At 35.6% G+C, this 57671-nt stretch carries 63 protein-coding genes and 2 pseudogenes (1 of these 65 running past the window's edge); 20 read left to right on the top strand and 45 right to left on the bottom strand.

Annotated features, from left to right (window positions below; genetic code table 11):
* Positions 1-513: 513 nt before the first annotated feature.
* The 7 genes from GHD00_RS11890 to GHD00_RS11920 all read right to left on the bottom strand — a co-directional run bounded on the left by GHD00_RS11890 (position 514) and on the right by GHD00_RS11920 (position 9362).
* Complete coding sequence (locus tag GHD00_RS11890; protein WP_163538393.1) at positions 514-1677, bottom strand: response regulator transcription factor; 1164 nt, start codon at positions 1675-1677, stop codon at positions 514-516.
* A 1-nt stretch (position 1678) separates the two neighbouring features.
* Positions 1679-3421: a cache domain-containing sensor histidine kinase gene (locus tag GHD00_RS11895; RefSeq protein WP_163538394.1), complete on the bottom strand. Its 1743-nt coding sequence runs from the start codon at positions 3419-3421 to the stop codon at positions 1679-1681.
* Positions 3422-3441: 20 nt separating this feature from the next.
* On the bottom strand, positions 3442-4671 hold the full coding sequence (locus tag GHD00_RS11900; RefSeq protein WP_163538395.1) for an ABC transporter substrate-binding protein: 1230 nt from the start codon (positions 4669-4671) through the stop codon (positions 3442-3444).
* Positions 4672-5098: 427 nt separating this feature from the next.
* Positions 5099-5926: a carbohydrate ABC transporter permease gene (locus tag GHD00_RS11905; RefSeq protein ID WP_163538396.1), complete on the bottom strand. Its 828-nt coding sequence runs from the start codon at positions 5924-5926 to the stop codon at positions 5099-5101.
* A 9-nt stretch (positions 5927-5935) separates the two neighbouring features.
* Positions 5936-6874: a carbohydrate ABC transporter permease gene (locus GHD00_RS11910; protein WP_163538397.1), complete on the bottom strand. Its 939-nt coding sequence runs from the start codon at positions 6872-6874 to the stop codon at positions 5936-5938.
* Positions 6875-6960: 86 nt separating this feature from the next.
* Entirely contained in the window at positions 6961-8313 is a 1353-nt protein-coding gene (locus tag GHD00_RS11915; RefSeq protein ID WP_163538398.1) for an ABC transporter substrate-binding protein, read from the bottom strand.
* Between the two features lie 50 nt (positions 8314-8363).
* Positions 8364-9362, bottom strand: coding sequence for a sugar phosphate isomerase/epimerase family protein (locus tag GHD00_RS11920; protein WP_163538399.1), 999 nt, complete (start codon positions 9360-9362; stop codon positions 8364-8366).
* A gap of 239 nt (positions 9363-9601) precedes the next feature.
* On the opposite strand from GHD00_RS11920, the gene GHD00_RS11925 reads away from it, so the two are divergent.
* The 3 genes from GHD00_RS11925 (at position 9602) to GHD00_RS11935 (ending at position 12025) form a co-directional block, all read left to right on the top strand.
* Positions 9602-10489 (top strand): SIS domain-containing protein, encoded by an 888-nt coding sequence (locus tag GHD00_RS11925; RefSeq protein WP_163538400.1) that lies wholly within the window; start codon positions 9602-9604, stop codon positions 10487-10489.
* Between the two features lie 13 nt (positions 10490-10502).
* Positions 10503-11411: a ribokinase gene (locus GHD00_RS11930; protein WP_163538401.1), complete on the top strand. Its 909-nt coding sequence runs from the start codon at positions 10503-10505 to the stop codon at positions 11409-11411.
* A 374-nt stretch (positions 11412-11785) separates the two neighbouring features.
* A complete protein-coding gene (locus GHD00_RS11935; protein WP_163538402.1) occupies positions 11786-12025 on the top strand; it encodes a hypothetical protein in 240 nt (79 codons plus the stop codon).
* A gap of 53 nt (positions 12026-12078) precedes the next feature.
* Here GHD00_RS11935 and GHD00_RS11940 read toward each other — a convergent pair whose 3' ends face one another.
* The 5 genes from GHD00_RS11940 to GHD00_RS11960 all read right to left on the bottom strand — a co-directional run bounded on the left by GHD00_RS11940 (position 12079) and on the right by GHD00_RS11960 (position 17710).
* Positions 12079-13332 (bottom strand): D-arabinono-1,4-lactone oxidase, encoded by a 1254-nt coding sequence (locus GHD00_RS11940; protein ID WP_163538403.1) that lies wholly within the window; start codon positions 13330-13332, stop codon positions 12079-12081.
* A 109-nt stretch (positions 13333-13441) separates the two neighbouring features.
* The gene (locus GHD00_RS11945; protein ID WP_163538404.1) at positions 13442-14797 is read right to left on the bottom strand and encodes a multi antimicrobial extrusion protein MatE; all 1356 of its coding nucleotides are present in this window, start codon (positions 14795-14797) and stop codon (positions 13442-13444) included.
* A gap of 201 nt (positions 14798-14998) precedes the next feature.
* On the bottom strand, positions 14999-15469 hold the full coding sequence (locus GHD00_RS11950) for a CBO0543 family protein (RefSeq protein ID WP_163538405.1): 471 nt from the start codon (positions 15467-15469) through the stop codon (positions 14999-15001).
* 156 nt (positions 15470-15625) lie between these two features.
* A complete protein-coding gene (locus GHD00_RS11955; RefSeq protein WP_163538406.1) occupies positions 15626-16066 on the bottom strand; it encodes a hypothetical protein in 441 nt (146 codons plus the stop codon).
* A gap of 315 nt (positions 16067-16381) precedes the next feature.
* Positions 16382-17710 carry a S8 family peptidase gene (locus GHD00_RS11960; protein WP_163538407.1) on the bottom strand — a complete coding sequence of 443 codons (1329 nt, stop codon included), beginning with the start codon at positions 17708-17710 and terminating at the stop codon, positions 16382-16384.
* Positions 17711-18389: 679 nt separating this feature from the next.
* On the opposite strand from GHD00_RS11960, the gene mnmH reads away from it, so the two are divergent.
* A complete protein-coding gene (gene mnmH, locus GHD00_RS11965; protein ID WP_163538408.1) occupies positions 18390-19430 on the top strand; it encodes a tRNA 2-selenouridine(34) synthase MnmH in 1041 nt (346 codons plus the stop codon).
* A 407-nt stretch (positions 19431-19837) separates the two neighbouring features.
* On the opposite strand, the gene GHD00_RS11970 is transcribed toward mnmH, so the two are convergent.
* The 4 genes from GHD00_RS11970 to GHD00_RS11985 form a co-directional block, all read right to left on the bottom strand.
* A complete protein-coding gene (locus tag GHD00_RS11970; protein ID WP_163538409.1) occupies positions 19838-20767 on the bottom strand; it encodes a prenyltransferase in 930 nt (309 codons plus the stop codon).
* Positions 20768-20787: 20 nt separating this feature from the next.
* Complete coding sequence (locus GHD00_RS11975) at positions 20788-20988, bottom strand: hypothetical protein (RefSeq protein ID WP_205600754.1); 201 nt, start codon at positions 20986-20988, stop codon at positions 20788-20790.
* A gap of 570 nt (positions 20989-21558) precedes the next feature.
* Positions 21559-22485 carry a hypothetical protein gene (locus tag GHD00_RS11980; RefSeq protein WP_163538411.1) on the bottom strand — a complete coding sequence of 309 codons (927 nt, stop codon included), beginning with the start codon at positions 22483-22485 and terminating at the stop codon, positions 21559-21561.
* A gap of 78 nt (positions 22486-22563) precedes the next feature.
* The gene (locus GHD00_RS11985) at positions 22564-22899 is read right to left on the bottom strand and encodes a hypothetical protein (protein ID WP_163538412.1); all 336 of its coding nucleotides are present in this window, start codon (positions 22897-22899) and stop codon (positions 22564-22566) included.
* 1034 nt (positions 22900-23933) lie between these two features.
* On the opposite strand from GHD00_RS11985, the gene GHD00_RS11990 reads away from it, so the two are divergent.
* Positions 23934-24410: a CotY/CotZ family spore coat protein gene (locus GHD00_RS11990; RefSeq protein ID WP_163538413.1), complete on the top strand. Its 477-nt coding sequence runs from the start codon at positions 23934-23936 to the stop codon at positions 24408-24410.
* A 61-nt stretch (positions 24411-24471) separates the two neighbouring features.
* On the opposite strand, the gene GHD00_RS11995 is transcribed toward GHD00_RS11990, so the two are convergent.
* The 9 genes and pseudogenes from GHD00_RS11995 to GHD00_RS12035 all read right to left on the bottom strand — a co-directional run bounded on the left by GHD00_RS11995 (position 24472) and on the right by GHD00_RS12035 (position 29514).
* Positions 24472-24657 (bottom strand): hypothetical protein, encoded by a 186-nt coding sequence (locus tag GHD00_RS11995; RefSeq protein ID WP_163538414.1) that lies wholly within the window; start codon positions 24655-24657, stop codon positions 24472-24474.
* 166 nt (positions 24658-24823) lie between these two features.
* A complete protein-coding gene (locus GHD00_RS12000) occupies positions 24824-25651 on the bottom strand; it encodes a hypothetical protein (RefSeq protein ID WP_346427644.1) in 828 nt (275 codons plus the stop codon).
* Between the two features lie 183 nt (positions 25652-25834).
* Positions 25835-26083 (bottom strand): annotated as a pseudogene (locus GHD00_RS12005) (aminoglycoside 6-adenylyltransferase); the annotation flags it as partial.
* A 237-nt stretch (positions 26084-26320) separates the two neighbouring features.
* Entirely contained in the window at positions 26321-26656 is a 336-nt protein-coding gene (locus tag GHD00_RS12010) for a type II toxin-antitoxin system PemK/MazF family toxin (RefSeq protein WP_163538416.1), read from the bottom strand.
* Complete coding sequence (locus GHD00_RS12015; protein WP_163538417.1) at positions 26649-26816, bottom strand: hypothetical protein; 168 nt, start codon at positions 26814-26816, stop codon at positions 26649-26651. Before GHD00_RS12015 ends, GHD00_RS12010 begins: the two co-directional genes overlap by 8 nt.
* A gap of 474 nt (positions 26817-27290) precedes the next feature.
* Complete coding sequence (locus tag GHD00_RS12020; RefSeq protein WP_163538483.1) at positions 27291-28076, bottom strand: cytochrome c oxidase assembly protein; 786 nt, start codon at positions 28074-28076, stop codon at positions 27291-27293.
* Positions 28054-28572, bottom strand: a complete 519-nt coding sequence (locus GHD00_RS12025; RefSeq protein WP_163538418.1) for a DUF2243 domain-containing protein — start codon at positions 28570-28572, stop codon at positions 28054-28056. The genes GHD00_RS12020 and GHD00_RS12025 overlap by 23 nt, the downstream gene beginning before the upstream one ends.
* 233 nt (positions 28573-28805) lie before the next feature.
* A complete protein-coding gene (locus GHD00_RS12030) occupies positions 28806-29027 on the bottom strand; it encodes a helix-turn-helix domain-containing protein (protein WP_163538419.1) in 222 nt (73 codons plus the stop codon).
* Positions 29028-29037: 10 nt separating this feature from the next.
* Positions 29038-29514: a DUF2975 domain-containing protein gene (locus GHD00_RS12035; protein ID WP_163538420.1), complete on the bottom strand. Its 477-nt coding sequence runs from the start codon at positions 29512-29514 to the stop codon at positions 29038-29040.
* A 593-nt stretch (positions 29515-30107) separates the two neighbouring features.
* Between GHD00_RS12035 and GHD00_RS12040 the strand changes: the two genes are divergently transcribed.
* Positions 30108-30602, top strand: a complete 495-nt coding sequence (locus tag GHD00_RS12040; RefSeq protein ID WP_163538421.1) for a L,D-transpeptidase family protein — start codon at positions 30108-30110, stop codon at positions 30600-30602.
* A gap of 53 nt (positions 30603-30655) precedes the next feature.
* On the opposite strand, the gene GHD00_RS12045 is transcribed toward GHD00_RS12040, so the two are convergent.
* The 3 genes from GHD00_RS12045 to GHD00_RS12055 form a co-directional block, all read right to left on the bottom strand.
* A complete protein-coding gene (locus GHD00_RS12045) occupies positions 30656-30838 on the bottom strand; it encodes a hypothetical protein (protein ID WP_163538422.1) in 183 nt (60 codons plus the stop codon).
* A gap of 84 nt (positions 30839-30922) precedes the next feature.
* Positions 30923-31225 carry a hypothetical protein gene (locus tag GHD00_RS12050; protein WP_163538423.1) on the bottom strand — a complete coding sequence of 101 codons (303 nt, stop codon included), beginning with the start codon at positions 31223-31225 and terminating at the stop codon, positions 30923-30925.
* Positions 31226-31386: 161 nt separating this feature from the next.
* Positions 31387-31815 carry a hypothetical protein gene (locus GHD00_RS12055; RefSeq protein ID WP_163538424.1) on the bottom strand — a complete coding sequence of 143 codons (429 nt, stop codon included), beginning with the start codon at positions 31813-31815 and terminating at the stop codon, positions 31387-31389.
* Positions 31816-32091: 276 nt separating this feature from the next.
* On the opposite strand from GHD00_RS12055, the gene GHD00_RS12060 reads away from it, so the two are divergent.
* Together GHD00_RS12060 and GHD00_RS12065 are read left to right on the top strand one after the other, a co-directional pair.
* Positions 32092-32400, top strand: a complete 309-nt coding sequence (locus GHD00_RS12060) for an ArsR/SmtB family transcription factor (protein WP_163538425.1) — start codon at positions 32092-32094, stop codon at positions 32398-32400.
* 66 nt (positions 32401-32466) lie between these two features.
* Positions 32467-32865, top strand: a complete 399-nt coding sequence (locus GHD00_RS12065) for an ArsI/CadI family heavy metal resistance metalloenzyme (protein ID WP_163538484.1) — start codon at positions 32467-32469, stop codon at positions 32863-32865.
* A 124-nt stretch (positions 32866-32989) separates the two neighbouring features.
* On the opposite strand, the gene GHD00_RS12070 is transcribed toward GHD00_RS12065, so the two are convergent.
* A complete protein-coding gene (locus GHD00_RS12070; protein ID WP_163538426.1) occupies positions 32990-33460 on the bottom strand; it encodes a hypothetical protein in 471 nt (156 codons plus the stop codon).
* A 211-nt stretch (positions 33461-33671) separates the two neighbouring features.
* Here GHD00_RS12070 and GHD00_RS12075 point away from each other — a divergent pair, with 211 nt between their 5' ends.
* The 3 genes from GHD00_RS12075 (at position 33672) to GHD00_RS12085 (ending at position 36625) form a co-directional block, all read left to right on the top strand.
* Positions 33672-33827, top strand: coding sequence for a hypothetical protein (locus GHD00_RS12075; protein WP_163538427.1), 156 nt, complete (start codon positions 33672-33674; stop codon positions 33825-33827).
* Positions 33828-34565: 738 nt separating this feature from the next.
* A complete protein-coding gene (locus tag GHD00_RS12080) occupies positions 34566-35837 on the top strand; it encodes a hypothetical protein (RefSeq protein ID WP_163538428.1) in 1272 nt (423 codons plus the stop codon).
* A gap of 254 nt (positions 35838-36091) precedes the next feature.
* Positions 36092-36625, top strand: coding sequence for a DUF2179 domain-containing protein (locus GHD00_RS12085; RefSeq protein ID WP_163538429.1), 534 nt, complete (start codon positions 36092-36094; stop codon positions 36623-36625).
* 416 nt (positions 36626-37041) lie between these two features.
* Here GHD00_RS12085 and GHD00_RS12090 read toward each other — a convergent pair whose 3' ends face one another.
* The 6 genes from GHD00_RS12090 to GHD00_RS12115 all read right to left on the bottom strand — a co-directional run bounded on the left by GHD00_RS12090 (position 37042) and on the right by GHD00_RS12115 (position 42496).
* The gene (locus tag GHD00_RS12090; RefSeq protein ID WP_163538430.1) at positions 37042-37599 is read right to left on the bottom strand and encodes a hypothetical protein; all 558 of its coding nucleotides are present in this window, start codon (positions 37597-37599) and stop codon (positions 37042-37044) included.
* A gap of 340 nt (positions 37600-37939) precedes the next feature.
* Positions 37940-38533, bottom strand: a complete 594-nt coding sequence (locus GHD00_RS12095) for a DUF421 domain-containing protein (protein WP_163538431.1) — start codon at positions 38531-38533, stop codon at positions 37940-37942.
* 963 nt (positions 38534-39496) lie between these two features.
* On the bottom strand, positions 39497-40006 hold the full coding sequence (locus GHD00_RS12100) for a hypothetical protein (protein WP_205600755.1): 510 nt from the start codon (positions 40004-40006) through the stop codon (positions 39497-39499).
* 128 nt (positions 40007-40134) lie between these two features.
* Complete coding sequence (locus GHD00_RS12105; protein ID WP_163538433.1) at positions 40135-41274, bottom strand: MFS transporter; 1140 nt, start codon at positions 41272-41274, stop codon at positions 40135-40137.
* 195 nt (positions 41275-41469) lie between these two features.
* The gene (locus GHD00_RS12110; RefSeq protein ID WP_163538434.1) at positions 41470-41949 is read right to left on the bottom strand and encodes a hypothetical protein; all 480 of its coding nucleotides are present in this window, start codon (positions 41947-41949) and stop codon (positions 41470-41472) included.
* A 238-nt stretch (positions 41950-42187) separates the two neighbouring features.
* The gene (locus GHD00_RS12115; RefSeq protein ID WP_276208278.1) at positions 42188-42496 is read right to left on the bottom strand and encodes a DUF3888 domain-containing protein; all 309 of its coding nucleotides are present in this window, start codon (positions 42494-42496) and stop codon (positions 42188-42190) included.
* 657 nt (positions 42497-43153) lie between these two features.
* Between GHD00_RS12115 and GHD00_RS12120 the strand changes: the two genes are divergently transcribed.
* Complete coding sequence (locus GHD00_RS12120; protein ID WP_163538436.1) at positions 43154-43522, top strand: VOC family protein; 369 nt, start codon at positions 43154-43156, stop codon at positions 43520-43522.
* A 148-nt stretch (positions 43523-43670) separates the two neighbouring features.
* Here the strand turns inward: GHD00_RS12120 and GHD00_RS12125 are convergent.
* Positions 43671-43832 (bottom strand): annotated as a pseudogene (locus GHD00_RS12125) (DUF3892 domain-containing protein); the annotation flags it as partial.
* 95 nt (positions 43833-43927) lie between these two features.
* Entirely contained in the window at positions 43928-44245 is a 318-nt protein-coding gene (locus tag GHD00_RS12130) for a winged helix-turn-helix transcriptional regulator (protein ID WP_163538438.1), read from the bottom strand.
* Positions 44246-44420: 175 nt separating this feature from the next.
* On the opposite strand from GHD00_RS12130, the gene GHD00_RS12135 reads away from it, so the two are divergent.
* The 3 genes from GHD00_RS12135 (at position 44421) to GHD00_RS12145 (ending at position 47282) form a co-directional block, all read left to right on the top strand.
* Positions 44421-45287 carry an NAD-dependent epimerase/dehydratase family protein gene (locus tag GHD00_RS12135; RefSeq protein WP_163538439.1) on the top strand — a complete coding sequence of 289 codons (867 nt, stop codon included), beginning with the start codon at positions 44421-44423 and terminating at the stop codon, positions 45285-45287.
* A gap of 18 nt (positions 45288-45305) precedes the next feature.
* Positions 45306-46196 (top strand): NAD(P)-dependent oxidoreductase, encoded by an 891-nt coding sequence (locus tag GHD00_RS12140; RefSeq protein ID WP_163538440.1) that lies wholly within the window; start codon positions 45306-45308, stop codon positions 46194-46196.
* A 69-nt stretch (positions 46197-46265) separates the two neighbouring features.
* Positions 46266-47282: an aldo/keto reductase gene (locus GHD00_RS12145; protein WP_163538441.1), complete on the top strand. Its 1017-nt coding sequence runs from the start codon at positions 46266-46268 to the stop codon at positions 47280-47282.
* A gap of 555 nt (positions 47283-47837) precedes the next feature.
* Here the strand turns inward: GHD00_RS12145 and GHD00_RS12150 are convergent.
* The 3 genes from GHD00_RS12150 to GHD00_RS12160 all read right to left on the bottom strand — a co-directional run bounded on the left by GHD00_RS12150 (position 47838) and on the right by GHD00_RS12160 (position 49867).
* A complete protein-coding gene (locus GHD00_RS12150; RefSeq protein ID WP_163538442.1) occupies positions 47838-48218 on the bottom strand; it encodes a hypothetical protein in 381 nt (126 codons plus the stop codon).
* 398 nt (positions 48219-48616) lie between these two features.
* The gene (locus GHD00_RS12155; RefSeq protein ID WP_163538443.1) at positions 48617-49075 is read right to left on the bottom strand and encodes a hypothetical protein; all 459 of its coding nucleotides are present in this window, start codon (positions 49073-49075) and stop codon (positions 48617-48619) included.
* 3 nt (positions 49076-49078) lie between these two features.
* Positions 49079-49867: a hypothetical protein gene (locus GHD00_RS12160; protein ID WP_163538444.1), complete on the bottom strand. Its 789-nt coding sequence runs from the start codon at positions 49865-49867 to the stop codon at positions 49079-49081.
* A gap of 203 nt (positions 49868-50070) precedes the next feature.
* On the opposite strand from GHD00_RS12160, the gene GHD00_RS12165 reads away from it, so the two are divergent.
* Entirely contained in the window at positions 50071-50922 is an 852-nt protein-coding gene (locus GHD00_RS12165; RefSeq protein ID WP_163538445.1) for a DegV family protein, read from the top strand.
* 162 nt (positions 50923-51084) lie between these two features.
* Here GHD00_RS12165 and GHD00_RS12170 read toward each other — a convergent pair whose 3' ends face one another.
* From GHD00_RS12170 to GHD00_RS21290, 4 genes are all read right to left on the bottom strand, one after another.
* The gene (locus GHD00_RS12170; protein WP_163538446.1) at positions 51085-51783 is read right to left on the bottom strand and encodes a YetF domain-containing protein; all 699 of its coding nucleotides are present in this window, start codon (positions 51781-51783) and stop codon (positions 51085-51087) included.
* Positions 51784-52377: 594 nt separating this feature from the next.
* Positions 52378-52614: a hypothetical protein gene (locus tag GHD00_RS12175; RefSeq protein ID WP_163538447.1), complete on the bottom strand. Its 237-nt coding sequence runs from the start codon at positions 52612-52614 to the stop codon at positions 52378-52380.
* Between the two features lie 347 nt (positions 52615-52961).
* On the bottom strand, positions 52962-53075 hold the full coding sequence (locus GHD00_RS21380; RefSeq protein ID WP_346427647.1) for a hypothetical protein: 114 nt from the start codon (positions 53073-53075) through the stop codon (positions 52962-52964).
* A gap of 12 nt (positions 53076-53087) precedes the next feature.
* Positions 53088-53213, bottom strand: coding sequence for a hypothetical protein (locus tag GHD00_RS21290; protein WP_276208279.1), 126 nt, complete (start codon positions 53211-53213; stop codon positions 53088-53090).
* A gap of 273 nt (positions 53214-53486) precedes the next feature.
* Between GHD00_RS21290 and tlp the strand changes: the two genes are divergently transcribed.
* Together tlp and GHD00_RS12195 are read left to right on the top strand one after the other, a co-directional pair.
* Positions 53487-53720, top strand: a complete 234-nt coding sequence (tlp, locus tag GHD00_RS12190) for a small acid-soluble spore protein Tlp (protein ID WP_163538448.1) — start codon at positions 53487-53489, stop codon at positions 53718-53720.
* A 240-nt stretch (positions 53721-53960) separates the two neighbouring features.
* A complete protein-coding gene (locus GHD00_RS12195) occupies positions 53961-54482 on the top strand; it encodes a hypothetical protein (protein ID WP_163538449.1) in 522 nt (173 codons plus the stop codon).
* A 56-nt stretch (positions 54483-54538) separates the two neighbouring features.
* Here GHD00_RS12195 and GHD00_RS12200 read toward each other — a convergent pair whose 3' ends face one another.
* The gene (locus GHD00_RS12200) at positions 54539-55540 is read right to left on the bottom strand and encodes an Rpn family recombination-promoting nuclease/putative transposase (protein WP_240468681.1); all 1002 of its coding nucleotides are present in this window, start codon (positions 55538-55540) and stop codon (positions 54539-54541) included.
* A gap of 673 nt (positions 55541-56213) precedes the next feature.
* On the opposite strand from GHD00_RS12200, the gene GHD00_RS12205 reads away from it, so the two are divergent.
* Positions 56214-57242, top strand: coding sequence for a family 43 glycosylhydrolase (locus GHD00_RS12205; RefSeq protein WP_163538451.1), 1029 nt, complete (start codon positions 56214-56216; stop codon positions 57240-57242).
* A 78-nt stretch (positions 57243-57320) separates the two neighbouring features.
* On the top strand, positions 57321-57671 hold the 5' portion of the coding sequence (locus tag GHD00_RS12210) for an ArsR/SmtB family transcription factor (RefSeq protein ID WP_163538452.1). 576 nt of this gene lie beyond the right edge of the window; 351 of the gene's 927 nt are visible here — the first part of the coding sequence; its start codon is at positions 57321-57323; its stop codon lies beyond the right edge, outside the window.

Here is a 57671-nt window from a genome sequence, read left to right on the forward strand (position 1 = left end):
ACTTTCACCAATTAGCAATGAACGGCTTGCTAGGCACGCGGCACGGCTTCAGCTTCCTCGGCAGAAAACCACTGCCTGCGGGATCTTCAGCTCGCGCTATTCCCCCAGGAGTGTCGCATTTTTCCGCAGCTTATTGTGGTATTTCTGTTCAAGCGAGAGAAACTCCATGGAACACTGATATTACAACCTTTCTTCTTTCAAAAATCAGATCATCACTACTAGCGGAGACAACATACGTAGACTCCTGCGGGAACAGCACGTGTCCGAAGACCCCGGAAGAAGCGTTCTTTGCTTCTGAGGAGGCTGAGGCCGTGCCCGCGGAAAGCGTAGTATGTTGTCGGAGCGTATTCCAACACTAATTTTCAAAAAGAATGGTAGGAAACCTAAATCGCATTTTTTGGATATTACGAACGAATTTGATGGTTGATACTTTCTTCTCTTACATGGCATTGGCTTTTCTATTATTATTTTTTCTTAACATGAAAAAAAATAGTTACCGCCAATTAGCGATAACTATTTTTGATGCTTCTTACGGTATTCGGTTGGGGTCATCCCTACTTTTTTCTTAAATACTTGACTGAAATAACGTTGATCTACATAGCCTACTTTGTTTGCAATCTGATATGTCTTCCAATCCGACTCGATTAAAAACTGACAAGCATATTGGATACGTATATCGGTTAAATACTCTAAAAAAGTCATGTTCATCGCTTTTTTAAAAATACAGCTGAAATAACTAACACTTAATCCTATTTTTGCCGCCACTTCTTCATTTCCAATATCTTGATCAAAATGGTTTTCCATAAACTCAAGTGCTTGATCTATTAAATAAGCAATAGACTGTTTATTTTTATAAAACTCTTCCATATAACTCTTGGTAATAAGCTTTTCATCAGTGAATTTTTCCATTTCCATTAACTTGGCATTTTGCTTCACCGCATCTTTTAGTTCCTCTAATCGAACAAATTCATCATATAAAACAATCGTTTGATAATCATCCGTCATTTCTTTCAACCCATTCATGACCTGTTCTTTTAGTTTAGTTAACCTCTCCGTATCAAAAGAATCACACTCAATCATGACGATATAATAGTTATTTTTTTGGCTAAAAAGATAGGTATTGGCTGAAAAATCACCAATTCTATCATTCAATGTTTCTAGCATTTTCATTTCATCATCTGCATGCATTTCCATTGGCAAATAAACGGAAGATGACGTGTTATAGGGATGATGGATATGTCCATTCGTAAAAGCTTCATAAATCATATTCTTTTTCACATCATACAATTCCTGCCTTTTAACTCTTAACTGTTGGACAGCTTTTTCCACACATTGCTCCAATTCATCATAATCAATTGGTTTTAGAATATAATCAAACGCATTATATTTCAACCCTTCACGAGCATACTCAAAATCATCATACCCGCTAATTAAGATGGATAGCGGTTTTTCTTCCATCCTTTGTGTTTCTTTAATTAAATCAATTCCAGAAGATTTAGGCATTGAAATATCTGTAATTAAAATATCAATCTCATAATCAGACATACACTCCATTGCTTGCCTGCCATTACTAGCTTTTGCCGCTACCTTACACCCCAGTTTCTCCCAATCGACACTATGCTCAACACTTTTTAAAATCAGTGGTTCATCGTCTACAAGCAATACATGTAATAACATATTAATCCCCTTTAATCGGAAATGTTAGTTTTATCAACGTCCCTTTATGTTGCTCTGAGCAAATAATTAACCCATAATGATCACCGTACAACATACGTAATCGATGATGGACATTCTGGATACCGTGCCCTCCATTTTTCGGGGAAAGCCGCTCTTCCATGTTCTTATTTAACCGATGTAACTTGGAAGGTTCTATACCTGTTCCATTATCCTCAATCCAAAGAATACCCATTCCATTCTTTTGCTCCCCTTGAATAGTAATCATCGTTTTCTGTTCGTCATGTAACCCATGAAGCAATATATTCTCCACTAAAGGCTGTAGAACAAGTTTCAGTATAAACGCATTTTTTAAAGAATCATCCAGCTTCACCTGATAAGAGAAGCGATTATCGTAGCGAACTTTTTGAATTTCTAAATAACTTTTCATATGACGTATTTCTTCTTCCACCGTCACTTCAAAACTGCCATTGATGCTTATACGCAATAATTTACCCAAATGGATCGTCATTTTACTTATCTCTCTCTGTCCATTTAAAGAAGCTAAAGCATTAATCGACTCTAACGTATTATAAAGAAAATGCGGGTTCATCTGTTGCTGGAGTACTTGAAATTCTGCTTTTCGTTTATACTCCTGTTCTTCTTTTATATTTTTTAATAACCTTTTAAAAGTATCCAGCATCTTATTAAAACTATGGGTAATCACATCTAATTCTTTAATATGAAAGGTTTTTAATTTATAATCTAACACACCGTGCTCTACTTGTTTCATAGATTGTAAGAGAGATCCCACAAAACGGTATACATGTCTTAAATACAATAGATGAAAAGCTCCCGCAATCGCTACAGCAAATAGAATTAAAAATATGCTCAAATTCCGAATATAATGGATATCTTCCGCTAACACATCCCAATCTTGAACCGAAACTAACATTAATTCATTGGATCTTCCTGTTTGAAAATCGGTCGGCATATAAGTAATTAAACTGTTTTGACCATTCCAATCTGTTACCACATAACCTTGATTACCTGATTGAATATCACTCCTATTTTCAATCTGTAAGGTTTCCCCTATTAAGTCATGATTCAAGGAATATAATATCGTTCCGTTTTCGTTGATGATCATCTCTTGTGAGGATTCCCCTGCTATTTGGGTGAAAATATCATCAAAAAGAGCCATATTGACACTTAATACTAAATAACCGAGATCATTTAAGGTATTCATGTCTTTAATAACTCTAGAATGAATGAGTAATGGTTCATCATGAATAAACCATTGAGATTCCGATGGTGCTAACCATACCGGCTTTCCTTTAGCTTGTACCAGTTTCTCGTAGTAAGTGCTATTTTTAAACTGATCCAACTCAGGAATAGGATTGTTTTTCAGTTGAATGTGATGCCCATACTCACTATAGATGACAAAATCATCTACCTCCGAATTACCTTGCATCATACTGGCGATTGATTGCTGTTGATTATAAAACTGATAGATTGACGAGTAATTGTTCGTCTTTAAAAACGACTGGATATCAGGAGAAGATACAACATAATCCGAAAACATATTTACTTTTTCTACCGATTCTTTTAAATTTAGATTTAATGAGCTTAATGTTTGAATGGTTTGTGCACTAATATTTCTAGACAATGTATCAGAAAAGTATTTATACGATACATAACCTGTTAAAATAACGGGCAATACAATAAATAATAAAAATCCAAGTAACATCTTTTTTTGAAAGGTTATCATCATGAACACCTTATCCTAGATTACTCATAATATTTTTGAAACATGTTATCTAAGTTATTCAAATAATCGTCTATATCTTGTTCATAAAAAAACTCTAAACTATAATTTCGAAAGTCTAATTCCGCCGCCGTACCGCCTGGCCAATAATGATTAGGCCAATTAATACTTTTCCCTTGTTCCATCATTTCCACTAAAAGTTGTATTTCTTCTTTTGTATTTTGTACATTCTTAACTGCACTGATAGACCCTTCATAATGAGATAAACGACGAGCATTTTCCTTCCTGGTTAAAAACTCCAAAAATTTCTTGGCTGCATCTGGATACTTCGTTTCAGCATCTATGGCTAAGCCAATATCGACCCCGCCTAGGACAGGATGTTGCGTTGTCTGATTATTTGCTGGAAACGGGAAAATACCATAATTTAAATTTGGATTATGTTGTTCTATTAAGGGCAAGGCCCATGTTCCCATAATGTAATAGGAGGCTTCCCCGTCTGCAAACTTTTTATTTGCTTCATAATAACCGGTTTCATAGGAAGCTGGATCGACATACTGCAAGACATCTAATATTTTCTGTGATGCCTTTTTCCAATCATTACTATCTTTAATAGATAAACGATCTTGCAGCCAATATTCTTCCCCAAATGTATTCGCAACAATATTTAATGTAAAGATACTCGTTTGCATGGCTTCTTTATTTGGCATGATAAGAGGATTATAACCTGATTCTTCTAACTTGTTCATACTTTGCAAAAATTCATCCCATGTTTGCGGGGCACTCAATCCAAGATCTGAAAGGTGTTCTTTATTATATAACACACCAACCGCATTTTGCGTTAACGCAACACCATAAATATCACCATCTACTGTGTAACGTTTTTGTATGATCGGATTTATATCATGAATAAACTTCTCTTCTGTTAAATCTAAAAGATATCTTTTCTTTGCCCGAATGACATAATCAGCTTCCATCGGATAAGTGATAAAAATATCCGGAACATCGCCTTTTGCAATTCTCGATTTCAGAACAGAAGCACCGTTAGGATCTATTACTTGCTTTATTTTAATATCAGGATGGTCGGATTCAAATTCGTTAATGAGTTCATTAAAAATCGGCTCTGTCTCTGTTTTAAATGAGAAGAATTCAAGCTCCTTAGGTTGTTCTGCCTCTTGGGCTTCCTTTAAATTTCCGGCATCACACCCTATTAATACAAACATCATGTAAACGATGCCATAAATGACATATCTCATCCTACCTCTCCTTATCCGATTAACAATTGTGAAAGAGAAATGATTAAATCTATGATACTATTATATCTGTTTTATCACAACACAGTAATTGTTTCCTCTGTTTAAAAACAACCGCATGCCATGCAACACAATTATAATGGTGATATTTTGGGAATTTCAGTAAAATATACACTAGAGAAATGACGACTGGAATGATGATGGGTAACCTTTTCATAACTGATAAGGAGATGGAAATATGTTGGATTTTATGACAGATTTACTTTCTTTTATACTATTATTTGGAATTGTTCTAGGTGGGATGGTTGGACTAGTGTGGTTTTTTTGGCGCCTGTTTAATAACCTCATAAAACGATAAAATCTGCCACTTCCCCAATCCACCATTCTTAAAAATGTGCAAATATTCGGGAAGTGACAGGCACTGAAAATATCATTTTACCGCTCCGGAAGCAACTCCTTTTGTAATTTGTTTAGAGAAAACAAAATAGATAATCAGCATGGGGATCGTAGCAATGCCTAAAGATGCAAAGAATATACCATGATCAAACCCTGCATTACCAGAACTTACGGCACCTACAGCTACTGGCAAGGTTCTGGATTCAGGTCTAGTTAATAATACAGATGCAAATAAATATTCACTCCATATGGTGATGACATTGATAATAGCAACGGTAGCCATCCCTACTTTCGTCATGGGCAAAGCGATATACCAAAATGTTCTGAATTCACTGCATCCATCTATTCTTGCAGCTTCTTCCACCGCATTTGGAACATTTTCAAAAAATGACCGCATAATAAGAATACTAATAGGCAAATGAAAAGCTGCGTAAATAATCATCACTGCCACTAAATTATTGGATAAACCAAGATTTTCAATAAAATAATAGACTGGTACAACAAGTGCGTGAATCGGGATGGCAATAAAAGCAACCATCGTAATAAAGAATATCTTATTTCCAGGAAAAGCTTTTTTCGCTACGGCATAGCCTGCTAAAGCAGCCACTAAAATCAGAATAATTAATGAACCAGCCGTAACTAGAATACTATTGATTAAAGCTTCCCCCATTTCATATTCCGTTAATGCCGTAAGATAATTTGATATTTTAATATTTTCTGGTAAACCAAATGGATTTTGTAATATTTCACCGTGTGATTTCACGGATGTCAGAAACATATAAATCAATGGATACGTTACAAGAACTGTCCATAGGATTAGTAAAAAATACACAACTGGTTTCGATAAATTTTTAAAGAACACTTATATCACCTACTCATCTATTTTTGCTAATTTAGAAACTTTAATGTAATATGCACAAATGATCATTACCACAACGGTCATAGTAACGGATATAGCTGAAGCATATCCAAAACTTTGCTGAGAGAAAGCTGTACGATATAAAATCGTTCCCAATACATCGGAAGCATAGTTTGGTCCGCCTTGCGTCATTACCCAAATCAAGTCGAACGTTTTTAGAGAATTAATAATTTGAAGCATGATGATGACATAGGCCATTCTTTTGACCATCGGAATCGTAATGTATAAAATTCTTTGCCATTCCGATACCCCATCAAGAGTTGCCGCATCATGAATTTCCGTTGGTATTCCTTCTACAGATGATAAAAACAATAACATTGTCCAACCAGTAATTTGCCATATCGCTACAGCAATAATAGAATATACAGTTAGATTAGGATTTCCTAACCATAATTGTGTATATTCACCTAACCCTACAGTTTTTAGTAAAGTATTTAAAATACCAAAATTCGGTTCAAAAACTTGAGCAAATAAAGCAGATATAACTGCCGTAATTAACATAACCGGAATGAAAAAGACAAACTTATAGATTCTCCAACCTACCATTCTTCGATCAATGGCAACCGCAAATAGAAATCCTAAAACTACCGTAAAAGTTGCAAATAATAGAATATATTTTAAATTGTTCGTTAAAGCATTCCAAAAAAGACTATCTGTAAGTAGTTTTATATAATTCTGTAAACCAACAAATTCAGCTTCACTATAACCATCCCATTTAAAAAAACTAAGACTAAAAGAATGGATTAAAGGTACGACCATCGCAAGTAATATGAGTAAAATAGAAGGTAAAATGAATAAATAGCTCATTTTGTGTTGTTTGAACGTATCAACCAAACTGGATACTTTACTTTTTTTATGAGTATTCACTACTAGTTCACTAGATTTATCCATGAACAATCTCCTTTCCTTATTTCCTTTCTAATCGTGAATGAGGGTGAACTCGCCATAATAGCGAGTTCACTAAACTAATTGGTTATTTATTCATGGACTTCATGTACCATATCGTTAAATTCTTCTGCAAATTCTTCTGGTGTGTATTGACCCATAATCAACCCTTGAATTAACGGAACGGCTGCTGGTCGATAAGCACCAGGCATCACGGTGTTAAAAATAACGTGAGTTCCTTCTTCTTGCATTTCTTGATACATTTCAGCCTCAACCTCTGAATAAACATCCAGGATTTCGTCAGATGTTAAATCTGTTCTGGAAGGGAAGTTAGAAGAATTTTCTCCCATCACTTTTTGACGATCAGCACTTAACACGAAGGAAATAAATTTCTTAGCCCATTCTTCTTTTCCAGTATCTTTAACAGCCATAATCGCTTGCCCATCATAGTATCCAATGGTTCTGCCCGCATCTTCTCTGAATTCAGGATAGAAGAACATGCCTAATTCAAAATCATCAGGTAATTCACTTCCTAACATTCCAGGTCCTGCATTTACTGATGCATCACTATACATGGCCGCTTGTTCTTGTGCAAATATGGCTCTTGCTTCATCCGCTTGCACCCCGGCTACACCTTCAGGCATTAGATTATTGCCCATTTCTTGCATTAAGCGAAATGCATCCACAATATCTGGATGTGTATAATCCATCTCTTCCTTATCTAGTAATCTTTGATAATGATCAGGACTAACCGTTCTTTTGATCGCAATATCTAATAATGCTGTTGCCTGACTTGGATTCGCCATACCGGAAGTCCATGGAATATACCCTGCATTCTTTAGCGGCTCTCCCATTGTTAGAAAATCTTCGAAAGTTTCAGGTTCTTCAATCCCTGCTTCTTCAAAGGCTTTTTTGTTATAAAAGATAATCGGATTTAATACGACAGATTCAGGAGCTGCATATTTATGTCCATCCTCCGAAGTAAACGTTTCTAATGTTTGTTCTGTCAACACGCCGTTCCAGCCTTCGCTTTCGTACATGTCATCTAGGGGTAAAAGTGCACCAGAATCTACGATGTCATGATAAAATCCATTCGCCCAAAACCAAGCAACGTCTGGCTTATCATCGGAATTAAATAGTCTTACAGCATTTTGATTATAGTAATCATCATCATAATCTCTCATTTCCACCGTGACATTAGGATATTCTTCTTCAAAAGCTGCAATTTCTTCTTCCCAACGAACTAAACTCTCCCCACTTACTGTTGCAAATGTTAAGTTTACATTATCTTCCGAATTGTTATCAGTGCCATTGCTTTCCGATTCGTTATTTTCCGCATTTCCAGCATTATTTTCCGTTTCTGAACTACAACCCACAACTAGAACAACCAAAGAGAAAACGATTACAAATATTGCAAAAAAACTTTTCCGAAAAGAGAATAACATTATGATACCTCCTATTATTTTTTATCAATCATAGTCAGTAATTTTAAAAATTACTGACTGATTTGCACTTGATCCGCAGTAAATGTATTTAAGATAGTCAACAACATATTTTGACTTTCGATAGAGTCCTTATTTTGGATCATTTGAGCAATATGTTCTACACCGATCTTATCAATTAATTCACTCATTTGTTTGAAAACCTTTATGTTCGTTTCACATTCTTTGATAGGATCTTCTCGCACTGGGAATGTATCAAAATAAATAAGTCCGTCATAATTATATTTTTTGAGATAATAGATAAATTCTAAAGTCTGCATAAAGTGAACAGAACTTAGCATCATCCCATCATCGTTATCTTGATAACCATCATTTAAATGAACCCCCATTAATTTACCTCGCGACTGAGCTAACGCAAGCGAAAGGGCCGGATTTTCTTTCTTCATTAACATGTGGCATAAATCTAATGTAATCCCTACATTGTCACAATTGATATCCTCTATTCCTAAAAGTGTAGTCCCGATATCACTGAAAAGCGTAAAAGCTCTAGGTTGATATGGTTTGTATTCTATGCTGATTTGAGACGTCGGATTTTTTTGTGCCACTTCTCTAATCGCTTCCACTTGCATGTTCCACGCTTCTTGATAGTTTAATTGGAAAGAATAATCAAATCCATCATTCGCCATCCAAATGGTCGTAACAGATCCCCCTAGTTCATTACATATATCGATTGCTTCTTCAGTTAGTGTAATCGCTTTTTGTCTGATGGAATCATCGCTATTGGTGAATTCTCCCTTATAAAAAGTTTGATCATACCTCAAAGCGATACCGCTTACTTGTAAATCAAGTTCTTGAAGTTTTTCTTTAATCTGATCAATGGTAACGCCTTCAAAATGTTGTGGATAATTGAGCTCCACATGAGTAAGCCCCTCGACCTTCGACATTCTTTCAATTAAATCCAAAGTTGAAATACTCTCTTTTGATTCGTCCCAAAAATAATTAGGCTCTGTAAAAAATGAGTTTAACCGAGATGAAAATTTTAGGTTATGCATAATTTACCTCCTCTTTTTTACAACAAAAACTTTATTTATAAAATTTGTTGTTGGTAAGAATATATAATATTTATTTTTGAATGTCAATAAGTAAAAAATAAATAATTTAAAACCGGTTAATTGTATATTAAATGAATTATTTTTTTACTTTTTAAAATAAAATAATAAAAATATTATGAATTGATGTAAACGTTTTTTTGTTTTATAATGTATTTATATAAAAATAGGAGGTATGTTATATGGGTGATGACGAACATCAATTGAACGGAAGAGATATTATCATTTACACTCGCAGCCTTTATCCGTCTCTTAGTAATAAAGAAAAAAAAATAGCGGAATTTATACTAGAAAACCATGTGGACCTAAGTAAAATGACGATTAATGAAGTTTCCGATAAATTGAAAGTAAGCGAAGCAACCATTGTCAAACTTAGTAAAAAGCTGCATTGTGAAGGTTATCTATCTTTAAAAAAAATCCTTTCTGATTATGTACAAAATAAACAAGATGAGTATTTTCAAGAAGAATATGATGTAAACGATCAACCGGAAGATATTTTCATGAAAGTCTTTCGTAACTCTATCATTGCCCTGCAGGATACCATGGCAGGATTTGATAAAAACGAATTTAAAAAAGCAGTCGATTCGTTAAAAAATGTCAACAAGGTTTTATTACTAGGTTTAGGCGGTTCGGGCAGTATAGCAGATGATATTGCACACAAATTCTTAAAAGTAGGGATTGAAGTGCAATCCTATCGTGATACGCATATGCAATTGATGGCTGCATCCTTATTAAATGAAGGAGATATTGCAATAGGGATCTCTCATTCTGGTGCTACAGTCGCTGTGAACTCTGCCTTACAAACAGCTAGAAGAGCTGGAGCTACCACCATTTGTATAACCAATCACGTCAAGAGTCCTATTACAGAAAATGCAGATATTCAACTGGTTTCTTATGCCAATAACTCCCCCATTACCGGCGAAAATGCGGTAACGAGGATTGTTCATTTAAACATCTTGGATGCCTTATACAATGCCGTCGTGTTAAATAATTACCAACAAACAACGCAAAACTTAGAAAGAACCAACCTTGCTGTGAAACATCAACGAATCCATAAAGATAATAAATAAGGAGGGGAAATATATGAAAGAAAATATAACGGTTTTAGGAAGTCTAAACTATGATTTTTTGGTCAAACAAGAGAGAATGCCTGAAAAAGGGGAAACCTATACTGGAGAAGAATTAATAGAGTTAAGCGGAGGAAAAGGAGCCAATCAGGCAGCCCAATGTGGGAAATTAGGTCTTAACACTTATATGATCGGGAAAGTGGGCCAAGATCAATATGGTACGATCATGATTGATAGTTTAAAAGAAAACCATGTAAACACGTCTTATCTTCAAAAAGCACATACACGATCTGGTATGTCCTTCGTGCATGTCATGCCAGATGGCGAGTATTACAGTACTATATTAAAAGGTGCCAATTTTGAACTTACTACAAAGGATGTAGATGAAGCAGAAGATGTGATCAAACAGAGCAAAATCATGATTTTTCAACTAGAGAATCCCATTCCCATCATCGAATATGCCATGGCCAAGGCAAAAGAAAATGGATGTTACGTCGTATTAAACGCTGCTCCAGCAAAGACAATCACTCAAGAGATGTATGATTATATTGATTGTTTAATCGTCAATGAATCCGAAGCATCCTTTTATTGTTCACAAAAAGTAGATACAATAGAGGAAGCCAAAAAAGCGGGCCGTACATTACACGATTTATTCAATAGTTTAGTCATCGTTACTTTGGGCAAAAATGGTTCGATCGCTTTTGACGGTAACCAAGAATATTTTCAACCTGCCCAAAAGGTAAAAAGCGTTGATACTACTGGCGCAGGTGATGCCTATACGAGTGCGATAGCATATGGCATTTATCATCAATTTGATATACAAAAAAGTATGGCATTTGCAACAGAAGTAAGTGCTATTGCCGTAACCAAGGATGGGGGACATAGTTCTTTCCCAAAAATAGAGGATGTAATGGAAAAGATATGAGATAGACCCACCTTTACAAATCACTATTGATAGAAGTGAGCCACTACGATAAATAGGTAGTGGCTCAGTTTTTGTACTTGATTCCGTGACAAATCTCTAAATATCAGCTGACGGACATATGTTCCGCTATTTCTATTAAAAAAGCGCTTTTGTGTGGTGATGCGGACATACAGTTCCTTATTATCATAAATATTTGAAGAATGAGGGATTCCTTTAGCAAATAAGGGATCTGATGTCCGTTTAGAGATAATATTGTCTGTATTTCCTATAATAACGTACCCGATGTCCGTAAAAAGTAGTCTATTCTAATATAGAATATTTTGACTAGAAAAGTAAACAATAGTCATACTAGTTTGATAAAAGAGGTGAAACGTATGAATCATGATCAAGATTATGATAGAGATCATGATCGTGAAGACCAGCTAACTGACATGAGTTTAAAGGGTATTCTGAAAAATTCTTATGAGATGGAGAATGAACTTATGAGAAGTTATATGATAACTGCTGAACGTATCCACGATAATGATACCTTAAAGGAAAGGCTTCAAAATTTTGCAGAAGGGAATGCCAAAAGAACACGTCAATTACTTGATGAACTGAATACGTTAGAATAGGGGTTAGACATAAAGAGCTGAAGTGTTAACAGCACTTCAGCCCAGTTTATCCACTATCCAAAAATATAATGATTTAAAAATGAATTGCGGAACTTTCCATCTGGATCATATTCTCGCAGCAGTTGTTGGAAATCTGGCAGTTTTTCATAGAGTGACCGAACTTGATCTGGTGCCATCGTAAACAGCTTGCCCCAGTGTGGACGAGCATTAAATGGTGCAAGTTGTTCCTCTATTTTTGGTAAAACTTGCTTGACTGCTTCCCAATCATCTTTCCAGGTAAAATGGATACCTATCGAATCTTGTTTATAATTCATGCTCATCCACAGATTATCTGCAGCAATCGATCGAATCTCACAAATCAACAACAATGGTGCAATTTGTTCGCGTAATTTTCCTATTGCCGTAATGGCGTCCGCAGTATAGGCGCGTGGGATAATATATTCACTTTGCAGTTCTTTCCCACTGCTTGGTGTAAAATTCATGCGAAAATGTGGTATACGATCATGCCACGAACCAGAAACACCTAACTGTTCGGTACAATGCTCAGCTCCATGATCAGATATAGGATGGAGGTTCTTTGTTGAAAGCTTTGCGCCAAAAAATTCCGATTCTGCTTCGATCATGTCTTCATCTGAAACAGTACGCTTCAGCCATACCTGTTTAAAAACCGGTCTGCTCCAATCTGTAAAGACACTAACACTGTAAGCACTGGAGAAAATAGTATGGAAATTTTTCTGAAACTCCTCTAATGATAAGTTTTCATACACGTCTTGTCTTATCTTATATTCTGGCACCAAATCGAGCGTAAGCTTTGTGACGATGCCGAAACCACCAAGTCCAACGACTAGAGCGTTCAGTTTTTCTTCCGATTCCTCATAGATCACTTCTCCAGTAGCATTGACGAACTCCATTGCACTTACAACGGTAGCAAGGTTGCCGTTTTGGTTCCCTGATCCATGTGTTGCCGTAGCACAAGCGCCTGCCACCGAAATGTGTGGAAGTGATGCCAAGTTGTGCAATGCTAAACCAGTTCCTTCGAGATAGTGGCACAAATCACTGTACTTCATCCCTGCTTCTACTGTAATTTTTTGTTCACTGCGTTTAAAAGACACCACTTTGTTCAGTTTTTCAAGCGTCATAATCTGATCTGATGAGTCGGCAATACTATTAAACGAGTGTCGAGTGCCAACTACTTTCACATGATTAAAGCGCTTTACCAGTTGCTGTATTTGTTCCACGCTTTCCGGTGCATGCCAGTTGACCGTACTGTATGTGTAATTCCCTGCCCAGTTTCGTTGCTTTTCCACTATTCTCATACTCCTTTATTTTTAGTTGTTAACATGAACCAATGTCAGTTTTTTTAAAATTCTATTAATACTAGAATAGCATTTTATGCTGATAAAAAACACGTTTATCCTAGTTGGTATATGCCTCCTCACTTTTTAAAACTTTTCTCTGCTTTGACTTTTTAGATGTCGTATTTAAAAATAATAGCAAAATGATCAGTTCTGTTAAAAAGCCAATCGATTGCGCCAGCGCTCCAATCGATCCGCCTCCATTCGGAAAAACAAAAATAAGAATAAATAATGCCGACACTGCCGCCACAACATTTCCGGTTTGTGAATAGGACATGACCTTTGTTTTACTTCTAACCATGAGGATCCCATTGGAAAAATCAATCCATGGAAAGCAGAGAGTAAATAGAACGAAAAAGCGTAATGCAAGAATACTGTGATCAAGCAGCTCTCCAGAAACCCCAATAATATGTTGAAATATCCATACACCAACAGGCGAATAGGCAATAACCGTCAGCATTATGCTAGGAATCAAGCTCATGAGCACCGTAAAACGCACAACAGCTCGTTGGTCTTTTTGATAAAAATTGATTACAATTTGATGAATGTAAGAAGCAATACTATTCAGCAAATGCACAACAGACAAAGCGACAGCATAAGAAGCAATCGCCACTTCTGCTTTCGTACTCCAACCTAAGACAGCATTAATTGTTGGTGTGACACTAACGGCAATTAAAGATGCCACCATTAATGGGCTGTAAAAACGAAAGATCTGTGATTGTTGAACAATGCTATGCCTTTCCTTTTTTTGCGGTAATTCCTTCACGATCAGTCTTCCTTCCAGCACACTGACAAGTGCTTCAATCGCCATACCAGCTAAAAAGATATAAGCCCCTATATAGCCATGATTCACCCAACCATTCTTAAGCAAAAGCCAGGCTAAAAAAGACATAAATAAAAGTCGTACAATCATCCCAATAGTCAGCCATTTGGTTTTCAAATTCGATATAATCACACCTTGGTACAAACAACGAATACCTGAAAAAATCGTCACGAACATCAGCACGCGATAGGCATCGATCGTTGGTTGAAGCATTCGATCACTAACGCCAAGCAATACGGAAAAAAAGGCTTTGCCTAAAGGTGAGTATGCTAGAGTAAGACTTAATAAAAAAATAGCGGACAACACATAAACAGTAGCATTTTTCATTAATTGGTAAGAAGTCTTATCGCGCACTAAGGTGGAACATGTTTGCCGTAATATAACGGCACAACGTTCCAGTAACCCAAAGAGACTCATGGCTACAGAATAACTGGCAATGACAATCGCCGGTTCAGGTGCCCGGGCCAGCGTACTGTTAATAATAACGTGTGAAATGGTCACTAAGCTCGCCGATAAGCCTAGCGGAATAAAAAAATAAAGAAGCGTACGAAACGTTACCTCACTATCATTTGAAATCGCTTTCCTTTTGATCATCAACTAACACTTCCTAAAACATGGTTTATAAAACATCTTAGAATAAATGACAAAATATTGCTAGCTATTAGCACCTTTCATTTTTTATAAGTAGTTTTGATACTATGGATAAAAATAGAAAAAGAAGACACAGTAAAAACACTTGGGTTTAAGTCCAAGCGTTTTTCGTTTTCATCATATTATCTTGTTAAAAAAAAATGGTTACTCCTTATTTGATATTTTACATACTAATTTCATCATTCCCCGGATAAACAACATGAGAAGAAATATACTGCTAAACGTATGAATCCATGTCCAAGCATGATATTCAACTAACTCTGTATATTTTTCAAATACACCAACTTCTAATATGGTTAAACCTGCAGAATAGAATAAAGTTTGAATGATAATACCAAATAATTTGGAATGATATGTTGTCTGATAATAATAAATATTCACAACTGGAAAAAGGAGGTATTCATATAAAATACTTGTTTCAAAAAAATGAGGCAAAAACTTTACTGGATACTCTACCATTTTTTTCTCCACTACGATTACACCAATAAATGTTGAAAAATAAGCTTGCATAAAGAAAATAAGCAACCATTGTGTAATATTTCGTGATTTTTTAAAGCTTAATATGAGTAATACCAGTCCTAATAATAATAGTCCCCAAAGAATATATTTTTCCATAATAACATATTATTTCTAAACATTACTTTTTTATTCAAGGTTACTGCCTGTTTTTGTACTTATGGACACTGAGTACCTTATTTCTAAACAAATGGGATTTTTTAAAAACCCCCTTACAGAAATATTCCATAAGGGGGGCTTCATCATACAGGAAGATTACTGCTCATACATAAGATCATCTTCATCATTTACCGACTGCCAAGCATTCTGTGCAGTGTCTTGAACTCTATCTGCAGTGTTTTGAACTGTATTACCTGCATTTTGCGCTGTGTTTTGTACTGCATTACCTGCATTTTGCATGGTGTCTTGAACCGCATTGCCTGCGTCTTGCGCGGTGTTTTGTAATGCATTACCTGCATTTTGTGCGGTGTTTTGAACCGCATTGGCTGTAGATTGAATGATATTTTGGTCCTGATTTTGATTCATCATATTCCGTATCGGCTGCGTAAACTGTTGCATTTGTCCATTATTATTGTTTAATGCATTATTAATCGTTTCCGGCAATCGCTGAAAAGTCCCGTTTTGCACACCTCTGGTAATCCCATAAACCGCTGCACCAGCCGCTCCAGCCGCTAATAACCTATTCATTACACCCATTTATCAACATTCCTTTCCATAAAATTTAGGAACAGTCATAGCTTTTTATGAAACCCGATTTTCTATACAACCATTCATTTTCCAAATAACCAGTGAGAATAAAGAAATCCAAGTTGCACAAAATAATGTTGAGTTTACTGTATGAAGAAAAAGTCAGAAGATACACCCAAATTCCCTGCTTCTGTAAATTACCGTTAGATATCCTGGCCTAGCCCCTTCGAGACAGAAATGGCATTCTTTGCTTTTCCCATCCAAAACTGCATACACAAAAAAAGATCACTCCCCAGCTAAACCGGGAAGTGACCAAAAACTTTTTTATCGCGGTATTGACTTCTCTGCATTTAAATAACCAGCACCATAAATATTCCCATTTTCGTCTTCCCAAAGATCAGCCCCGCTTTTCAGCAACTCTTTGATTTCATCTGGTGTGAGATCTGGATTGTATTGTTTCATCAAACTGACCACACCTGCACAAATCGGAGTCGCCATGGACGTTCCCGACATCGTAAAATAATGTTCGCCAACACGATTCGATTTTTGCAGTTTATCTATATAAGAATACGGCGAACGTAACGATACAATATCCACACCAGGCGCAAGAATGTCCGGCTTCACTTCACCATAAATGGTTGGCCCTCTGCTGGAGAAGGTTGCCACGTCATCATCAAGCCGATTATTTGCTGTATCACGGTCATCCAATGCACCAATGGTTATCACCCGATCGCTTAGACCTGGGCTAGCAATCGTCTGCCGGTCTGGCCCGCTATTACCTGCTGCTACACAAACGGTTATCCCGCTTCGCCAAGCTTCCTCCACGATTTGCACCAGCGGATCCTGATCTTCTTCTCCATATTCCTGAGGCGGAGTTCCCAGTGACATACTTATAATGTCAATCGGCATATCCGGTTCGTTTTCATTATATCGTATACACCATTCGACCCCTTGCATAATCGTATCTAAGGTCCCTGATCCAGTACTATTTAATACTTTTACGCCTGCTAAATCTGCTTCCGGCGCCGGCCCCATATACTTAGTAGATGACGCGTATCCATCTCCAGCTGCATCCCCAGCACAATGGGTGCCATGACCATTATCATCATAGGCTTCCTCTCGGTTATTAATAAAATCAACAAAATCAGTAATTCTTCCTTCTAAATCCTGATGCGGATAAATTCCTGTATCAATAATCGCTATTTTCGTTCCTTTTCCTGTTAACATCGTATTATTTCGAACCACTTGTTTCGCATTCGCTGATTCCACCCCAACATCTAATAAGGCTTGAACCGTTTTATTCCTATATACCTTTTTAATGTGGTGACAGTTGGTTAACAGCTCCTCCAAGCTGTTCGGGGTAATATCAGCGGAACAACACGAAATGCGAGAAAAATACTGGTTCACTTTATTTTTTCGATGTTTTTTCGTAATCGCTTCTACTATATGGCAACCTGTATCGTAAGCCTCCGGATGAAATTGAATAATCACCGGAAGTTTGGTAGTTCGCTTTAACCGGTTCTCCAATATGCGATGCAAAAAGCATGGCGTATTTTTAAACGGCCGATACAGACTGATTAATTCATCGCGTAACGGTCGCTCTAACTGATTCCAGTAGGTACGCACTATTTGAACCATAGAATAACCAAACACCTTATCCCTTCTTTCTCATTTTTTACTAACATATGAGAATAGAAGGAGCTTGGCCTCCATGATTGTCCAGCCATTGTAAAAAACAGGCACTTCCTTTGATGAAAAGTCATCCTGAATCACCACTAAATGGTTCTTCAAGTGAATCCGTAAATACTGTTTCACCAAGAAAAGCGCAAGCGCCTTGGTCACCCTAGGGTAATAAGTCGAGTCTCTATGTGGTGCTTTTTTGCCACAATGAGGCTCGACTTAAGACCTCGAGGGGGTAGGCGCTGGAGCTAGACAGCGAAACGTAAATTTTTATACTTTCTGATAGTGCAAGAAAAACTTGACACATACCCTCAAGATGGGGAATTTCACTCCGAACGCTTATCATGATATGATAGACATATGCATTTAATGAAGGACTTATGATCAATCACCTATTAAATGATAGCGCTTCCTCTAATAGTGAATTCTTGTCTTTTCAAGGAATGGCTAATTAGCGGATGATCGCCCTTTTTGTGTATGAGTGGTTGCTTTCTATTAAAGTACAAGCCTATGTTATACAACATGCTGGACATGCCCAATGTTCAAATGCATTGCCCAGCAAGATATTGGAGTTTTGCACACAAATTTATATTAAGATAAAAATTTTTTTGTCAATAATGATAATAGTTCTCACAGGCAATGAGGTGAAAATATGTTTCAAGACATTAAACTAGAACAATTACGAGAGCTACAACAAAAACAAAAAATAACATTGATAGACGTACGATCACCATCAGAATATAAACATTCTACAATCCCAGGAAGTATTAATATTCCAGTATTCTCAGATGAAGAACGGTCAGAAGTAGGAACTTTATATAAACAGGATAGTGTGGAGGCTGCCAAAGAACGCGGACTGGAAATTATGTCCACTAAATTACCAGCATTTATCCAATCATTTAAGAACCTTCCCGGAACAAAAGTTGTCTATTGTTGGCGCGGCGGGATGCGTAGTAAAACAGCTGCAACTGTTGTCGACCTTATCGGGATTCCTGTGTATCGATTGGAAGGTGGAATCCGATCCTATCGACAGTGGGTCGTCGATTCGTTAGAAGGATTGAATTTTCAACCAAAAGCTTTTTTGCTTAACGGTTATACCGGAACAGGGAAAACCATTTTATTAAAACAGCTGGAACAAGAAGGATATCCAATTCTCGAATTAGAAGGACTGGCAAATCATCGTGGATCCATTTTCGGTCAAATTGGACTGGAACCTAATAATCAAACAACCTTTGACTCTCTCTTGATGGAAGATATATTGCAAGTAAACCAATCTCCATACGTATTATTCGAAGCCGAAAGCAAGCGAATAGGAAAAGTGATGCTGCCGGAATTTCTATTAAAGAAGAAAGAAGAAGGTGTGCAAATCTTTGTTAATATGCCAGTCGAAGAACGTGTCCTAAATATTTTAGATGAATATCAACCATGGGAATACCATGAAGAATGCATTCGGGCTTTTCGACTTATTAAAAAACGAATTCATACACCGATAGCAAAAAAAATTGAAGAACATTTACTTGCAGAAAACTATTCGAATGCGATTCGTCTATTATTAGAGTATTACTATGACCCGCTTTATGATCATTCACGAAAAGAGTACGCTGAAAATAAAACGATTACGATTGATGCTAAAAATGCAGCAGATGCAGCGAACAAAATAAAAGAAGTGCTTGCTAGTATTTATGTTGGATAAGTAATTTATGAATCCAATAGATGTTACCGTAGACATTTTACGCAAAGGTGTTTTAATCCTAACGTGTTCGGTTGAGAGGGAGAAAATACAATTTCACATGATAAATAACTTATAAATTAACATAGGTTTTAGCGGGCGAATCAACAATACAAATAGTAAAACAAAAGGATCAGATTATAATCTGATCCTTTTTGGATTGGAAACCCAGTCTTCTTCAACGCACGCTGTGAGTATTATGTTAATGGTCCTATGAATAGAGAGATTAGGTCGGATATATATGATGAGAATAATAAACAATCAAAAGAGCAACTGGAATCACTTCTTCCACTGCCTTTGATTCATCTACCTTACTCCTTTAATCACTTACTTAACAGGCCTAAACCCCCACCGATGGAAGTCTCACTTTATTATACAAAAATACCTAACCATATTGCGATAGCAAGAGCGAGGCAAAGCAGCCGCTTCTCAACTGCTGTTAATTCCTCTACATTCTCTCCATTTACTCTTAAGACAATCCAGATTGCATAAACTAAGATTATACCAACACCTATTGCGGCAACCGGACGCGTACAAGCAATCCAGATCAATAGCAATCCTACAATCATGAAGTAAAGTAAAACAGGAAATTTAGCTCCTTTAGTTCCCATACGTTCTACTGCCCATACGACAGACGTTCGTTTCATTGGTTTTGCTTTTTGGTCTGCATGTCTGTCAGGAATATGATGAAACATGACCCATGCCATGCACCAAACGGCATTAACGAGCGCATTTTGCCATGCCCAATCTGGTATAGATTCTAGCATTATCCATGGCAAGGCAATGGCTATCGCTAGCATGGTAGGAAATAAGCTCAACCATTCTCCTATAAAAGGAGTATAAGCAAATTGAAATGGCTTCAAAGAATACGACACTGCACCCCATATACCAACTAAGGTTAAAATGGCGAATTCTAGATAACCGAATACAGTAAAAAGAAATGCCATTAAAATTAAGAAAACACTCATCAATGTGCCAAGCTGCTTTAGCATGGTTACCGTCATTGTATTCGTTTGGATCACTCTACTTCCACCAGAAAGTATGCCTGGACTATATTGATCTGTTCCCGATTGATGGTCCGCTATATCATTTAACACATGCGTTAATACACCATGAATCAAAATAGCACCTACCAAAAGCACAGAAGTGGTTCCCAATAAGGTTAACCACGAAATTTGATAATAGAAAATCAACGGCAGGAGCGTAGATAGAATCGTTGCTACACTGGAGAATACAACGGCAACTAGACGTAATAACATACCAATACCTTTTAGACTAAATGCTGATTGAGCTGGTATCATAGCAAACATCCTTTTTATTTTTAATTATGGGGTACAGACAACATTTTAACGAAAATATACGCTAAGACAATATTTGGAACACATTTTAATATATCAACCAGTACCAGGTCATAAAGAATAAATATCGCAGCACCTGAACCCATTGATGAACCAGCAATAGAACCAGCTGCTCCATATACAGCTTTCCCCATCCTATTCGTCATTTCACCAGGTTTCAGCATACGTTCAGCACGAGTCGTTGTACCAGTATCCGTTCCAGTATTTGCCCCAACCGCTTTCTTTACATCTGGACTATCTTCGTTTCCATCTGCACCGTCACCAGAGCCGTCTTATGTACCCATGACTGATTTACCGGTAAAGGCTCCTTTTGCAGCTCCATACACACCAATTGAACTGCCTGTTGCTTACAAAAAAGGAACTTATCCTTCTTGAAGATAAGCCCCTTTTAGCTCAGTATCATTCCTTACAAAAACAGCTTGTTTAGCTATCCATTATTTTTTGTTGTTACAACAATAATATCTGTTGAACCAACCTTCCATTCGTCATCCCAATCACGAAAATACGAATGACTTAACTCTACTTCTCCACCAGTTCCTATACTATGTTGTTCTTTAACCTTTTGTCAAAACTTGATTATTTTATCTAATTCTTAAATATCAGATTGAAAAGAAACCTCTTGTAATTCCACTAAATTCTCACTATCTTTTTGATAACCAAATACTTTCAAACCATTCTCCTACTTTCCAAACTTTTTTCTAAGGTTCAATTTGTTCTTCAACTCTTGCCACCCGTTAATTCAATAAGTGATTTTGTTTAGTTTCCCAACGGTCATACCATACCATTATAATAAACGGGAAAAACCACCGTAGGGCAGTATAAAAGTGGTTCCAGTTGTGGTAAATAAGCCAGCTTTGCCAATATGAGAAATAAGCAAAAGCTAATACTAAGGTAGCTATCCCCATAAACAAAAGAGGTCTATATTTATGAACGGCTTTTGGAATTATAATTGCGAGAAGTAAGGCTAAAGTCCAAGATAAACCCAAGTCCATAAACCTATCGTCAGCACCAACTTTTTTAAAAATCATAGGTCGCCATTGATATAAGTTAAATAAAGTACCACCTAATAATGCACCTATCCAAGCAGTAATACCATATGAAAAACTCCCAATTCTAATGAAGTAAGGTAGTGGCGGATTATATGTCAGCACCCTTTTAGCATATGGTCCAAATAAGCGAAAACTTGCCAAATAAATCAGCATTGAATACCATATACTCCAGTTTTCATATTTTAAATAACCCAACTTTAGATATACCCATTCCAAAGGGAAGTGCCATAAAAAAGTAAAAATAAATGCCAAACTCCAATAGTATTGTTTTTTTGTAGCGTAATGACAAAAAATTATAGCTGTAAGAGGTAGTATTATACCATCACTAAATATCACCCCTAACTGATTATCTTTAGTGAAATCAGATAAGAGGAAAGTGGGAAATTTGTAAAAAGATAATAATTGATTAAAAATAATTTCTAGAACATCAACTATTAGTAAAGTAAAAAAGTAAGTACATAAAATGCCATGCCAATTATATTTTTCCTTTTTTATTATGTAAATTGCCCAAAAAAGTACAATTATTGAATTTATGATATAAAGCATAGTACATATGCACTTCCTATAAATGTTGTTTTCAATATTATTGTTCCAAACTGCAATATTTCTCATTCTACTCTACTACCTCGATACCTCAATAAGAAAAACGGTGACACATTATCGAAGTATCGCATCCCGTTAGTAAAAATATTATCGTGGATAACTTTCTACCATAGTTGAAGAAGAAAATATAACTTCATAATCTTCTCCAAGTTCTTTCTTCACCTTCTCTGTTAATTCCCTTCCAAGTTGATTGTGTTTTTCTTCAAGTTCAACCCCATGAGGAACAAATTTATCTTTACTCCAGTCAATCCATTCCCCGTACTTCATTATCCATCTCATAAGTTCATCTTTTAATTCATTTGAAACTGGAATTTCTCCAAAGTCTAAATTACAACCGCATTTATTACACCAAATTGGGTCTGCACCAACATCACCTTCAATTTTTAAATTATAAGTTTCCTTTTGTTCACAGAAACATTTCATTTATTTTTAACACTCCTCAAAACTGAAATATTTAACTGTATTTTGTGGAAGTTCTTATTCCACTATTCTGCCCTTTAACGCAATAGGAGCTGCCGCATCGACAACTTCTTGTTACACTCTTGCCACCCTTATCTACAGTATGATTTTTCACCGTATTCAACGTTCGTAAAGATAGTAAAAACACTAGTTTTCTATCTTTGTAGAAGTATTATCTGCAGTAAGTTATTATAGTTTTCAACGTATGTAACGATAGGACTTTACTTGGAGGGGGGGGGATGGCTAGATCCACTTGTTTGTTATTGCTTAATAAAGCCACAGCATAGCTGCTTGCTCTTGACTGACGTGCCACTTCTTAGCTCTCGGTGGTTGGATGCAGGGTCCCGACCACTGAAGGCTTAGAAGTGATCGGTCGTGGTACGCTATCTGTGCGGATGGAGCCAAAAAGGCTGAATTTTTGCCATCCGCCAAAAGGACTCATTACCACGACCGCAAAAAAAGTCAAGGGTGCCGAGTTTTTTTACCTAATATTTTTATGTAGCTCACTTCATGGCACAAGTAGATCAAAAAGATGGCAAGCGTGGTTACTCGTTGTCTTTATTCAGCTTATGTACACAAAGATAAACGGTGCTTCATTTCAATGTTTTATTGCTAATACTATAGATAACGTGCTCGTTAATATAATAAGAAAGGGGTCACAGCAGCAATCCCCTCTTTTAAACTCAAGCATCCCGTTAAAGATGTGGTGGATATATCTATACAATAACCCCCACCAACACCTTTGCAGGGTCTCCATTATGTAGCGTTGGTGAGGACGTATCAGGGACGAGTACTCCCTTAAATTGGATTTTACCACAAAATGTATAACAATGGAAAACAACTTACCATCAAATTTTATTCTATATAGTAGTATGAAATTGTTAAATAATTACCAAGCAAAAAACTCTGCAAAAAAACTACAGCATTCGTCTATACACCATTTTCTGCTTTACATAGATTATTTAATGTAGTTAAAATCTTTTAGGAGTGAAGCGAATATGGGTAGAACCAAAAATAAAGAAGTAAGTCCTGCTCGTGATAATAATTGTGTATGCGATGTGGTTGAAGCAATCGCAGATGCTCAAGATGACGTGTTAGATCAACATTGTGATATTAGCTGTGCTCGATCGATTCAAAACCTAGTTTCACCTGTTGCTGGTAACGGTTTGGATACTGTACCTTTTATTTTATTTGATAAAAAAGGTAAGCCATTTAAGGGTGTAGGTGTTGAAGTACAACAAAATGGCTCACCTACTTTTGAATGTGTAGAAAGCTTTATTTTCCGTGTGAATAAAGTAGATGATTGCTGTGCAGTACTTGAATTGCTTATTTTTGATGACGAAACAGATCCTTGCCATGACCCTTGTCAGCAACTAGGAAAAGTAGAAGACCTTGAACGTACAGGTATCTGTATCACAGTTGATTTAAACTGTTTCTGTGCTATTACTTGCTTACCTGCAGTTTCTGTACTTTAAGTTTCAAAAAACTCTTTTGCTGTAATGGTGAAAGAGTTTTTTGCTAATTGTGGGGAGTATCTTAAAAATAAAAAAGAGCCAGGCTTTCCACACCATGGCTCGCAACCTTTGTCACATATATTTCTTTTATTCGATTCTGCAACATGCGGAAAGTGGCCATTATCTCGTCTTCAGTAAACTCCGTAAAATCACCAAGTTCCACTTCTTTACGACCAGCACGTTTGATAGGTTTCCTTTGTGCATGCACCCTTGCTTCCAAAGGTGGGTTAAATTTTATTGGACGTGTGGAATTCGGAGTAGGACTGGGTTTAAAAGCAATAATAAGCAGTGATAACAAAATACCTGCTAGAATTATTTTTGTGAATTTATCATTCTTTAAAACACTCTCCTTTATGCGCTCAATAGTGTTAAATTCATATCACCATGTTTACAATTTTATTTAACCAATCAGCGTTCTCTTCAATCTCCAATTTATTACAAAGCGATCTATGAACTATTTTAAATTCATGCACAATACTTTTCATAATATTTAAAATTTCTACTGTGCTTCTTCCACATTCCCAACTTTTAAGAAGGGACTGCTGCCAGCTTTCCAACTGACTTCTTTTGCCTTCATATTTAGCCCAATCACCAAATGTATTTGGTTGAATTCCCGCATCCATATACCATGCAGTTGACATTAATAAACGTAAGTTATCTATACAACTTAAAGCATAATAATACTCTTTTCTCATAACTCTTCTATACGCTTCGTGTAAATATGCAAAAAATTTAGATCTCCACAACTCAAATTCTTTCAGTGACGGTTCATAAGTAAGGAGCATTGATGTTTCTAATATTTCTGCCATCTTTCCATCAGTATCTTTTATAACCTTTATATTTTTCAACCAAACAGATGGTCGAATATCGTCTGGCTCATAATAAAAGGTGTCTACTTTAACAAAACAATCATAGTGAGCAACAGTATAAATTGATAAAGGATTTACATCTTCATAATAAAGAACATTTCCCCAATTTCCGGGACGCGTTTTTTTGTTTGAAATATATTCCTTTATTTTTTCAGGCACAACAACTACTCTAAGGTCAATATCAGAATAATCATCTGTATTTTCATTTCCAATGGATCCACCGTAAAAGAATGCTAGAACATTATCATCATATAAAAAATCTTTCTCGATTGAATCTAACAATTTTTTACGGTATTTGGGTAATTCTAGATCTCTTTCTTTGTGCTTACTCACAAATCCCACACATTCAAAACCCACTCTCCCTGTACATTGATATATAGATACTATTCAATAAAAATTTGATTTATCCTTTTTAAAACTATACTGACCATAACAAAATAAGCGACTGCCCTTACTCAGCAATCGCCACCGTTAATTGAACAAGCACCCTACTATTTTTGCAGGGTGCTATATCATTCACTTAATATATCCTCGTTGCATTAGAATAACATCTTTAAGGTATTTAGTCATGTTTTTATCATCATCAATTGGATACGTGAAGTTAAAATGTTCAGCAACATCTTGAGATAAGATTCTAAACAAGTCACAAGTAATAAATATTGATTCCCACATATTTTTATAATTAGAATTAGAATTAGAATAAGTTTCTTTGTACATCTTCCAATATGATTCTGGAAGGTATTCCTTAAAATACTTCCCTAAATTCCCAGTGGAAACTTAAATAGAAATTCGGTTACATTAGCCTTAAACAAATTCCCACTCCCTTTATTTAATTAAACTGCTTCATAAGCAAAACAGGAGTTCCGCAACGACAACTCCTTGTTCCACTTTAGCCCCTGTTAACACAACAAGCAATGAGCTTAGCTATTTAGTTCAATTAACCATTATGTTCTTAATCAACAAAAAAACCATTCTCCAACTTCTGAAGAATAGCTCCATTACTTAAAATAAATTTCTGCACATATGTAATACTCTTTCAAGGTCATGATTATGTAGTACACCTAAATGTCGTTTCAATTCAGAACCATGTACAGAAATAATCTTAGAAGTTCGGGCAACAGAAGGCTTTAACAATCCAGCTTCTTTCCAATATTCAATAACAACATCAAATTTATTCCTTGGTTGCTGACTAGTTACAGGTGCAATAATTACATCAATATCCAAAGCTAATTCATTACCGACAATAATAACAGGACGTTGCTTTGTTTGGCGGGTGCCCTTAAAGACAACATCTGCCAAACAAACATCGCCCTGTTTCACTTTCATCTTATTACTCATTATAGATGTCATCCTCCTCATTATCCCACCAATCAAAACTTTTACTTAGTAAAATGACATCTTTAGCCATATATTTTTCTTTAATTTTATCGAGTACCTTTTGTCTTTCCTTTTCACTCAACATGTCAATTTCCTCAATGATTTTTTCTGAGTTAGACATTTGTTGAATACCTCCTCAGTTAATATCCTACTCTTATTATACCTTATATTCAGTGTTGCATAAAATATTTACGTATAGGGTACTTATCCTTCTTGTTGAAGAAAGGGACTTAAATTCCCTGCTAATGTGTTTTCAATTAACTGACCAAGCTGTTGATCATATCACAAGGTTAAGTACCAAAATGAATAACTACACGACCAAAAATGACTCTTATAACGATGATAAGTGCCAAAATCAAGACTAGATCTCATAAACTTGGTACTTAACAACTGAATAAAAACCATTTATGTTACAAAGTTCTAAAAATCGGTTTATAAATCCAGTCTTCTACTAACTTGCTTCTTTAGCCGGATCAACAGCTGCTCTTACTTATTTAAAATAAGCAATCCTTTAGTTGAAGATCAATATATTTTCATTACTTATTCCACACCCTATAAATGCCTAATAAAAAAACTCTTCGAAACCATTTTAACATTAAATAGATATTTCTATTCGAGGGCGGGTTGCTCTAAACCATTGTAAGCAAAGTATAAAGATAATAACAATGTCGATGATATCCCCACCATAGTACATGAGCATTGCTCCTATTTCTGCTTGTGCTGCAGGCACGCCAGGAGGCGGTTCAACGTATATGTACTTGGATAAGATACCGTGTCCTGCTAAGGCAACAACTAATACGATTGCACGGTACAAGAAAGAAATCCGGTGAGGTATTGGATCAATATAGATTATAGACACTGTAAATAAATAACCAGCCAAGAAAACGTGGAAATGTACGATCAGATGCAAAAGGATATTTTCTTGCATAAGCAAGTATAGGTTGGTAGTATACAATAACCAAAGCCCACCTATATTTAGGAAGGATGCCACAACTGGATGCGTAAACATTCGCGATGGCCAACTCCTTAAAACCCTCGAAAACCGTCTTGCTAAGGGAACGCTTAACGTTCGGAGCACAAGCGTCATAGGCGCAGCCAGTGCCATCAGCAATGGAGCAAGCATCCCTAAAAACAAATGACCAAACATGTGCGCTGTAAAATCTACATGGGCACGATTAGCTAGGGGGCCTGCAACTGCAATAGTAGCGAAGAAAACTCCAAAAACCCAACAAACAGTACGGTATATCGGCCATGACTTGTAACGCCTATTAGAAACCACTACAGCAAGAAAATACAAAACCAAAGCCAACAAAATCAGTAGTGCAAAGAGTAGCTGAGGTATTAACCCCATTACGTGATTATGAACGTTCATGTGAGACAGCCTTTCCCGGTTGTCGTCTACTACGAGTACGAGAAATAAGGCTAAGACCGACTATGATCATCAAAACAGCTAATACATTCCATATGAGATCATAGACAAATACATTTTCTACATAACGAATCTGATGGATCCGCATCAGTTTATGCTGGATTGTACCATCGTATAACTGAAATCCACCTGCACCGAGCAGCAATCCTCCCCACCATCTTCTAAGCCACAATGCATTTCGTCTTCGGAGATCAGCTAAAATAAACAATCCCCCAATGGTCGCAAACCAACTAAAAGCGTGAAACAGTCCATCAGAGATTAGTCCAATATCGGTTGTAGACTTGTCATAAAAATGATGCCAACGCAATAGTTGATGAAAAATGGTCTCATCTATAAAGGCAGCCAAACCAATTCCAAACAGAAAGCCCGACCATAGATTACGACTTTTGTACTTAGAGCTATTCATATAATTTGAATTATTTTTTGAATTTCCATTTTTAACAGCCATCTTCTTCTCCTATGTTTAGATCATACATATCATTCATTTTCTCCACATACTTCTCCTGATAAACATCTACAGAACCCCCTCATTTACTACACCTTGTCAATGATGCTGGAGAAGTAACTACCGAAGATTAATTTTGGAGATGTTCCTGTGGTTGAAGAAGATGTGAACGCATTATAAACGAATTAAGAAAGGAACATGACTGTAGATACAGTTCACAACCAGTTTGTTTTTGATTATCCTTGAGTTTCTTCGTCACTTTTGTACTCTAAAATATCCCCTGGTTGGCAATCCAATGCCTTACAAATCGCCTCTAAAGTAGAAAATCGAATGGCTTTTGCCTTCCCATTTTTCAAAACAGAAAGATTAGCCATCGTGATTCCAACCTTCTCTGATAGCTCCGTAACGCTCATTTTTCTTTTCGCCAACATCACATCAATATTGATTATAATCGCCATTTTATTCACCTCAGACTATTAAATCATTTTCTGCTTTTATATGAATCGCTTCTTGTAAAAGTTTTTGAAGAACAGCGGCGAATACCGCGATTACCATCGAAGCAAAAGCAGGGACCATTCCGATTATGATGAGACCTGGTGCATCATCTAGCTCTGCTACGAGATAAACAAATGGCATTATCACCACATACAAACCACAGATTATCATTGCACAGAATTTGATATTCTTTAGGGCTTTAACAGACAATTTAGAGAAAGCTTGGTTCTTGTCAATATAGCTTAAAAGTTTAAAAGCCTGATACAATGCAACGAAAAACGGTATCACTGATATATACATACCTATTAAAATTGGATATAGTATATGGGCATAATCTGGATTCACAGGGTTATTAGCTAAAAAATATAACCCAAATAAACTTAAAGCAAGAACTGGAAGTCCTATTAGAAAAACAGTTATTTTTAAAAACAAAGTAGTTCCTTTTTTCATAACAAGCACCTCTCCTAAAATTATTAGTAATTTGATTTTAATACATTATTTATCGATTATCAATAAATAATTATTGATTTTAACTATATATTTATTATAATACATTAAAGAAACGCCACTACGGCGTCGGAGAAAAAAGATTAATCGACTAATCCCTATTAACGAAAGACTTTTCCTATGGATCTTTATCAAGGCTTTCTGGCTACTCAGGCAGAAAGTCTCAGCAAAATAATCCCTTAAGAAAAGTGGTAAAGACCAGAAACTGCCTGTAGGCATTTTCTGGTCTTTTTTTATGTTAGAGCTCGGATGTGTGCGACGACTTGTGTCTGTGGTAAAACTTTTGCGCCACAATTTGGTGTTTTCGCGCCACTTTTTTTGCTTTTCGAGCCACAATCTTCCGGTTTCGAGCCAAAAATCAGGTGATTCGAGCCACTATTTAGCTTTTTCGCGCCACTTCATTACAAAGAAATGCTTTTCCCAACTAAAAATAGAAATAATTTTTGCCATATTCAATTCATAGAGAATGACAGATTAACAGTTTTCATATTCTACATACAATGTATTAAGTTATATACCCTATGGAGGTGTTTCAAATGATTCATAAAGTTCAATCCGGTGAAACCCTAACTCAGATATCATTAGATTATCGAACACCACTAAACGAAATCATCCGTGCTAATCCATCTATTAACCCCAACCTGATATATCCCGGCCAATCTATTGTTATTCCAGGTTTCCCGTCACCTAGTACCATTCCATACCAGATTGATGTTTCTATTAACAATCGATGGCTCAGATTACTAAAGGATGGAGTTCAGCAAAGACAATATCCCATTGCTGTTGGAAGAATGCTGAATGATACACCGATTGGAAATTTTATTATTATTAACAAAGCTCCTAACCCTGGAGGTCCATATGGTACAATGTGGATGAGCTTATCCAAACAACATTATGGAATCCACGGAACAAATGACCCAAGTTCAATCGGTAAAGCTGTGTCTAAAGGTTGTATTCGGATGTATAATAGTGATGTGGAGGAATTAGCGAGTATTATTCCAATCGGAACACCAGTCACCATCCACCCATAATTTCCTGAAGTGTATAGATAACCTATACACTTTTAGCTTTGTTTTTACTGCAATTATTTTTTTGCAGTTAACCTTTCTACAAAAACCATTGCAAAAGCAGAAGCAGAAGAGATAACTAATGCCCTAACTATTCCTTCAAACACTATATCTGAAGGTTTGAATATTACCCCAAAAAGCATTATCAAGAAAAACCATACTACAAAATAAAGTAAAAACCTTCCTATTGCTCTCTTCAAAACATAGCCCTCTCCTCTGCTGTTTAGGTAAATAATTATACAATCCTGCTTCATCGTAAAAAAGGACCGCTGCTTATTCTTTAACTATTTAGTAAGAGCCGCGAATAAAACCATAGCCACTAGCGATAAGAAAAACAAAGCATAAAAAAACAGCCATAACTTTAATAATGTAGAGCTGCTTTTTATAACCTTTATTAAGCCACGTAAATCCGAAAAAGTTACTGCCTTTTCTTCTTCTTGAAGTTCTTCCATATTTATCCTTTTTATTTTGGTTCTCCAGAATTTCTTTCCTTCATCTGTAAATTGAAACCAATAAACAGACAATGTTCCTGCTAAAACAATGGAACTTATACTTATTAAGAAAATGATTAGTTTAAGGCTATCCACTTTATTCACCTCCAATTAAATCATCCTGGCTGAAAAAAGCATAAAACTATAATTATTCGTGCCATCCTCTTAGACTTTCACTTACCTTTTTTTTATTTTATTTGGTCATATGTTTTCTACATAAACTCCTTTTCTTCAATTCAAGCAACCTACTTACAAAATTATTTTTTTCGATGTTTTACATCTTCCTGTTCTGCAAGTTTTTTTATATAAGGTTTAATTTTTGACAATTTTATTACGATGCCAAGTACCACAAAGACAAATAAACTAACAGGGCCTCTTCCCCTTGCAGTATCTATTGAAATCCATTGTTCATAAATGTCGGTAGGAATTAATTTAAGCAATTCAGGCAAAATAATTATAATTGCACTAGGTATTAATGTAAGACTCATTCCTTTTATGATGGGATTAACACCAAGAAACACCATTAGATAAATCATGGTACTCAGACAAACTATTAAAAGTCGTTGCCCCCATATTAATGATACACTTGTCCATATTGCCGAACCGATTAATGAAACAAATACAATAATAAGTGCGATTAAATAGTACACGTTATTTTCTCTAAGTAGATATATTAAATTCTTCATTTTATATACACACCTGTTTAATATTTAGGAAAATTTAGTGGTAGTCTATCCATACAGCTATTAAATTATCCTGCTTCAATTGGTAAGAAAAGCGAATCAACAGCAGCTGACCCTTTTGCTTTCTCGATGAATTCGCTTATGACAGAACTTGTCGCGCTCTCCGTTAAATAAAGCACCTAACGCATCAATTTTTTTCGATATATTACTCGCAATTTTTTCCAGTTTAGTGTAAAGTTAATTACATCTAAAATATTTGATGTACATAAGGTGAGGTATATGAAAACTATAGCTGTCAATGAATATACATTTGAACATTATGCGAATGCTTTTAAAGCATTGGCTGACTCAAAACGTTTAAAACTATTGAATGAATTATGTTCTCGTGGTCAAGTTTGCGTATGCGATCTTTGTGAGATTATGGAGATGACCCAATCTAAACTTTCGTATCATCTAAAAATCTTATTAGATGTGGATCTTATTACACAAGAAAAAAAAGGGAAATGGAATTATTATGAATTGAATCAAATGCAGGTTAATCACTTATTGTCACCTGAATTATGTTGTTTGTTTCGTCCTACTTGTTAAACAAATTTTTTTGGTGAATACATCAAAAAAATTTGATATAAAATAATCCATTAGGAGGAATTCAGAATAATGAATATCCATATTGGTTTAAATGTCACAAACTTAGAGTCATCTATTTCTTTTTATTCGAAGTTATTTGGCGCAGACCCTGTAAAGGTGAAAGCGGATTATGCGAAGTTTCTATTGGAAGATCCAGGTCTAAATTTCACATTGCGCCCCGTTGAACGTGTGGAAGGGAACCATATCAATCATTTTGGTTTCCAAATTTCGAACACAGAAGAATTAAAAAAGCAAAAAGATAGACTAGATAAGCTAGGATTCTTTTCACGAGATGAGAATGATACAACGTGCTGCTATGCGAGACAAGATAAATTTTGGATTACTGACCCAGATGGACATGAATGGGAATTTTTCTACACCAAAGAAGATACAGAAGTTGACGCCATTAATATCTGTTGCAGTTAATACGTTAAACAAACCGATTTTTGGAATCGGTTTGTTTTTTTACCATTTTTTTAATTAGCCTGCTTTTAACTTAAGTTACAATTATTCACAATGAAATCAGTTTTTGCTTCTATTTTTATATCATTTATTTATTTCCTTTCTCCCGGTTGATTCTGCGTTGGAAGAATATAAAGATAGGAAGCGGAATAATAATCCATCCTAAACTTTTAACAAAGCTATTTAAAGCACGTTGTTTGTTACTTTCCGTTCGCTGTTCCACCATCGCATCATATTGTCTTCTTAGTTCTTCTTCACTGACATCTTCTGTTTCATCTTCACTATTTTCGACTTTTGGTTGATGTTCTCTCATATTTTTATACTCTTCAAATGTTTCGATATAAGTATTCGGTGATACATAGTCTGCGACTGCCATAAAAGCAAACACACCACCACCAATAACCATAACCAAAGTAATAAATGCCACAGCATAATAATACACTTGCCTAATCACAACTTCCCCCTCCTCATCATTAAACTTATTTAATTGCTTTCCACCCACACCCATTAATAAAACAAAGAATACGACTAACAAAACAGCCAAAGTAATGAACACCATCTACTCACCTACACTTTAGTTAAATCAAGTACTGAACTTAAATGTTGCCCTATCTATTAGACGAAATGAAATCCTAATGCGTTTCATGGGATATTTTACCACATAATTTAAACTCGTTTGTTGCATAAAGAAAATTGCCTAATTATCGGGATATACCAAGTGTTTGTTGTAAATAATATAATTGTTTCACATTAAATGGAGGAGGATTTGTATGCGTGAAGATCAACAAGCTAAAGAAAACTTAGGTACTAAGAAACCAAAAGCTTTTGGAACGGATGCACAAAAAGTAAAACAACAAATTCAAAGAGATGTAAGGGAAGGACAAGGTGCAATGACTTCACGAGAGGCTGGAGCAATGCGTGATTAAAAACCACTAAAGATGAAGAGAGACTTCCCCTTGACGGTTAGCGAAACTTATCAGGGTGCTAGCGTCCGTTCTCCCCCACTTATACTTCTTTCATTATTCGAAGTCTGAAAGTGGGGGTCTTACGGACGATTGTTCACCGTGGCATATATATAAGGGCAACTAGTTAACTCCAAAAAAATAACAGCTATTTTTAAAAATAACGTTTTGCTTTTTTCATAAAAAGCACTTCACTTAAAATTGTTCGTACTTTGATTTTAATCCGTCATAAATTTATTCCCCTTTTCAATATATAATTATCGATTAATTATATTCCACCAATTTTCCAAAAATATCAGAATGCCGAACATTCCTAGAGTATTAATCATACTATAAATATCCTAAGTCATTGTAAGTTTAATCATGAAATTTGATATGTATGGTTTCATACTATGTTTAACAATATCTTTAAGGGTTTCATTGAAAGCGTTTACCTACAATTTATAACCTCGTCAGTTTTAGGTATATCGAACGATTATTGTATTTTACCTTTAGAAATAGATTGATTCGTTCGATATACCAGATGTAAAAATAAAAAATAAAGGAGTTACATCAAAGATGACATCCATTAAAAAATGGTCAATAGCTTTATTGATCATATTGTTCTTCGTCGGTTTGTTTTTGGGTTCAAAAGTTTTTGGGGAGAGTGCCATATATACGCAAAATGAAGTTATATGTGAAAGTTGTTGGGAGTTATCATATATGGATTATCAATCAGACGTATTCATTAACGGAAAAGAAGATGGAATCTTCCTTCCAACTTCATCACTGATCGCAGAAGCTTCAAGTGAAGATATTTATAATCACTATGCTGTTCGAGATGTTACATCTTCTGCAACTGAGATTGGAGCAGATACAAAAAAGAGTCAAGACATTTCAACCCTTGTTACTATACAAGGCATAAGCGGAAGTACTCCAACTACGTACCTTAGCGGGAACAACTTAGAGTTAAAAAATGTTGTAAAAAAACATTTAGAAATGAATGGCTTTGCCGTTAATATGGATTCAGATGGAACCAATCAAAGTTCTACCACAGACGTTTCTATTACTTATACAGAAGCACAAGGCAAAGCTTTTTTTACTGACGGTAACCTAACTTCTTTCTTATCACTATCTGAAGCTGCCAAAACGCAAAAGTTCAAGGATTACACTAAATCCATACAAGATGCTATCCATGAATATAAAACAGAGAAGAATGTCTGGATCTGGGATCGTACCGCCGTCTCTGAAACGCCTGATGAAACCATTAACTTTTTAGTCCAACACCACGTTGATAATCTTTACTTGCATTTTAATCCGCTAATTAAAGAAAGCTATCCTTATTTCATCCAAAAGGCGACAGAAAATGGGATGAAAGTCCATGCCTTAATGGGAGCTCCTCAATGGGGGCTTGAAGCTAATATTCCGGATGGGAAACATCGAATGGATTTAGTGAGAGAGTATAACGAAAATGCTCCAGCGGATGGAAAATTCATTGGGATTCATTTTGATATTGAACCCCATGTACTGGATGAATGGGATCAGGATCGTGCAGATGCTGTACAACAATGGGCAAATTCCGTACAAGAATATATTCAGTATGCGAAGGAGTTTGGATTTACTGTAGGTACTGATTTGCCATTTTGGACAGATGGACCAAGTGTGGAGCCGTATTATCCAGGCTTTTATCAAAAAATGATTGATATGAATGATTATGTAACGGTGATGGCTTATCGAAATACAGCGTTAGGATCCAATAGCATCACTTCTTTATCTGAAAATGAAGTGTTATATGCGAATTCGCCAAAAGTAGAGATTGGGGTTGAACTAAAGCCACATTATTTAGATTATGTAAGCTTTGATGACAAAACGAATCTCGAAATGGAAAAAGAACTCGCCTTAGTAAGAGATTATTATAAAGATTTAAAGGCGATTGGTTTTAAAGGTATTACTTATCACAGCTATCGAGAATGGAGAGATTTAACCAATCGATAAAGATTTCCCTAAAAAGTTGCCTCACAAAAATGAGTATATCATCACCACTACCAAATGTAGTGGTGATTTATTTAATATGGGAACATCACGAGACATTAGTAAATGGTGAAGTTCCATGTCTAATCAGTGATATTTCCATAATCAATCTAACTATTCCCATCTTTGAGACAAGAGCCCGTACATTAATTTCTCATTTTTGGTAAATATAAAGATAATCATATATAGAACTATATCTTTTCAGAAAGGGTTCACAAATGTCTAGCATCCTTTTAATTTTTTTATTACAAATTATATTAGTACCAACATTATCTCTTCGAATTATTTTTGTTGTTAAGAATATGAGCGTATTTGCTTCTATTTTTGGATTTCTAGAAGCCTTAATTTATGTATTTGGTTTATCCATTGTCCTAAGCGGTGAGCAAAGTATTCCAGAGATGCTTGTTTATGCCTTGGGTTTTGCAGCGGGAATCTTTTTAGGAAATTACATTGAAAATAAATTGGCTTTAGGATATACAACTCTTACTGTTAACTTAATGAATATGAATACTGACCTGGTTTCAACTCTTCGGAACAATGGCTTCGGAGTAACCGTATTTGAAGGAATGGGAAAAGATAGTGTACGTTACCAGCTTCAGATTTTGACAAAAAGAAGCTTGGAAGAAAAAGTATTGCACATGATCGAAGAATATGAGCCGCATGCATTTATCATTTCATATGAACCACGTAGGTTTAAAGGGGGCTATCTATTAAAAGCGATGAAAAGAACAAAGAAAAAGAAAAGTCTATAAAGAAAACTCGTCGATTGACAAGCCTTTGGCGAAGTCAGAGACGTAGTTGCTCTTATCTATCTTCCTAAAATGGTCTACTACGTCGAGTATTCTTCCTTGCTGACCATTTATACATTCTGATACGGTAAAGAAAACTCGTCGATTGACGAGCCTTTGGCGAAGTCAGAGACGTAGTTGCGCTTATCTATCTTCCTAATCGTGGTATCTACGACGAATTTACTTCAACTGTAACACGATATAAATTCTGATCAGGAACTAAAGAACGTTTTTTTTAGATTAACGTCACTTTAACATTCTTGTAGTTAAATTAACCTGCTTCCGCAGCACATGAGATCTTTTCAGTTCAATATTAGTATTCCAATCAATATGACGATCATTTGATGACTGTCTTTTTAGCTCTTGTCCCTTTTGAACAGCTATTTATTTACGATTCTTCTAATAAATTTTGTAAACCAAAAAGAAATAAACGCTATTACTATATCGATGAGGAAAATGTAGAAATTATTCAATCCTTTATTAAATTCCAGCAATCCTAAATGGACTTCTATCGTAGCAAAACCAAATGCAAATCCTGCACTTAATATTATAGTATATAAATAGAAGTTTTTCTTATTATTAGAACAATATTGATATATAAGTAAGAAGCCTACCGGAAGTGCTGAAGCAGTCATATTTAGTGCCATAGGTAATACTGGTGTAAGAAAATATGTGTGAACGAAATAGCCGTACCTTTCGAGTACAATATCCATGTATGTCCAAAGCATATGAACAGTATAACCAAAGAAGAACAGCTCAAATATTCTTTTTCTATCTACGGTAAAGTAGAGCAAGATCAAGGGAAATATTAATAAAGAAACTACCATCCAAAATTGCCAAGTTCCTAAGTTGGAGTAATTACTCCAATAAGATGATATTAACGAATTTAACTCTTCGCTCTTGCCATAAATCTGTTCCCAATACTCCCTATATTCCATAATAAGCCTCCTTTTATTTTTAGCATTTCCATAACTTGGACACTAATACAAGGAATATATTGATGAATGTTTGGCATAATTTGGCCCTGCTGCGTTAGTACGGACACTGAGTACCTTATTTCTAGAAAAATAACATTTTCGAAGGAGGTTTCGGACATCAGGTACGTTATATGCTCATATGGAAAAACGAATGCCTTTTCTCTGAATAAAGGAACCAATGTCCATTAGTCATCTAAAAACACCTTTTTTGATACAAATAAAGGAACAGATGTCCGCCGACCGCAGCAAAAAAGAAATCCCAACTCACTAAGAGAATGTATAACACTAACATCAGCAACATTCATTGAAGCGGGTCTTTTTCCTGTACTTCTTCCACCTGGTTAAAAAGATTTTGATTAAGATCGCTGGATCGCGAATTAAAAGTAACTGGTGCACCTACTTTTTGCCCAATCATCTCAATTGCTCTTTTGATGTCATCGATATCTTTCTGTGTAGCTGGTTGATCTAATAACTCCAACCCTATTTCACCACTCACTTCTAATGTGACTGATTTAAGTTTCGTTATATCGTTTATTTTTTTTACTCTTAACTTCATCTTTAATTCATCTTCTGTAATTCGAGCTTTCTTCAAATTTTTATGTAAGACTTCTCCATTCTGCACAACAAGTAGCGGCTCACCCATTACCCATTTTTGAACCTTTGGAATATAAATTTGCAGAACGGAAACCAAAATAACACCCAGAACAATCAACATGCCATGATAAACGCTAATCCAGGGATCTTCTGATTTTAACGGATGAACTAAAACGGTACCAATTCCAATCATAATAACTACTTCACTGGGTGTCGCTTGAGAAATTGTTCGTTTCCCACCAAATCTCAACAAAATAAGTGCCGCAGAAAAATAAATAATTGCCTGTATCCAACCTGGCATAATAATACCTCCTTACCCCTATATCATTTGTTACAAAAATTTATTTATAAGGAGATTTTAAATTTTTCATGCCAGGCCCCCGATTTTATGGGTGATTTTCTTAAATCGCAAGTTGACATAACACTCTTTTTAACACAGTTTTCTTCTTTTTTAAATAATTAAGCGATTCCTCTAATTGAAGAATCGCACCTATTTTGCAATAAGAGATGGCTAATTTTGGTAACAAGTCTCATATTCGTATTTCATTAACAAGCTTTTACAAGCCAAACCATTTTCGTGATAAATCTCTTTACCAATTTCTAATTTGATAATACCCCCGTTCTTAAGTTCAATAACAATCATCTCAAATAATATTTCTTCACGTAAATTGCCATTCAGTAAAAAAAGCGTATTTGCTTGTTGCAGATACGCCACCTTTTAGCATAAAAATTTTTGTTTGTAAATTTCATTTTGGTTTTGAAAATATATACCCAGCTAATGAAACTAAAGCGAGAATTAAGGAAATATAAAAAATGAATTCAACTTCTGAATGCTTTATTGTTAATACCCCTAAGTATTTCATCCTTTTACCTTCGTTTAAAATTGGATCAAGATAAAGAGCATTAATTATGGAAAGAACAATGATGGAAAAAAATATCTGATTATAAAAAGTTCGTTTGTTAACCTCCATTTTGTAGAAAAATACAAAAAAGAAGAGGGAACACATTCCTAAAATAAACACTAAGATAATTAACACAACAACTCCCCCCTAAGTTATAACACGTGCATATTATTTCCTGCTTACCTGCTGCATTATATCAACACTTCTATATCCCAAAAACCACAATTGATTTTTCATACCTGAAAAAGACGATCAGATTGATAATCCCCTTCTTGACGCCTGTTAATTGAATAAGACATTTTCAATATCGAACAAACCGTTATCGTGTAAGTATTTTTGTGTATCACTATCAAAATCAACAACTAAATTACCCAAAAATCATCAGATAAACTGTATTCATCGTAATGGTTTCGAAACTGCTGTCTATTAAAGACTAAATCACCTTGTTTATCCGTTACACCGAATACATTGTTTTTTACCGAACTTACCCATAATGAATTCAATTCTTTCAACTTCATAACTTTTTGTTTCATATCATCATTAAGTTCGATTTTTATCTCATCCAAGTTACTACTATCTATACTTTCCTCTCTAATCATTTCACCAAAAAAAGCACTTATTTCTTGAGCAACTCCAGCGGTTGTATTTTGTGTAGTTCCGTGCTCTAAATGTTCAAACCTTTTCGCTAGACCATCATATTTTTGATAAAGCTTCATCACACTACCGCTATTGTTTGCTAGAAAGTAAGCATCTCCTTTAGTTATGACTTCTTCATCTAATATATTTTCATATATTTTTTGACTATCAACAATTGCATTAACTAATTGTTGCATATCATTTTTAACACTTACTGAGATATATGCTTCGTACATTTTTTTATCTTTATATTGGGAATAGCCTATAAAAACTAAAACTACGATAATAAGTGCAACAAGTAAACCTTTATAATATTTCGTTATAAAAATAGCACGTCCCCCCCTATTCCTAAGTATTATCACTTTTACCTAGATAGTTTTACCTTCAAACCACCTAACAACACCACAACACCTAATATCCAGAATACACTTGCTATGCTTGCTATTTGTGCAATACCTCCAAAAAGGACTGGTCCGGAAAGCTGTGTTAAGCGATTACCTGTTAACCTTAATCCCAATCCTTCCCCCACTCGTTCCTCAGGTAAGGCCTCAACGGTTGTTGATATCGACAATGGCTGCCCAATCCCTAACCCAAGTCCAAGAATGAAGGATAACATTCCTAATAATAGGGCACTATGAAAGAACGGTAATAGGATAAATAAAACACTTGAAGCAAATATAGAAGCTAGCATAATCTTCTTTACACTATATTTGTCAGATAACTTAGACATAAAAAAACGAATAAATATACCACCCAATGCATTTAGAGAAACAATCAATCCTATCGTTGAACTAGATAGTCCATACTCCTGAGCTAATAATGGAAAATAGGCAGTGTACATATCTTTTCCTAACAAAATAAGGACACTAACTAAAAAAGCGACTCTCAAATTTTTAATTTTTAGTAGTCGGAGAGAGTGAAGTAAATTAGGATGTTGTTTGGAACTTTTGGTTGCGGCTTTTTCTTTGATAAATATAGAAAGAATGCTAGCAAGTAGACCAAAGCAGGATAAGAATCCAAAGGCAACGGGATAGCTCCAAATATCTGCAATGACTCCACCCAACATTGGTCCTGTAAAGCTTCCTAATGCAACTCCAATACTAAAAATCATAATACCTTCATTTTTATTCCCTGTGTGACTAACAGATGTTTGAGCAGAAACAGCAAATACGGTATGAGAAATACCAACGATGATTTGAGATATGTAAATAAAGAATAAACTTGGTAAAAAAAGAGGTAAGCTTAACGCAATTGCAGTAAAGAATGCGCTGATTATTAGTGGTTTCTTATAACCTATTCGATCAACTAGCTGCCCCATCTTAATAGCAAAGAAAAAAGGAAGCAGCGCAAAGAGAGCGACAATAACACCAATCTCTGCTTTATTCGCTTGTAATTGATCAGATAGTAACGGCACCAATGGTCGTGTACCCGCCATACCTGTAAAAAAAATAAGTGCAATCAATAAAATTCCATACTTGTTAAAAAAACTGCCAATACTCTGCAAATATGCCACCTACTTTTATGTGATTCCCCTTATTTTACCATTTTGTATGTTTTTAAGGTTAATATTTAGCTTCCTGTCGAGAACGTAAAGATCAAAAGAGAGAATCGCCACGATAGACGATCCTCTTGTTTAATTGCATCTCTTTAGTGGATTAAAGAAAGGCTACTTTTTGCTGCAGTCTTTAAGAAAAAAACTTTACTTATTTAGAGGAATTTCTGCCATTACCTTTACACCATCCATAATAATTAAAGTTCCATCCAATGCCTTTTGTTTAACATTTTCAAAATCAGTATCTTGACTTTCTTTTATTTTCATTTGATATTCTGCATGGAATTGACCTTCTTCTCCCGGTTTTAAAACTACACTTCCGCCACCACCCCTATAGACCATCTTTTTGTATTTAGTGTCTTTTTCCATTTCCATATGATCGGCTAAACTGGAATTTGGTCTTACAGCAATGTTTAAACTTAAATGATGGTGTCCTGGATAATCTTGATTACCACCAACTCTACTTTTGCCTTGGTTTTTTATTGTAAAATCATAACGTAACACTCGTTCAGACTTAATAATGGTAACCTCTACATCTTTTAATTTAAGGTTAGTGTCATTTGAATCAAACCCAAGTAAAATCATTGAAGCAAAACACATAATCAATAGTAATAACAACCGTTTCATCATAAACCCTCCAAAACCTTTTTGATTAGTGTTCCGCGGTATTTTCCACACATACATATCTGATTTTTATCATTATTTTTGTTTATGAGTTCGATTTTCAGAAAACCTTATCTTTTATTTATGGCTTTTTTTACTAAGTCTACCAGTTGGTCAATATATTCATCAATTCTGTTCATTGCCCTCTGTAATTTCAGCTATCCTATTATGTGTTTATTGGCATTCAAAGAAAATGTAAGAGCTAACGTAATTTCAGCTTTCTCAATTCCTCTTTAGGAATGTCTCTATGTTTATAATCAACAAGCTCGATATCGCTACCTTTTATTCGAAAAGTTATCGTTTCTTCACCATACGGCGGATTATGAGCACCTTCGTAAGTTTGAACTTGGACAGTTACAACAAAAACATTGTTCTTTTCATCGTTATCAATTTTTAATATTTTTTCAAAACCACGATACCAAGGTCTTTCAACCATATTTGTAATTGATTCTAAATAATTCACCTCAACTTTATAATGGGACAGTTGAGATGATTTTATTAGTTTATTCAATAATTCTGCTATTTAGCATAATTACATTTATTCAATAAAGAAGGTTACTTATTCTTCGTGTTGAAAAAAGGGACTTAAATTCCCTGTTAATGTGTTTTCAATTGACTGACCATCACAAGGTAAGTACCATAAAGAAAACTCGTCGATTGACGAGCCTTTGGTGAAGTCAGAGACGTAGTTGCCCTTATCTATATTACTAAAATTGTCCACTACGTCAAAATTGCTTCCTTGCTGACAATTTATGCTTTCCTATACGGAAATAAAAAAGTACTTTGTCAAAATAGTACTTAAACCACCATTAAGTACCAAAATGAATCACCACACAACCAAAAATGACACTTATAACGGTGATAAGTACCAAAATCAAGACTAGATCTAATAAACTTGGTACTTAACAGCTGAATAAATACCAAATCAATAAGAAATATAATGAAAATGACACTTATCGCCACGATTGCCGATCTACTTGTTAAGTATTCGCCACCCTTTAGCTATTTCACAAACTAATAATGTTCCCTGCTAAATTATCAATTCTGGTAATTTTAAAAAATTTTGAATATTCTATAAAAATAAATTTTTCGCTATCGGAACAGTCAAATACAGACTATAATAGAAGATAGTACGATACATAAAATTTTCTGTCAGGAGGAATGCAATATGAAAATGGAACATGTGGGGATCATGGTCAATGACATGGACGAGTCTTTAGCGTTTTATCAAAACATCCTCGGTTTAGAATTAAGAAAAAGAGAGTGGTTAAATGACACTGTTGAGCTTGCCTTTTTGTTTTTCCCAGAGCAGCCAAGTGTAGAGGTTGAACTTGTCTACGGCGGCCCGGTTGAAAACGAAGGAATCGTGAACCATTTGGCCTTTACTGTTGAAAACATTGAAGCTGAACTCGTACGCTTTAAAGAAGCGGGCGTTAAATTAGTAGATGAAGAACCTCGAAGCATTTTTAATGATACAGTTAAAATCGCCTTTTTCAAGGGACCGAATGGTGAGAAGCTAGAATTGGTTGAGAGATAAGTGAATATAGCAAAAAGAGAGCGAAAAAGAGGGATTTTTTTCAATCGCCAAAGTGATTAAGCGAGAGTGTCTCCATCTAAAAAAATAAGTTCGAATAAAGAGAAGGTAATAGATAAAAAGAGCTCCCAAATGGGGCTCTTTTTAAATGTTAAAACGGTGGCAAATTATCTAAGTTATTGCTCGGGTCACCATCAGCATCGCTACGTAAATGCTTATCTCCATCCCGCACTTTAAAGGTATTGACGTTTTCAATCTCATCGTTATCTGCCATTTGTTGCGCTTGTTTATAATCGACGACTTGTCCGGTATTTTCTATTATGCCTATTTTTTAAAATATATAACGGTACGACACACACTTATTTACATATAATTTTGGTTTCAGGGAATTGGGACAGCCCCTTTATATTACGCCCATTGAGCTCCCCATAACTTCATTTCTTTTATGATTTTATGTAAAGCATGCCCTTTTTCAGTTAATGAATATTCAACCGTTACAGGTACGGTTGGATACGCCTTTCTGATAACGATTTCATTCCTTTCCAAATGACGCAACGTATCTGTTAATGCTTTTGGACTAATGTTATGAATCTTTTTTTGTAATTCTCCAAATCGTTTCGTCCCTTCAAATAATTCTCGCAACACGAGAAATGACCATTTTCCCCCGATAATATTAAGTGCTTTTTCAATGGAACATTCAACTTTTTGTTCTACTACATTTTCCACTTAAATTCCTCCCCCATCCTAATGATAGTTACTATAAATTTTATATTAGATAACCTATTTTTTATTATATCAAAAATAATTCAGTACTTTAAATGAATGCTTTTACTATTTATACTAAAAATACAAGATTATTAATTTATTTAATAAACAATAGACTGAATGAGGAGGATAATGAATGAAAAAAGTTGTTGTAACAGGTGGAAGCGGCCGTCTTGGTCCATGGGTGATTAAAGAGTTTTTAGATCATGGTTATGAAGTAGTAAATGCAGATATAAAACAGCCAAAAGAAGCATTATGTAAGACCGTAATCACAGATTTAACAAACCTTGGTGAAGTTTACGGGGTATTAGCGGATGCTGATGCAGTTGTACACACTGCTGCGATTCCAGTAGCTTATTCCCATCCTAATGAGGTAACGTTTCAAAATAATGTGATGTCTACATATAACATTCTTGAAGCTGCCGGCAATTTAGGAATAAAAAAGGCCGTCATCTCTTCTAGTGAATCCTCCTATGGTATTTGTTTTGCCATAAATGAGCTGGAACCACAATATGTTCCAATGGATGAAGAACACCCTCAATTACCACAAGACAGCTATGGACTGTCTAAGATTGCAAATGAAAAAACTGCCGAAATGATACATAACAGAACAGGAATGCAAGTCGTTTCCATGCGATTAGGAAACGTCATCTCGCCTGAAATGTACGACAACTTCCCTGGATTTATCCATGATCCAGAACAACGAAAGCGAATTCTATGGAGCTATATTGATACGCGAGACGCTGCCAGTGCATTTCGTTTAGCTGTTGAAACAGATGGATTAGGGGCAGTTCCATTAAACATTGCTGCTGATGAAACGAGCATGGATATTAAAAGTAAAGAATTAATGGCAAAGGTATTCCCAAATGTAACAGATATTCGTGGACAAATTGATGGCTTTGAAACCCTATTAAGCAATAAAAAAGCGAAAGAACTACTTAACTGGCAACCTGTTCATTCATGGAGAAGCTACGTTCAAGTAGAATCAGTTAACACAAAATAAAGTAAGGAGGCTAATGAAATGAATAAAATTGGCTTTATCGGATTAGGTACAATGGGCCTTCCAATGGCAGGACATTTATTAAAAAACGACTATAAAGTTATTGCGTATAATCGCACGAGACATAAAGCCGACTCCCTTGGAAAACAAGGAGCATTCATCGCATCCTCACCTGAAGAAGTTGCTAAAAAAAGCGACATTGTTTTCACTATGCTAACTGCGGATCAGGCTGTTGAAGAAGTTTATTTAGGAGAAAAAGGCATTATTAAAGGAATACATGCCGGCTTAATTGTTGTCGATAGCAGTACAATTTCACCGAATACAAGTAAAAAAGTAGCAGATAACCTTTTAAACGAGGGAATTGAAATGTTAGATGCACCAGTTACAGGTAGTGAACCTCAAGCCATTGAAGGTATTTTAACTTTTATGGTTGGTGGAAAGAAAGAAATTTATGAAAAATGTGAACCTCTATTTTATGTAATGGGGAAACAAGCTTATTACATGGGAGAAAATGGATCAGGTTCCTATACGAAATTAGCTAATAATACGATGGGTGCTATTAATCTATTATCCTTCTCAGAAGCCATAACGATGGCAGCAAAAGCTGGGGTTGATCCTGAGCTATTTATAAAAGTCGTCAGCGGCGGTGGTGCTCGAAGCGGGATGGCGGATAATAAAGGTCCGAAAGTATTAAATAGAGATTTCTCTCCTCATTTTATGACTGATCTTATCTATAAAGATCTAGGATTAGCAGCTGATGTTGCAAAAGAACTTGAACTGCCTACCCCTGTTTTATCCTTAGTAAAAGAAATGTTTCAAATGGCAAGAGCTAAAGGATATGGGGCCGAAGATATGAGCGCAGTAATAAAATGTTATGAAGAATTAGCAGGAATCGAAGTGAAAAAGGATTAAACCATTGTAAAAGGTTTCATTTAATACTATCAGGTTTACATTAAATATTATTATAGGAGTGATGAATCAATGGAAAATCGCTATCTAGGGAAAACGGGTTTACGAGTAAGTGAGCTTTGTCTTGGAACGATGACATTAGGTCGTGAAACGAGTGAAAAAGATAGCTTCAGCATTTTAGACCGTTATGTTGAAGAAGGCGGAAATTTTATTGATACTGCCGATGTCTATACTCGTGGTGTTTCTGAAGAAATCGTCGGTAAGTGGTTAAAGAACCAAAATCGTGATGACTATGTTGTTGCAACAAAGGTTCGTTTCCCTATGGGTGAAGGACCAAATGATGTTGGACTAAGCAGAAAACATATTATCTCCGGTGTTAAAGAAAGCTTACGCCGCCTTGGAACCGATTACATCGATCTTTATCAGGTTCACGCATGGGATCCTCGAACACCTTTAGAAGAAACCTTAAGCACATTAAATGATCTTGTTCGCGAGGGCCTTGTACGTTACATTGGAGCAAGTAACTTTAAAGGCTGGCAGCTTCAAAAAGCAATAGACTTAAGTAAACAAAAAGGTTGGGAACAGTTTGTTTGCCTGCAACCTCAATACAATTTGCTATGTCGTGCTACCGAATACGAATTAATTGATGTCTGTGAAAATGAAGGATTAGGCGTCATCCCATGGAGTCCTCTTCGCGGTGGATGGTTAAGCGGAAAATTTACCCGTGACATGGTCAAGCCACCAGAAAATTCTCGTATATCTGTTGCGGAAGAAAAAGGTTATAGTGAGACATGGGATAAGTACAATAATGATTTTACATGGAATTTGTTAGATACGTTATATAGTGTTGCAGAAGAAGCGGGTAAGACTCCAGCTCAGGCAGCAATCAACTGGCTTCTAAACAGCCGCGGTGTTACGGCCCCAATTATCGGTGCACGTACAATGGAACAGCTTGAAGCTAACTTAGGTTCTGCTGGATGGTCTTTAACAAATGATCAACTAGAACGCTTAAATAAAGCGAGTGAATTGTTTGTAAGTTATCCTTATAATACCGATGCAATAAATCAGCGCACAAAAGGCAGAGAATAAAGGGACGTGGGGACAGGTTCCTTGTTCCGAAGCAAATTTAAAGGGACAGAATACCTGTCCCTTTCTAAAACTTGAACTTTATCTATATAAGTCATGATCCATTGGTTTTCCACAAATTGTATATATGATTCCGCCTAGTATTCTTTCATTCGGTCATATAATTGCTTTGCTCTTTTGCCAGTTCCCTCTATCCATTACGACTTCTTCTTTTGTCACAATTTTCTCGCCACCATCAATGTGAATAGGGCAATCCTCTGCTATTCTACATAAATTTCAATCTTACTTTGAGAAAGAGATACATATAAGAGAACGGACACTGAGTACCTTATTTCTAAAAAATAGTCTTTTTCGAAGCGGGTGTGGACATCAGGTACGTTATATGCTCAAAACCTTTGGAATACGAATGTCTTTTCGCTGAATAAAGGAACCAATGTCCGTCAGTCACCTAAATACACCTTTTTTGTCACAAATAAAGGAATGGATGTCCGCCAAAGTTATTTCACCCCTATGATGTTATCATCCAAGAACGACCGAAAATGAAAACTCTTGCATCCCTTATAAGTTTTCTAAGAATGATTGCAATTTATCAAGTTTATTGGTTTGCAGAGCGATGCCATTATGATCCAATACAACTATTTGAGGGTAAGTTTCTATTTCTAAAATAGCCTCATAATCAATCACTCTTTCTTCTCCCTCATACAAAATTTGATAAGAGAATGATTGAACTTTACCTTCTTCCACTTCCCATAACACATCAATGTCCCCAACACTATCTTGGAACTCTTGGGATGGCATATTCTCTGTAAAAATAACAACATTATATGTATCCTTTATATTTGGTTTTAATTTGTCAATCGCTTGTTCTTTTTCTGAAGAACAACCTGCAACAATAATAATAATAAATAAAGTTAACATGAACAGTAGATTTTTTTTCATTAAAAATATCTTCCTCCTTCAAACAAGATAGAAACAAGCTATTAAATACAATCTCTTCTCATGTTAACATATTATTCCAACAATTAACTTTTATTTATAGATAAAGAAAACTCGGCGATTGCGGAGCCTTTAGGTGACAGCAAAGCCGTAGTTGCCCTTATCTATCTTCCTAAAATGGTCTACTACGTCGAGAATTCTTCCTTGCTGACCATTTATATTTTCTGATACGGTAAAGAAAAACTTGGCTTATCGCCAAATCCTAATGGCGAAAGCCTTAGTTTTACTTATACTATCAACCTTAAACCATTTATAAATCCTGATAGTGAAAAAGACGATCAATCAAATGATGATCGCCTTGTTCAACACTTGCCCTTATCCAATTAAAAATGTAATAACATTTACTGTACTTTTGCTACCCCTAACGCATAGTGACTCCACAAAATATTTTCAACTAATTCTGCATATCCTTCCTCACAGTCAATAATTAAAATAATTTCTGAGTGTTTCCCCTTTAGTAACCTATTTTTCTTTTTCAATACTTTTTCTGTAAAAAGACGAATGGCAAACCCAACCATAAAACCAACAAACGCACCGATTAAGCCCCAATATATAGGCCCCCACGCTAAGTTAAAGCCTATACTGGCACCAATAACAGCAAATGCCGTTGCAAGTGCCATCCCAATATCAATAAGTGAGGTTCCATCAGACCGATGAAGCGAATCAAAAACCTTTCGTACTTCCTTGCGGTTATCTAGTGGTACGGCGAATATGTTTTCTTTTTTTATCCCTTTTTTTTCTAGCATCGAAATAGCTATTTCTACAAAGGCATTATTTTCAAATGTGGAGAATACTTGCATTTTTTACTTCACCTTTTGTCCTTTTAAAATTTGAAACGTGGATGATTGATAGTTTTCTTTCAAATACTTTCTTTGTTCTTTTTCAAAAAGCTTATTGTTCTCTACCGTATTGATGTATGAATCAAAAACTGAAAATCCGTATATCGAAGGGAAGAATAAAAACCATTCAGGTTTTAAGACAGATGTAGCTTCTTGGACATTTCCTAAAAACAAAAGAGAAATGGCTTCAAGACCATGAGAAAAATACGAAAATAAGACTACCCATATAATGACAAAAAAAGCTGTTACAATTCTATGAATATAAAGTTCCCCAAGACCTGGAACAAATAATGACCATATGACAGACATTACAGGATCTCTTTTATCTAAATAGTTGATTTCAAGTGCTCCAATACTAAAAGTGTTAAATGAATGTTCTTCACGTTCTGCTAATAGATAAACTTTGTTCATATCAATGGTTGTTCGGTAACTATCCCAAATTCCGAAGAAATAGACAGGGATATATATTAAAAGCCACCTAGTATCTAATATTTCTTTGGCCATTTCAATCTCACCTTGAAAGGAATAAATCATGGCTAAATTAAGATTTGCATTTACATTAATGATTACTTCCCAGATAAATAAAACAAAACCACGCAAGTATTTCGATAAAAGTAAATGCCCAAACCCAGGAAATGCAGCACTCCACCAAGCAATGATGTATGGATTTCTTAAATGAATTTGAGTAGTTCCCAGAGTACTCACATGTGCTTTATAGCGTCTAGCGGTATTGTCATTAGTATAATTTTCCATTATGTTCACCACTATAATTTTGTTTTTACAAGTTATTTCCATGATGGACGAACTATATACCTTGTTGCACTATACTGGATTCAACAGATTCTTTTTTAAATAAACAGTACCTATAAAACATATAGTAAAAAAGCGAGAACAGATAGAAGTAAGTTATAATAAAAGAAAGTACAATTGCGAATGGTAGGAGAAAGGGGTATACTTTGAAAAAAATTATTTTAACGACGGAAAGTGGAGCAGATTTACCAAGAGATTTAGTGGAAAAACATGAGGTGCAAGTAGTCCCGATGCACATCATCATGGATGGCAAGGATTATTTAGACGGTTCCTTACCGGTTGAGGATATATATGACTACTATGATCGTACAAAACAAATACCCTCTACAACGGCCACCAATATCCATGAATATGAACAATTTTTCAAAAACATTCAATCAGACTTCCCTGGATGCAGTATTATTCATATCGGTTATACGTCAAAAGCTTCTTCTTCTTTTCAAAATGCCGTTATTGCAGCAGAAGAATTTGATGATGTTACTCTCATTGACACTTTAAATGTAACAGGTGGATTAGCTGCTATTGTGATGTATGCTGTTACCTTATTAGAAAAGGAACCAACCATTGAACCTGCCCGATTAGCAGAAGAAATTAAATCCAAAGTTCCCAAAGCAAGGCTGTCCTTTGTTCCCGGCAAGTTAGAATTTTTAAAAGCTGGAGGACGTGTAAGTAACGCGGCTTATCTCGGAGCATCTTTGTTAAAAATAAAACCACGCATTGACCTAGTGGAAGGACAGCTTGTTTCAACAAAAAAGTATCGTGGAAAAGGGAGTTCCGTGGCGGAAAAACTGATGCATGATTATTTAAAGCAATATAATATCGATCGAGAACAACTTTATTTTATATACTCACTTGGACTTGACGAAAAGATCAAACATCGGATGGATGAAATCGCAAAAGATTCCGGCTTCAAACACGTAAGATGGATACAAGCAGGCGCCGTGATCTCCACTCACGCAGGACCTGGAGGCTTCGGCATTGCAGGATTAGAAGTATAAAATCCCAAACCTTTTTAAAAAAAGTCAGAAATATACCAAATCCTCTGCTTTTGATTGCTTTCGTCAGAAGTCCTGGCCAAAAACATTGCCCACATATAAAATCACTTACCCTTATGCGATTTACGTTAGGGTAAGTGACATCTCAGGATAATGGTAACAATATTAATGAACCATATTATCGTCTTTGTAATCGATATAGAGCGTTCCATCCGTTTGAATTTCCGCATAAAAAACTTCCGAAATGGAATTCACCCCAGAGTTCTGTAATTGCTGTTGCAGCCAATTTTCATCAAGATCCAGTCTTGAAAGGTTTGTCAAATGAACTTGACCATCACTTATAACTTGAGTAGCTGTAGGATAGACTTTAACTTTATTTGGGAAACTTAAATCACTTTTCGTCACCGGTAGCTTTTCTTGTTTTTTTAGTACCGATAGTTGCCCGCTAGTTTCAAAAATGGCATAATCTACATCTTGAACAGAAAACACACCACTTTGACGCAGTAAAGCGTTTAAAGCGTCCATATCCAAACGAGTGGATCTTAGGGAATTTTCCATTACCTTTCCTTCTTTTATAACAATGATGGGTTCACCAGTTGTTAGCTTTCTTGCTTTTTTAAATTTTATATCGATATAACCCATTAGAAGGGTAATAATTGTCCATCCAACTAATGCAATAATACCATTACGAATACTGAGATTTTGGTTTATAACAAGACTTCCTGTTATGGTACCGATGGCTATTGCTGAAACAAAATTAAAAAAAGTCATTTGACTAATTTCTTTTCTACCCATCGTTCTTGCAAGAATAAACAAAACAATAAACCCAAGAAAAACTCTTAGCAATAATTCAGATAGTTGCACTGTTTACCACCTCTTTTACATTTGTATTCTTATAGTGCACTAAATACTTCCTATTATGATGGCAATGACTAACCGCCCACATCATACCATTAATCACAAAAATCCATACTTGATACCCTACCACATCCTGGCATTACAGTGCTTTTATTCGCAGTTTTCCCTGCTTCCTCTTCTCTTACTGCTGTTAGAATGCTTCTATTCGCAGTTTTTCCCTGCTTTCTCTTCTCTTACTGCCGTTAGAATGCTTCTATTCGCAGTTTTCCCTGCTTTCTCTTCTCTTACTGCCGTTAGAACGCTTCTATTCGCAGTTTTCCCTGCTTTCTCTTCTCTTACTGCCGTTAGAATGCTTCTATTCGCAGTTTTCCCTGCTTTCTCTTCTCTTACTGCCGTTAGAATGCTTCTATTCGCAGTTTTTCCCTGCTTTCTCTTCTCTTACTGCCGTTAGAATGCTTTTATCCGCAGTTTTCCCTGCTTTCTCTTCTCTTACTGCCGTTAGAATGCTTCTATTCGCAGTTTTCCCTGCTTTCTCTTCTCTTACTGCCGTTAGAATGCTTCTATCCGCACTTTTCCCTGCTTTCTCTTCTCTTACTGCCGTTAGAATGCTTTTATCCGCAGTTTTCCCTGCTTTCTTGCCGTTAGAATGCTTCTATTCGCAGTTTTCCCTGCTTTCTCTTCTCTTACTGCCGTTAGAATGCTTCTATCCGCACTTTTCCCTGCTTTCTCTTCTCTTACTGCCGTTAGAATGCTTCTATTCGCAGTTTTCCCTGCTTTCTCTTCTCTTACTGCTGTTAGAACACTTCTATCCGTAGTTCCTCGCTTCTTCCCCTTCACAAACTGCTAATAAAACGCTTCCATACCCCCTCTCTTGAAAAATCATTCTCTATCTTCATTATTTTGAAAAGTATACACTAGATATGAGACTTAAAGTAAAATGGTAAAAGCAACACTAGTCTTGACGGCATCCTTAGGTTATTTCAAATAGAATTCAACGTCATCAAAAACAATACGACCGAACAGGTATGTGCGCTGTCTGTATTTAGTCCTATTTTCTGATATCGGCTACTTGCTCATCATTTCACATATAATTAAACAAAAAAGCACCCATCCCCCTTTTTTCAGAAGTAACCGGCGCTCTACACTAAATTTTTAGATACATATTTTTATCTTCCATAGTTCCATCAATAACAAAAGGAGTATCTAATGCTTTTGATAGTCGTAATAAAGTTTCTTACTTTTGGACTAGTTAAGCCTGCTTCTATTCTTCCTATTGTTGACTTTGGAATACCTGCGATATCAGCAAGTTGTTATTGTGATAATTTCAAACTCTGTCGTACCGTTTTAATTTGTGCAGCAATTTTACCTTCGAGTTGCAAACTTTGCACCTGGTCATCACCACGAATTTGAGCATATCGCTTTAAGGAGTCATTCATATTTTATCATCCCCTAATATAAACTTGGATCTATAGCACAATAACTTTCATAACATTCCTCTGCAGGTACAACATCCTCTCGTCTTATTAAACCAATATACTGTTTATCAAAATTATAAAGTAAAATGACTTTATTGTTAACCATAGCATGAAAGCTATCACTTTTCATTCCAAGAATTAACCTGTCCACCCACGAAAAGTAATAGGAACACGAACAAATACATATTTTTTTCGTCCTTTCCCATAATAAAAATAACTATAGTTGAAGGAGGAATGAAAGTGGCAAAGCATCATAACCAGCCAAATCCAGATGACCGCTCAGATAATGTGGAAAAATTACAACATAAGGTACAAGATACGATAGAAAATATTGAAGCGGCACATGACACCATGGAATTTGCTTCACCTGAAGAAAAAGAAAAAATTAAAGAAAAAAATCGTCGTAGAGAAGAAGCCATTTCGGGAATGAGAGCAGAAATAAAAGACGAAGCACGCGATCAACAATAGAATCCATTCTCATTTAAGAGGATCAAATAATAGATGGAATGCATACAGAATGAAACTTCTGTATGCATTTTTTCGTAAATATGGTGAATATCAAACGCCCATTCTCCTAAAAAATACTGAAAGCCATTACCTTTTAATAAAATGGTATAATATATCATAGGAAAAATTTTCGTAAAGGACCCATTGATTCATTTGCTTTTCAATAAATCATACATACAAAAGGTAGGTGATGAAGCACATATGCATTGGGTGAAAACAAAAATAAAGACGATCACTATTTGGTTTTCTATCCTAGTAGCAGCTGTGACTTGCTTTCTTTATTTTTATCCATTTCCTACAAAAATTAACGAAGAATTTTCAGCAATCCAATATCGCGTAGGAAAGCCAGATAGTGCGGAGAAAACGACAGTTAAAATAAATGGCACTTTGCAACGACCGCTATTTCGCAATCGCACCTTCAAGGGAGAATTCATGATCGACAATTATGAATTTACAAAAAATTACAACTTAATCGAACTTACCTTTCATCAAAACACAAGAAACGGAATAGCATCATTAGTCTATACAACAGTGGAAGATGGAAAGCCTATCTTAGAATCATTCGGTGCCATGTGGATTTCAGAAGATTTTGAGGAGCTGAATATCGTCGTTCTAGAGCCAATAGGAGAAAGCAGAAAAACTGGTACCGATTTAAGAATTTCAGCTCCCGCCAACAGTTATGAAGAAGCGATGGAGATCAATAAGAAATTATATAACGAGTAAACAGCAGTATCCACCTCCAGCTTATGATCAACCTTCATTCAACAAAATTCGATGAACTACGTTAAATATCGCTCTATCTCCTTTAAATTTTGGTGTTCATAAACATTTTCGATAATCGTCTCCAATGTGGAAATGTCTTGTTTTTTTATTTGTTCTGCCATTTTTTCAGGTACAGGAGCTATATATTTTGCGATCAATTTTATCGCTGTTTTGGCAAGGGCCTTGGTTTCACCTTGATGTATTCCTTGCTGTCTCCCTTTTTCTTGGAATCTCTCCGCTAACGTCATTACCAATTCGCTCCCTTCTGGATAAGTTTTCTCTACATGTTCTATGATATCACGAAAATCTTGATCTGTAAGTTCCCCAGCGGTATGAAAAATATATCGAAAAAAGGTTTCAAAATATTGAATGGCTGTAGTTTGATCTTCCAACTCAAGCAAATATTCCGTGGAACGTTGGATCGAGTTGCGTAGTATATCTTGCTCTTCTGTAAAGATATCGCGAAATATCGTCAGTAAAATCTTTAACTGCGCAACTCCTTTGATCTCTTCATCTTCATAGCTTGAAATATCATATAATATATATTCATAATCTGGAACATATTTCTTTACTTTTTTAGGTAAACTCATATATCCATCGATCAACTCACCTAATGACCGGGGAGTGTTCCATTTATCTTTGCCATGAAAAATCACTAATGGAATAATTATCGGTACATGAGACTGCTGCTCTTTCGTTTTTTTTGCCTGCCAAATTTCAATCATGTATTTCAGTAATTGAATGGAGATATTTTGACTGACAAAGCTTTTATGTTCAAACAGAAGATACAAGTAGCCTTGTTGTTCATTGATGTTTAATCGGAATAGCATATCTGAAAAGTGTTCTTGAAGGTCTTTGTTAATGAAACTGTCTTTTTGTGGTTGAATGGAGTTTAAATCGACAAGATTCAAAAGTACTGGCGGGAAATAATGTTGGATAAAATCTTTAACTACTTCCGAATTAGAAAAAGTTTCTTTAAAAAACTTATCATGCGGATTTTGAACATTCAATGTTATCATCTACTTTCTGTATCATAACAATCAAGGAACACATGTTCTGTCAATAATATATCATGTACATGCAAAAAACACAAGTATTATTTAATAATTGACAGTTATACAAAATTACCCTTTTATACAGCTAAAAAAAAGCCAGCCGCATGCTCCACACAACAACAACTCCTCCAACAAATTCACCCACACCAAACAATCAATCACTAAAATCCCTATTCGACTTACTTATCGAATCTTGCCTTCATATATAGATATCAAGCTGTGAATAATACTACACGTTCCGGTTATTATATGTACTGACTTACTATACTTAGAGGATAGTGGAGGGAAAACATGGTTAAGGATTCACATGCGCACAAGGAAAAAAGAAACGGTGTCGACAAAGTGCCAAATGAACAAAAAAGAAATAAAGGCAGATCAAATGCTCGAGGAGGAAGAAATTAATCATTAGGAATTACCAAGCATTCATCTAATCCCCCCCATTGGATTCGAAAAATCCCCATTTCTCAGAATAAGCAGGAGCACTCAAACTCCTGCTTATTTTCGTACCCAAAAATCAGACAGCAAAACCTAATTACATATAAAATTATAATAAAACAAAAAAATATGTAATAAACCATTGTAAATTTCAAACCTCCTCTTTATAATTTAAATTAATTATCTGGAGAGGAGGCTTATAATGCGTACATGGATAATAAATTTGTTTATTATCAGTTCATTTTTCCTTTTGTTAGGTTGTAGTGAACAAGAGCGAACAACAGAAGAAACATTCCAAAACCCAGTGTATGAACCAGTCCTTGCAGATCCATCCATCATAAGAGCAGACGATGGCTATTTTTATGCCTATGGGACAGAAGATGCTTGGGACGATGTCAGTAAACCAGTTCTTATTCCAATCGTACGATCAAAAGATTTAGTGGATTGGGAGTATGTTGGACCTGCTTTTGAAGAAAAACCGACTTGGAAAGGAGCCGGAAGTTTGTGGGCGCCTGATATTCAGAAAGTAGGAGATACCTATTATTTATACTATTCTCTATCCATTTGGGGAGATGCAAATCCGGGTATTGGCGTAGCTACATCTGAATCACCAACTGGTCCTTTTGAAGATAAGGGTAAGCTTTTTACAAGTGAAGAAATTGGTGTCCAAAATTCCATTGACCCTTTTTATTATCAAACAGAGAATGAATCTTCTTATTTATTTTGGGGGAGTTTTCACGGGATTTATGGAGTTAGATTAACAGATGACGGATTAGCCGTCGATGGTGAGAAATTTCAAATCGCAGGAAATGCGTTTGAAGCACCTTATATCATCAAAAGGGATGGCTATTATTACTTTTTTGGTTCAACAGGTAGTTGTTGTGATGGTGAAAACAGTACATATCAAGTGACGGTGGGAAGAGCGGAACAGTTAGAAGGTCCGTATGTAGACAAAGAAGGAAATGACTTAAGAAATAGTAGTGGGACGGTTATTTTATCCAAGCAAAATGATGGGGCAATCGTTGGTCCTGGACATAATGCCATCATCACAGATGACCATGGGGATGATTGGATCGTCTATCATGGCATTCATCGTGAAGACCCGACTTTATGGACAGGCGCTACAAGAAGACCTTTATTTATTGACCGTTTTAAATGGGAAGATGGCTGGCCTTATGTAGAAGGAAACCAGCCAAACACAGCAGAACAACAAGCGCCTATTATAGAATAAGAATTAAAGATGAAATATCTATCCCATTCATGATATGATATTATTACAATATTTTATATAATAAAAGGCGTGAGTGAATTGAGGAGTTTAGAATTATCATTTGAAGAGGCTCTAGAAGTTTGTAAAGCTATCTCTAATAAACATCGAATGGCAATCTTAAAATTATTAAGTGAGCGGCCGCATAATGTCAATGAACTATCTGAAAAGTTAGGCTTGCCTTTTTCCACAACTGCTGTCAATGTAAAAAAACTAGAAGAAGTTAACTTAATTAAGACTGAAATGGTCCCAGGCAGGGGGACACAGAAAATTAATACACGAAACTATGATCAAATTGTGATTGGTATTGGACCTATAGAACAAACAAACGAAAACATGATTACCTATGAAATGCCAATCGGTGATTACTTAGATTGTCATGTAGAGCCAAGC

This window comes from Gracilibacillus sp. YIM 98692 (assembly GCF_010993965.1).
In the GTDB taxonomy this organism is placed as follows: Bacteria; Bacillota; Bacilli; order Bacillales; family Amphibacillaceae; genus Gracilibacillus.

What these genes read in the sequence shown, in the direction of transcription:
- GHD00_RS12035 (WP_163538420.1), bottom strand. Translation starts at nt 29,514, where the DNA reads ATGAAAAAAGGAACTACTTTGTTTTTAAAAATAACTGTTTTTCTAATA.
- GHD00_RS11985 (WP_163538412.1), bottom strand. Translation starts at nt 22,899, where the DNA reads ATGAAATGTTTCTGTGAACAAAAGGAAACTTATAATTTAAAAATTGAA.
- GHD00_RS12120 (WP_163538436.1), top strand. Translation starts at nt 43,154, where the DNA reads ATGAAAATGGAACATGTGGGGATCATGGTCAATGACATGGACGAGTCT.
- GHD00_RS11990 (WP_163538413.1), top strand. Translation starts at nt 23,934, where the DNA reads ATGGGTAGAACCAAAAATAAAGAAGTAAGTCCTGCTCGTGATAATAAT.
- GHD00_RS12195 (WP_163538449.1), top strand. Translation starts at nt 53,961, where the DNA reads ATGCATTGGGTGAAAACAAAAATAAAGACGATCACTATTTGGTTTTCT.
- mnmH (WP_163538408.1), top strand. Translation starts at nt 18,390, where the DNA reads ATGTTTCAAGACATTAAACTAGAACAATTACGAGAGCTACAACAAAAA.
- GHD00_RS11945 (WP_163538404.1), bottom strand. Translation starts at nt 14,797, where the DNA reads ATGATCAAAAGGAAAGCGATTTCAAATGATAGTGAGGTAACGTTTCGT.
- GHD00_RS12145 (WP_163538441.1), top strand. Translation starts at nt 46,266, where the DNA reads ATGGAAAATCGCTATCTAGGGAAAACGGGTTTACGAGTAAGTGAGCTT.
- GHD00_RS12015 (WP_163538417.1), bottom strand. Translation starts at nt 26,816, where the DNA reads ATGTCTAACTCAGAAAAAATCATTGAGGAAATTGACATGTTGAGTGAA.
- GHD00_RS11975 (WP_205600754.1), bottom strand. Translation starts at nt 20,988, where the DNA reads ATGCTGAAACCTGGTGAAATGACGAATAGGATGGGGAAAGCTGTATAT.
- GHD00_RS12090 (WP_163538430.1), bottom strand. Translation starts at nt 37,599, where the DNA reads ATGGAATATAGGGAGTATTGGGAACAGATTTATGGCAAGAGCGAAGAG.
- GHD00_RS11935 (WP_163538402.1), top strand. Translation starts at nt 11,786, where the DNA reads ATGAATCATGATCAAGATTATGATAGAGATCATGATCGTGAAGACCAG.
- GHD00_RS12085 (WP_163538429.1), top strand. Translation starts at nt 36,092, where the DNA reads ATGTCTAGCATCCTTTTAATTTTTTTATTACAAATTATATTAGTACCA.
- GHD00_RS12055 (WP_163538424.1), bottom strand. Translation starts at nt 31,815, where the DNA reads ATGAAGAATTTAATATATCTACTTAGAGAAAATAACGTGTACTATTTA.
- GHD00_RS11955 (WP_163538406.1), bottom strand. Translation starts at nt 16,066, where the DNA reads ATGGGTGTAATGAATAGGTTATTAGCGGCTGGAGCGGCTGGTGCAGCG.
- tlp (WP_163538448.1), top strand. Translation starts at nt 53,487, where the DNA reads ATGAAAGTGGCAAAGCATCATAACCAGCCAAATCCAGATGACCGCTCA.
- GHD00_RS12205 (WP_163538451.1), top strand. Translation starts at nt 56,214, where the DNA reads ATGCGTACATGGATAATAAATTTGTTTATTATCAGTTCATTTTTCCTT.
- GHD00_RS12155 (WP_163538443.1), bottom strand. Translation starts at nt 49,075, where the DNA reads ATGCAAGTATTCTCCACATTTGAAAATAATGCCTTTGTAGAAATAGCT.
- GHD00_RS12080 (WP_163538428.1), top strand. Translation starts at nt 34,566, where the DNA reads ATGGATTATCAATCAGACGTATTCATTAACGGAAAAGAAGATGGAATC.
- GHD00_RS12025 (WP_163538418.1), bottom strand. Translation starts at nt 28,572, where the DNA reads ATGGCTGTTAAAAATGGAAATTCAAAAAATAATTCAAATTATATGAAT.
- GHD00_RS11930 (WP_163538401.1), top strand. Translation starts at nt 10,503, where the DNA reads ATGAAAGAAAATATAACGGTTTTAGGAAGTCTAAACTATGATTTTTTG.
- GHD00_RS12200 (WP_240468681.1), bottom strand. Translation starts at nt 55,540, where the DNA reads ATGATAACATTGAATGTTCAAAATCCGCATGATAAGTTTTTTAAAGAA.
- GHD00_RS11920 (WP_163538399.1), bottom strand. Translation starts at nt 9,362, where the DNA reads ATGCATAACCTAAAATTTTCATCTCGGTTAAACTCATTTTTTACAGAG.
- GHD00_RS11980 (WP_163538411.1), bottom strand. Translation starts at nt 22,485, where the DNA reads ATGAGAAATATTGCAGTTTGGAACAATAATATTGAAAACAACATTTAT.
- GHD00_RS12150 (WP_163538442.1), bottom strand. Translation starts at nt 48,218, where the DNA reads ATGAAAAAAAATCTACTGTTCATGTTAACTTTATTTATTATTATTATT.
- GHD00_RS12140 (WP_163538440.1), top strand. Translation starts at nt 45,306, where the DNA reads ATGAATAAAATTGGCTTTATCGGATTAGGTACAATGGGCCTTCCAATG.
- GHD00_RS12030 (WP_163538419.1), bottom strand. Translation starts at nt 29,027, where the DNA reads ATGGCGATTATAATCAATATTGATGTGATGTTGGCGAAAAGAAAAATG.
- GHD00_RS11895 (WP_163538394.1), bottom strand. Translation starts at nt 3,421, where the DNA reads ATGATAACCTTTCAAAAAAAGATGTTACTTGGATTTTTATTATTTATT.
- GHD00_RS12100 (WP_205600755.1), bottom strand. Translation starts at nt 40,006, where the DNA reads ATGTACGAAGCATATATCTCAGTAAGTGTTAAAAATGATATGCAACAA.
- GHD00_RS12010 (WP_163538416.1), bottom strand. Translation starts at nt 26,656, where the DNA reads ATGAGTAATAAGATGAAAGTGAAACAGGGCGATGTTTGTTTGGCAGAT.
- GHD00_RS11950 (WP_163538405.1), bottom strand. Translation starts at nt 15,469, where the DNA reads ATGGAAAAATATATTCTTTGGGGACTATTATTATTAGGACTGGTATTA.
- GHD00_RS12070 (WP_163538426.1), bottom strand. Translation starts at nt 33,460, where the DNA reads ATGGTGTTCATTACTTTGGCTGTTTTGTTAGTCGTATTCTTTGTTTTA.
- GHD00_RS12075 (WP_163538427.1), top strand. Translation starts at nt 33,672, where the DNA reads ATGCGTGAAGATCAACAAGCTAAAGAAAACTTAGGTACTAAGAAACCA.
- GHD00_RS12095 (WP_163538431.1), bottom strand. Translation starts at nt 38,533, where the DNA reads ATGCCAGGTTGGATACAGGCAATTATTTATTTTTCTGCGGCACTTATT.
- GHD00_RS11915 (WP_163538398.1), bottom strand. Translation starts at nt 8,313, where the DNA reads ATGTTATTCTCTTTTCGGAAAAGTTTTTTTGCAATATTTGTAATCGTT.
- GHD00_RS11890 (WP_163538393.1), bottom strand. Translation starts at nt 1,677, where the DNA reads ATGTTATTACATGTATTGCTTGTAGACGATGAACCACTGATTTTAAAA.
- GHD00_RS12135 (WP_163538439.1), top strand. Translation starts at nt 44,421, where the DNA reads ATGAAAAAAGTTGTTGTAACAGGTGGAAGCGGCCGTCTTGGTCCATGG.
- GHD00_RS21290 (WP_276208279.1), bottom strand. Translation starts at nt 53,213, where the DNA reads ATGAATGACTCCTTAAAGCGATATGCTCAAATTCGTGGTGATGACCAG.
- GHD00_RS12040 (WP_163538421.1), top strand. Translation starts at nt 30,108, where the DNA reads ATGATTCATAAAGTTCAATCCGGTGAAACCCTAACTCAGATATCATTA.
- GHD00_RS12160 (WP_163538444.1), bottom strand. Translation starts at nt 49,867, where the DNA reads ATGGAAAATTATACTAATGACAATACCGCTAGACGCTATAAAGCACAT.
- GHD00_RS11910 (WP_163538397.1), bottom strand. Translation starts at nt 6,874, where the DNA reads ATGGATAAATCTAGTGAACTAGTAGTGAATACTCATAAAAAAAGTAAA.
- GHD00_RS12110 (WP_163538434.1), bottom strand. Translation starts at nt 41,949, where the DNA reads ATGAAACGGTTGTTATTACTATTGATTATGTGTTTTGCTTCAATGATT.
- GHD00_RS11900 (WP_163538395.1), bottom strand. Translation starts at nt 4,671, where the DNA reads ATGAGATATGTCATTTATGGCATCGTTTACATGATGTTTGTATTAATA.
- GHD00_RS12060 (WP_163538425.1), top strand. Translation starts at nt 32,092, where the DNA reads ATGAAAACTATAGCTGTCAATGAATATACATTTGAACATTATGCGAAT.
- GHD00_RS11970 (WP_163538409.1), bottom strand. Translation starts at nt 20,767, where the DNA reads ATGATACCAGCTCAATCAGCATTTAGTCTAAAAGGTATTGGTATGTTA.
- GHD00_RS11925 (WP_163538400.1), top strand. Translation starts at nt 9,602, where the DNA reads ATGGGTGATGACGAACATCAATTGAACGGAAGAGATATTATCATTTAC.